Origin of the sequence: Saccharicrinis sp. 156 (assembly GCF_050589685.1) — a bacterium.
In the GTDB taxonomy this organism is placed as follows: Bacteria; Bacteroidota; Bacteroidia; order Bacteroidales; family Marinilabiliaceae; genus Saccharicrinis.
The window spans coordinates 57,672-115,342 of record NZ_JBNGOS010000019.1 but is presented as its reverse complement, the minus strand read 5'-3'; the positions used below and the strand labels follow the sequence as shown (position 1 = coordinate 115,342).

Annotated in this window: 34 protein-coding genes (2 of these 34 cut by a window edge); 3 read left to right on the top strand and 31 right to left on the bottom strand. The window is 38.0% G+C overall.

Features of this window, described 5'->3' with window-relative positions; all coding sequences use genetic code 11:
* Together ACRD64_RS13425 and ACRD64_RS13420 are read left to right on the top strand one after the other, a co-directional pair.
* Positions 1-49: the 3' end of an Hsp20/alpha crystallin family protein gene (locus ACRD64_RS13425; RefSeq protein ID WP_430933903.1), read on the top strand. It extends 461 nt beyond the left edge of the window; the window shows 49 of its 510 coding nt (coding positions 462-510); its start codon lies off the left edge, out of view; its stop codon occupies positions 47-49.
* A gap of 188 nt (positions 50-237) precedes the next feature.
* Positions 238-1,758 (top strand): Do family serine endopeptidase, encoded by a 1,521-nt coding sequence (locus ACRD64_RS13420; protein ID WP_430933902.1) that lies wholly within the window; start codon positions 238-240, stop codon positions 1,756-1,758.
* A 341-nt stretch (positions 1,759-2,099) separates the two neighbouring features.
* Here the strand turns inward: ACRD64_RS13420 and ACRD64_RS13415 are convergent, their stop codons facing one another.
* The 4 genes from ACRD64_RS13415 to ACRD64_RS13400 all read right to left on the bottom strand — a co-directional run bounded on the left by ACRD64_RS13415 (position 2,100) and on the right by ACRD64_RS13400 (position 6,811).
* Entirely contained in the window at positions 2,100-2,972 is an 873-nt protein-coding gene (locus ACRD64_RS13415) for a tetratricopeptide repeat protein (protein ID WP_430933901.1), read from the bottom strand.
* 82 nt (positions 2,973-3,054) lie between these two features.
* A complete protein-coding gene (locus tag ACRD64_RS13410; RefSeq protein ID WP_430933900.1) occupies positions 3,055-4,251 on the bottom strand; it encodes a glycoside hydrolase family 88 protein in 1,197 nt (398 codons plus the stop codon).
* 217 nt (positions 4,252-4,468) lie between these two features.
* Entirely contained in the window at positions 4,469-5,164 is a 696-nt protein-coding gene (locus ACRD64_RS13405) for an SGNH/GDSL hydrolase family protein (RefSeq protein ID WP_430933899.1), read from the bottom strand.
* Positions 5,165-5,170: 6 nt separating this feature from the next.
* Positions 5,171-6,811, bottom strand: a complete 1,641-nt coding sequence (locus tag ACRD64_RS13400; RefSeq protein WP_430933898.1) for a GH39 family glycosyl hydrolase — start codon at positions 6,809-6,811, stop codon at positions 5,171-5,173.
* Positions 6,812-7,460: 649 nt separating this feature from the next.
* Here ACRD64_RS13400 and ACRD64_RS13395 point away from each other — a divergent pair.
* On the top strand, positions 7,461-8,879 hold the full coding sequence (locus tag ACRD64_RS13395) for a sulfatase-like hydrolase/transferase (protein WP_430933897.1): 1,419 nt from the start codon (positions 7,461-7,463) through the stop codon (positions 8,877-8,879).
* Positions 8,880-9,573: 694 nt separating this feature from the next.
* Here ACRD64_RS13395 and ACRD64_RS13390 read toward each other — a convergent pair.
* The 27 genes from ACRD64_RS13390 to ACRD64_RS13260 form a co-directional block, all read right to left on the bottom strand.
* Positions 9,574-10,947, bottom strand: a complete 1,374-nt coding sequence (locus tag ACRD64_RS13390; RefSeq protein WP_430933896.1) for a family 43 glycosylhydrolase — start codon at positions 10,945-10,947, stop codon at positions 9,574-9,576.
* A 96-nt stretch (positions 10,948-11,043) separates the two neighbouring features.
* The gene (locus ACRD64_RS13385; RefSeq protein ID WP_430933895.1) at positions 11,044-13,569 is read right to left on the bottom strand and encodes a glycosyl hydrolase family 95 catalytic domain-containing protein; all 2,526 of its coding nucleotides are present in this window, start codon (positions 13,567-13,569) and stop codon (positions 11,044-11,046) included.
* A 64-nt stretch (positions 13,570-13,633) separates the two neighbouring features.
* Positions 13,634-15,268 (bottom strand): sialate O-acetylesterase, encoded by a 1,635-nt coding sequence (locus tag ACRD64_RS13380; RefSeq protein WP_430933894.1) that lies wholly within the window; start codon positions 15,266-15,268, stop codon positions 13,634-13,636.
* A 53-nt stretch (positions 15,269-15,321) separates the two neighbouring features.
* A complete protein-coding gene (locus tag ACRD64_RS13375) occupies positions 15,322-16,242 on the bottom strand; it encodes a hypothetical protein (RefSeq protein ID WP_430933893.1) in 921 nt (306 codons plus the stop codon).
* A 29-nt stretch (positions 16,243-16,271) separates the two neighbouring features.
* Positions 16,272-17,408, bottom strand: coding sequence for a 4Fe-4S binding protein (locus ACRD64_RS13370; protein ID WP_430933892.1), 1,137 nt, complete (start codon positions 17,406-17,408; stop codon positions 16,272-16,274).
* Positions 17,409-17,433: 25 nt separating this feature from the next.
* Positions 17,434-17,715 carry a hypothetical protein gene (locus tag ACRD64_RS13365; protein ID WP_430933891.1) on the bottom strand — a complete coding sequence of 94 codons (282 nt, stop codon included), beginning with the start codon at positions 17,713-17,715 and terminating at the stop codon, positions 17,434-17,436.
* Positions 17,716-17,912: 197 nt separating this feature from the next.
* The gene (locus ACRD64_RS13360) at positions 17,913-20,180 is read right to left on the bottom strand and encodes a glycoside hydrolase family 3 N-terminal domain-containing protein (RefSeq protein WP_430933890.1); all 2,268 of its coding nucleotides are present in this window, start codon (positions 20,178-20,180) and stop codon (positions 17,913-17,915) included.
* 227 nt (positions 20,181-20,407) lie between these two features.
* Positions 20,408-21,805 carry a hypothetical protein gene (locus tag ACRD64_RS13355; protein WP_430933889.1) on the bottom strand — a complete coding sequence of 466 codons (1,398 nt, stop codon included), beginning with the start codon at positions 21,803-21,805 and terminating at the stop codon, positions 20,408-20,410.
* Between the two features lie 96 nt (positions 21,806-21,901).
* Entirely contained in the window at positions 21,902-22,147 is a 246-nt protein-coding gene (locus ACRD64_RS13350) for a hypothetical protein (protein ID WP_430933888.1), read from the bottom strand.
* A gap of 414 nt (positions 22,148-22,561) precedes the next feature.
* Positions 22,562-24,274, bottom strand: coding sequence for a hypothetical protein (locus tag ACRD64_RS13345; protein ID WP_430933887.1), 1,713 nt, complete (start codon positions 24,272-24,274; stop codon positions 22,562-22,564).
* 35 nt (positions 24,275-24,309) lie between these two features.
* Positions 24,310-25,515 (bottom strand): DUF4249 domain-containing protein, encoded by a 1,206-nt coding sequence (locus ACRD64_RS13340; RefSeq protein WP_430933886.1) that lies wholly within the window; start codon positions 25,513-25,515, stop codon positions 24,310-24,312.
* Entirely contained in the window at positions 25,502-28,285 is a 2,784-nt protein-coding gene (locus tag ACRD64_RS13335; protein WP_430933885.1) for a TonB-dependent receptor, read from the bottom strand. Before ACRD64_RS13335 ends, ACRD64_RS13340 begins: the two co-directional genes overlap by 14 nt.
* Before the next feature lie 55 nt (positions 28,286-28,340).
* Positions 28,341-29,081: a hypothetical protein gene (locus tag ACRD64_RS13330; RefSeq protein ID WP_430933883.1), complete on the bottom strand. Its 741-nt coding sequence runs from the start codon at positions 29,079-29,081 to the stop codon at positions 28,341-28,343.
* A gap of 432 nt (positions 29,082-29,513) precedes the next feature.
* Positions 29,514-29,750, bottom strand: coding sequence for a hypothetical protein (locus ACRD64_RS13325; RefSeq protein WP_430933882.1), 237 nt, complete (start codon positions 29,748-29,750; stop codon positions 29,514-29,516).
* A 244-nt stretch (positions 29,751-29,994) separates the two neighbouring features.
* The gene (locus ACRD64_RS13320) at positions 29,995-30,783 is read right to left on the bottom strand and encodes a toxin-antitoxin system YwqK family antitoxin (RefSeq protein WP_430933881.1); all 789 of its coding nucleotides are present in this window, start codon (positions 30,781-30,783) and stop codon (positions 29,995-29,997) included.
* Between the two features lie 33 nt (positions 30,784-30,816).
* On the bottom strand, positions 30,817-32,283 hold the full coding sequence (locus ACRD64_RS13315; RefSeq protein ID WP_430933880.1) for a hypothetical protein: 1,467 nt from the start codon (positions 32,281-32,283) through the stop codon (positions 30,817-30,819).
* Between the two features lie 384 nt (positions 32,284-32,667).
* The gene (locus ACRD64_RS13310; protein WP_430933878.1) at positions 32,668-33,534 is read right to left on the bottom strand and encodes a T9SS type A sorting domain-containing protein; all 867 of its coding nucleotides are present in this window, start codon (positions 33,532-33,534) and stop codon (positions 32,668-32,670) included.
* Between the two features lie 626 nt (positions 33,535-34,160).
* Positions 34,161-35,792: a hypothetical protein gene (locus tag ACRD64_RS13305; protein ID WP_430933877.1), complete on the bottom strand. Its 1,632-nt coding sequence runs from the start codon at positions 35,790-35,792 to the stop codon at positions 34,161-34,163.
* A 29-nt stretch (positions 35,793-35,821) separates the two neighbouring features.
* Complete coding sequence (locus ACRD64_RS13300) at positions 35,822-38,968, bottom strand: SusC/RagA family TonB-linked outer membrane protein (protein WP_430933876.1); 3,147 nt, start codon at positions 38,966-38,968, stop codon at positions 35,822-35,824.
* A gap of 20 nt (positions 38,969-38,988) precedes the next feature.
* Entirely contained in the window at positions 38,989-40,488 is a 1,500-nt protein-coding gene (locus ACRD64_RS13295; protein WP_430933875.1) for a fasciclin domain-containing protein, read from the bottom strand.
* 117 nt (positions 40,489-40,605) lie between these two features.
* Positions 40,606-42,243: a fasciclin domain-containing protein gene (locus ACRD64_RS13290; RefSeq protein ID WP_430933873.1), complete on the bottom strand. Its 1,638-nt coding sequence runs from the start codon at positions 42,241-42,243 to the stop codon at positions 40,606-40,608.
* Positions 42,244-42,397: 154 nt separating this feature from the next.
* On the bottom strand, positions 42,398-43,849 hold the full coding sequence (locus tag ACRD64_RS13285; RefSeq protein WP_430933872.1) for a RagB/SusD family nutrient uptake outer membrane protein: 1,452 nt from the start codon (positions 43,847-43,849) through the stop codon (positions 42,398-42,400).
* Positions 43,850-43,861: 12 nt separating this feature from the next.
* On the bottom strand, positions 43,862-47,185 hold the full coding sequence (locus tag ACRD64_RS13280) for a SusC/RagA family TonB-linked outer membrane protein (protein ID WP_430933871.1): 3,324 nt from the start codon (positions 47,183-47,185) through the stop codon (positions 43,862-43,864).
* 62 nt (positions 47,186-47,247) lie between these two features.
* On the bottom strand, positions 47,248-49,563 hold the full coding sequence (locus ACRD64_RS13275; RefSeq protein ID WP_430933870.1) for a fasciclin domain-containing protein: 2,316 nt from the start codon (positions 49,561-49,563) through the stop codon (positions 47,248-47,250).
* A gap of 598 nt (positions 49,564-50,161) precedes the next feature.
* Positions 50,162-54,334 (bottom strand): hybrid sensor histidine kinase/response regulator transcription factor, encoded by a 4,173-nt coding sequence (locus tag ACRD64_RS13270; RefSeq protein ID WP_430933869.1) that lies wholly within the window; start codon positions 54,332-54,334, stop codon positions 50,162-50,164.
* A 1,079-nt stretch (positions 54,335-55,413) separates the two neighbouring features.
* Positions 55,414-57,414: a fructose-1,6-bisphosphatase gene (locus ACRD64_RS13265; RefSeq protein WP_430933868.1), complete on the bottom strand. Its 2,001-nt coding sequence runs from the start codon at positions 57,412-57,414 to the stop codon at positions 55,414-55,416.
* 200 nt (positions 57,415-57,614) lie between these two features.
* On the bottom strand, positions 57,615-57,671 hold the 3' end of the coding sequence (locus ACRD64_RS13260) for a phosphoglucomutase (protein ID WP_430933867.1). It continues 1,461 nt past the right edge of the window; the window shows 57 of its 1,518 coding nt (coding positions 1,462-1,518); its start codon lies off the right edge, out of view — the gene reads right to left on this strand; the stop codon is at positions 57,615-57,617.

Genomic DNA, 57,671 nt, shown 5'->3' with positions numbered 1-57,671 from the left:
TAAGAATTTTAAGCAACAAATTGGAAGTCTATTTAAAAAATCAGCATAGTGGCAGTGCTTATATCCAGCTGTTTAAACGGCTAATCAATGGAAATCATTAATACAAATACTTATAAATATACATAAAAAGCCAGACGAAACACTGGAAAAAACAATGCAACAAAAAAAAAGAGACTTGTGGTTTAGTTCACTAAATAGTCATCAATAAAAACTATTTATTAAAAGGAGGGCAACGTAATGAAACGATTTAGTTTATTATTAATTGCAGCAGTTTTAGGCAGCGCCCTTACAATAGGTACTTTTCAGTTTATAGGAACGAAAACAAGTAAAACTGTTAAAGTTGAACATATTTCCGGTACCCCAGTTGTTGGCGCTGCTTATTCGGTAAATAAAAATGGCGAAATAGTACCGTTAGAGTTTACGGAAGTGGCAAAAAAAGTAATGCCTGCGGTTGTACATATTAAATCAACACAGGTTCAAAACGTTCAGAACTACAATTATCGTCAATATCCTGATCGGTTTAGGGATTTTTTTCAAGATGATATGTTCAAACATTTTTTTGGACCTGACTTTAAATTTGATTCACCACAACCCCAAAACAGAGGACCTCAAACAAGGGTAGGAACAGGTTCCGGGGTCATCATCAATGCCGATGGTTATGTTGTAACAAATAATCATGTTATTGCTAATGCGGACGACATTGAGGTTACCTTGGATGACAATCGGGTGTTTAAAGCGAAAATAATCGGTACAGACTCTTCCACTGATTTGGCGCTGCTACAAATAAAAGAAAAGGATTTACCATACTTACCACTTGTAAACTCAGATGAAGTGCAAGTTGGGGAATGGGTGTTGGCAGTAGGGAATCCTTTTAATTTAAATTCAACTGTAACGGCCGGAATCATTAGTGCCACAGGGCGAAATATAAATATTTTAAGGGATCAAAGTGCCATTGAATCTTTTATTCAAACAGATGCGGCCATCAATCCCGGTAATAGCGGAGGCGCCCTGGTAAACCTTCATGGCGGTTTGATTGGCATTAATACCGCTATTGCGAGCCCTACCGGAGCTTATGCAGGATATGGCTTTGCTGTTCCGGCGAATATTGTTTCCAAAGTGATTGATGATTTGCTCAAATATGGAATGGTGCAAAGAGGTTATCTGGGATTAATAATTCGCAGCGTCGACGGTAACCTCGCCAAAGAAAAAGACCTTTATGTGACTGAAGGTGTTTTTGTGGACAGCATTGCGAAGAATAGTGCAGCCGGAGAAGCCGGAATTAAAGTTGGTGATGTGATTTCAAAAGTAGATGATATTCAAGTAAATGCTTCTGCTAAATTACTTGAAATTATAGGAAGACATCATCCGGGAGATAAAGTGGCACTCGAAGTTGACCGGAAAGGTAAGAAACTGGAATTCCTGGTCACACTGCGAAATCAAGAGGGAAAAACAAAGCTGAATGAACGGGATGCCAAAAAAATACTGGATGTATTAGGGGTAGAGTTAGAAGAGATAGATAAAACAACCGCCAACAAACTTGGTATAGATAGTGGATTGAGGATTACAAAGTTATTCGCCGGAAAATTAAAGAGGCATACCGATGTACGAGTTGGTTTTATTATTACAAAAGTGGATGGAGAACCTTACAAGTCGATTAAGGAACTTGTAAAATACCTTGAAAACAAAAAAGGTGGTGTTATGATGGAAGGTGTCTATGAGGATTATCCGGGGACTTATTATTACGCCTTTGGGTTGTAGCCAACTTAAGTAATAGTTCGCAGTAAAATTTTAAAAGATGTGTGAAATAAAAATATCCGGGTTTTGCTTTTAAGGTTGAATTCTATTTTAAACGATGACCAGCCTGCTCTTACTAAGGCAAGGCTATATTAAGCCAATACCTGCAAAGCATTTCCCGGGTATGTATGAGTTGTATCCTTTCTGGATTCGCTTAAGCACATCACCCCTTTGGCTACCTGCTTCACACCAATGCGTGAGATATTAAATGAGGATTAACCCTTAAACCAGAATCATTAAAGAAAGTCAAAATTTAATGCTTGAGGATTTAAGGATTAAACCGGCTTTTTAACCGTTAATTCTAATTATTTAAACTTTAACGCTTTCTCTTTTTCTCCCAGTCTTGTATATACGGCATACAGCATCTTTTTCAAATTAGGATCCTGTTTAACTTGGTATGCTTTTAACAGGTAACCCTCCGCTTCCCGATAAATGACTTTAGCTTCCTCCAGCGATTTATGATAGTTTGAGTAATCAACCCGTGTTGGCTTTGCTATTGCTTCGTATGCTTTTTTCTTTTTAGCATATACCTTGTTCCCTTTTTCGAAAAGAATATGACCCAGCCGCATATTCGCTGACGTGTATTCCGCATCCTTGTCCAGTGCTAATTTATAAGCTTCAACAGCTTGATCAATGTCACCTTGGCTTTGGTAGGCCACTCCCATATAATACTTGTACTTTGGAGAATCCGGGAACCATTGTCCCATTTTTTCGGATGAAATCAATAGTTTATCGTACTGTTTAGTTTTTAGATAATGTGAACTTAGTGCTTTCTCAACATCCACTTTAAACTCGGGAAAATATTTTACTTTTTCCATCAATGCCCATTCATGCATTTCATGGTTTTTCATCTCTTTGGTTAAAGATATAGCCTTGTCATAAATGGACAATTCAAGTACCTTATAATTGAGAGCCTTTTTATAATGCTTCAGCGCTTCCCGAACATTACCTGTCTCTTCTAAACAAATACCGGCGTATCCATAAGCTTCTGCGAGCTGCACAGAGTCGCCTATTTCTGTTGCAAAGGCATCTTTATATTTCGATAAAGCCTCGCTGTAGTTTTGTTCCAACACTAAACTTTTTGCTGTATTGAATATCGCGTTTGCCTCTTGTGCCACCACTTGCCATGTCGAAATTATGACAAGTATAGCCAATATCATTTTTCTTAGGTTATTCATCTTTTTACATTTTCTTTCAAAGGTCATACAACCTGCATGAAACCATTAATTTACAAGGTTTTGGTATTGATTACACTGCCGATTACTGATAAGCCATCATTTCCCCTTCGTCCATTCTTTTCAAGCGCAACAATGCTTCCATAAAATAGTAATCGGCATAAATAATTGGTACGTCAATTTCGGAATTTCGAGGATGGTTTCCCGTTGAATGCAACAAAATAGCATTATTGGTTTCCCTGCTCCAATATTTATCAGACGAAAGAGTTGACAAAAGCGTTTCAGCGGCATTCTTATATTTGTGCGCTAATTCTCTTTCTTCTACCTGGTTGGAAAGCTCTAACATACCACAAGCAGCAATTGCGGCAGCCGATGCATCTTTGGGGGCTTTGGGAATGCGTGGGTCGTCAAAATCCCAAAAAGGGATACCGTCTTCAGGCATACGTTCCAGAAAATGATCTGCCAGTTTTTTGGAGGTCTCCAGAAAGTCTTTCCGTCCCGTTTCGCGGCTGGCAATGGCAAAGCCATAAATACCCCAGGTTTGTCCGCGTGCCCACATAGATTCATCGGCATAACCCTGATGTGTGTGTCCCTTAATAAATTCACCTGTTTCCTTGTCAAAATCCCCTACATGGTAAACGGCATTATCCGAGCGAACTATATTTTTCATGGTCACTTCGGCGTGACTCTCTGCCATTTGATATAATTGTTGACCGCCCCCGTTTTTGGATGCCCAGAACAACAATTCCAGATTCATCATATTATCGATGATGGTATTATGCGAATACTCTTTTTTGCGAGGCCAGGAATGAATAGTACCTACATGAGGATTATAAAGCGTTGCCAAGGTATCCGCGGCAGCCAACATCACCTCCTTGTAGGCCTTATTTCCGGTCAATCGGTAACCGTTGCCAAAACTACAATACACCTGAAAACCTATATCATGATCGTAAGCCTTGTTAAAGGCAATGTATTTAATAGGTTCGGTAAATTTTTTAGCTTGCTTTAATATTTCCTCATTACCCGTATACTCATAGGCATACCAAAGTACGCCCGGATAGAAACCGCTGGTCCAATCTTTTACCCCCACATAATTCCATTCCTTTTTACCCGGATCAATGTTTCGGGGGAATGAATCTGCATACTGGGTTTGACCTATACTTTTTGTAACCTGCTCAAGGCAATAATCCAACGAAACCTTTGTATCGAATTCTTGAGGGGTTGTACAACTAATCATAAGCGCGACAAGTACCAATTGACTTAAAATTAATAGTTTTCTCATTTTAATATTTTAATAATGTGTATCTACTGCAATTCCTTAATGCCATACACAGGTTGTTTTTTACATTTTACAATTTTTATTGTAACGAAAGTAGATAAAACCCAAAAATGAAGATAGGGAAAGCATACCAAACAATGCAATGTTTGTTGCATGGTTGCGTATGTCACTCAAGCACAAAGCATTCAGTACTATTTGCCACATACACACCATATTCATCTCAGTGTTTCTTTTTTAGTGCCTTGGAAATGGATTTTTCGAACAAAAGTCCCATCATTTGGTAACCCTTGTAATTGGGATGTACCCCATCCGGAGAAAACTCTTTTTTTAAACCTTTGTGTTCGTTCGCCATTGGCGTGTGGCAGTCAATATAGGAAAGCTTGTTTTTTTTTGCGTAAGCTTTCAGCAGTTTATTGAGTTCGATAACCTTTTCCGCAGGTTTTATTTCCTTTCTCCATTTGTATTGCACAACCGGCAAAACAGAACACAACACAACCTCTATTTGATTGGCTTTGGCCAATTCAACCATTGAAAATATATTGCCTGCTATCTCCTTTATCGTAATGGGGCCTTTATTTTGCGCTATATCGTTGGTTCCGGCTAAAATGACGACCACCTTAGGCTGAAGCTCAATAACATCTGCTCGAAAACGAAGCAACATTTGCGATGTCACCTGTCCGCTGATACCCCTATTAATATAAGGTTTACCTTTCCAGAACATAGAATCTCGGGAGCCCCATTTTTCGGTTATGGAGTTGCCCATAAAAACCACTCTCTGCTCTTTTTTTGCTGGAACTTTGAGCATGGCGTTTTCTTTCCGGTAACGATTCAAATTAGCCCAATCGGTTTCTTGTGCAGACAAAACGTTTGGCATGAGCAAAGTTAGCAATAGAAATACCGCATTTAAACTTTTCATAACTTATTAATTAATTTGCTGAATAAGAAGTACATTCCAAGCCGCAATTTCTCTATTAATAGTAAGTTTCCCATCCTTATCTGCAATAATGATTTCTGTTTTCAAGTTATTTGCATAATCCTTCATCACTTTTATTTGCTCACGCGTTGGAGGCTCCGGCTTTCCCATTTTTTCCCAATAGTTATAAATATTCCCGTGGTCTTTATCCAGTGTTTCTATTTTAAACTGGGTTCCGGGTTTTAAATCAGTCATGGTAACATTTAGCTGACGCGATTTTCCTTCCTCATATTTCTCAATTTTCTTAATGCTTGCCGGAACTGCCTGGTAATGATCTTCAGGATAGTTATAGGCTAGCGCAACCACTTTTCCGTTACCTGATTTGCGGCTTACGAACAAGAAATCGTTCTTAAACAGTTTTTCGTCACCCAATTGATGCAGCATTTTGTATGCATGATAAGTAGGTTTTACCAACCCCTGGTAGTTGATCATACCGAAACCGCCATGAAAAATACTTGCTCCTCCTCCTTTCTCTTCAAAAATATCAGTGAAGATCCAAAATGCCAACGAGTTGGTTAAACCGATACAATCCAGGTTAACCTTTGTGATGTACGCGGCGGGAGGAAGAAAATCGTGCATGGCGTCCCTACTGTTAGGACTGGTATTCCACTCTGTCAAATGAATTTCAGCATCAGGGTAAGCGCTGTTAGCAATTACTTCGTTTAACCATTTAATGTCAATCATGGTAGAATTTACAAAACGAGAAAAATCTTTTCCTTTACCTGTTCTGGGATCCAACGGGTAATCGGTAGGATAAGGGTGTGTGGTGACAAAATCTACCGGAAGATTCTCTTTTTTACAATATTCAAGGAAGTCTTCTATCCAAACGCCACGCCACGCCAAATCGTTGATGTTTTCAGCTGTAAACGTTTTGGTAAATCCCTTGGTGTCTTCCCGTTCGCCTTTATAGCGATCATCAGCCACAAAGTTACTTGTTGAAGGACCGCCTACCTTCAACAGACTATCCACAGAGCGTACTGCTTTTACAGATGCCTTATACAAGTCGAAATATTGCGATTTTGTTCCATCAAAAAAAGCTCTGCACAAGTTTGGTTCATTCCAAACCTCAAAATACCAGGTACGTACTTCATCCATCCCATATCTATCCACACAGTGTTGGGTAAAAGTTTTTACCAGATCATGCCATTTCCCTAAATACCCTTCTCCGGGAGTCGTGTACGCTTTCCACCAGAATACGGTCTGAGAATTTTCAGCCGCCATGGTTTTTGGAAAATAACTCAGCTCAACAAAAGGACGAACATCCAGCTCGAGCATGCGATCAAACACATCATCGATATATTGCCAGTTGTAGGTAGTTTTACCTCTTTCTGTAACAATTGGAAACATATCATCGTGAAATAAGCCATGGAATCGCACTGTTTCGAAACCACAGGTCTGATGAACCAGTTCAAGCTGTTCGAGCCAGCCTGCCCTTAAAGCTTCGTTGGCCCGACCTGCACCAACACATTTACTCCAAAAATGATCGAATTTTTCACCTTCAGATGTGGCACTTATAGTTACGTTATTTTGAGCACTTACCAGTTGAGTAAGCACCATAACTATTAAAATAAAAATATTCTTCAATTGCATTTAATAATTTTTTAGTCATGATAAACAATAAAGCTAAGTTAAGTATGCTGAAATTATCCGTATGAAGAATTTATCTCAAAGAGTAGTAAATATGTTGCATTCGCGGTTTACCTTAACGTAAACAACTACCTCCTTAAACAAAGAACCTTTTTTTTCTGAACCCACCTGAATGTTAACCCAATATTTCCCTTTTATATCTCCATTATAAATACAACAATAGCAAGGAGATATCTCTTTTCGGTTGTTTCCGGTTAAAATTATCAGAGATCCGTCTTTCGGGATTTGAAAAATTCATTCATGTCAGGCCGATTCAGCTGTCCCGATTGCTAGCATGATAGAAAATCTTACAAGGCTGTTTTTCAATAAGGTTTTGGTTTTGGTCAACGAATTGGCATTTAAATGAAGCTATTTGACAATTGTGGATTAAATACCAAAAAGTTAGAATACAATTTAATCACTGCCTGTGATATGAAACAGGAACTTATCTTAATGAAACATTCAAGACAACTACTTACAGAAAAATAATGGAATGAAATCCCGGATATAATTAATCCCAAACTACTGTATTCTTATCTTTGTCAGAGTTAAGAATACTAATTTTACCTTTTAGTTAAAAGAGAGTGGCACCAATAAAAATGACAAAACAGATATGAAGACAGCAAATATCTTTTCGATAGCACTACTAATTTCAGCTTTATTCTCCCAATCTATAGTAAGTCAAAAAAATAAGGTTGACAAGCAAAAAACAAATGTAATTTTACTAATGGCAGATGATTTAGGATGGGGAGATGTTGGTTTTAACGGCAATAAAAAAATTATTACCCCACATTTAGACGACATGTCGGATGATGGTATCCGTTTTACGGATTTTTACGCTGCGGCCCCACTTTGCTCACCGACAAGGGCCAGTTGTTTAACCGGTCGCAGTCCTTTCCGTCAGGGAATATTTGCTGCGCATACTGGTGCCATGCGGCATGCAGAAAAAACCATTGCCGAAGTGCTAAAAAATGAAGGTTATCAAACCGGTTTCTTCGGCAAATGGCACCTGGGATGGATAGAATCAGAAAAAGTTGAGTCAAGAGGTTATTATTCGCCACCATGGCAACACGGTTACGATGAAACATTCGCTACTAAAAGCGCTGTTCCCACCTGGAACCCAACTAAGACACCTGCGGGGTGGAACAGCTGGGGAAGTATGGATGATGGTTCGTGGGGTGGATCGATATATGTTCACAACGGTGTACCAGCAAAGGAAAATTTAGAGGGTGACGATAGCCGTATTATCATGGACAGGGCCATCCCTTTTATTGAAAAATCGATTAATGAGGGAAAACCGTTTTTTGCTACTATCTGGTTTCACGCACCACATGAACCGGTAGTTGCCGGTCCCGAGTATTTAGCTAAATATACCAATCTGCCGGAAGACCAAAAACACTTGTATGGCTGCATTACTGCCATGGACGAACAAATAGGCCGTTTAAGAACATTTTTACAAGAACAAGGAATTGAAGAAAACACGGTACTTTTCTTTTGCAGCGATAACGGCCCTGCCGATCCTCAGGCCAAAGCAGGTATAGCATCTGCCGGACCGTATCGCGGACACAAACATCAGATGTGGGAAGGCGGTCTTCGTGTACCATCTCTAATATTATGGCCTGAGCATATCAATGGCGGACAGGTTACCAATTTCCAGGCCAATACCAACGATTACTTTCCTACTATTCTGGATATGCTTAATATCCCTGTTCATACTAAAATTCCTTTAGACGGAATAAGCTTAGTTCCTGTTTTAAAAGGAATAACAGCTAAACGAAACAAAAGTATGGCCTTTGGCTATAAGCGCATTTATAAAAACACGGAATTATTTGCATTATTAAACGGTAAATACAAAATCTGTATTCCGGATAAAGGCAAAGATATGATGCTTTTTAATTTGGAAGAAGATCCTTCGGAATCGCATGACCTGGCAAGTGAAATGCCGGAATTATTTGAAAGGATGAAAGCAGCACTTCAGGAAACGAAAGAATCGTGGAAAGACAGTCGCGAAGGGAAAGATTATCAATGGTAAATGATTTTTTGGCAGGAGTATAAAATAAAACTGCTTACCCCCATCCTCACACCATTTTTCAACGGCCATAGCTTTGCAGTGTTCCCGCTAAAGTAATAGCGACAAGTGATCGGCGAAGGATTTGGTGTGGTACCCTCCCCTATCTCAGGTATTCGGGGAAGAGCCATTTGCATGGAGCTTTAATTTGAATAGTTAGTGAAAATATTACAACCAAATGAAAAACAATAAACTTCTATCTCTAATTGCACTATTCGTTTCCTGTTCTTTCAACCATAAAATGAATCGATATAGTCGGAAAACGATTATATCATGGTTGATGCCAAAGTAAATGATAAAGAAGGATCAAACACACTGTAATGGCAACCGACTCAGAATTTTACAATGAGGCAGTCGCCAGAACCGGGGGAGCTATGAAAAATGGTACTCTAAAAGAAATCCTGTTACGCAAAACAACTACTTCAAAACAAGGCGTTTTACGGAGTTGCTCATACTCTCCTGAGCGGTGCAATGCCTCGTATCAGCAACTCCTTGTTTTATGGTATTTTAAATGCTCATTACATATCTCTAATACATATCCGGGTTTAATCACTTGCTCATCAACAACTAATTCGCTTTTTTTCATGCCGACAATTCGTTTGTTTTTTGCAAAGGAAACACCGGTAACAAAAAAATAACTTTGATGAAAGACTACCGACTATTCATCATCAAAAACCTGTTCCAGTTTAATATAATCAATTGCAAATTGTCCCTTTGAAGGTTTCCAGTTGCTCTTGAAAATACGTACTAAGTTATCTCCGGCTTTTAATTCTACAATACCAAAATCAATTTCGGTAAAGGTTTCTGATGGTGGAAAAACAAAACCTCTATATTGATGACTATTTATCAACACATTGTGGTTTGATTCTCCAGCAGGGGAAGCATATCGTACTTTAAAACGATATTTAGACGGTTTTGCTACTTGAGCCAAAATTGATACATGGTCGTAGGGATTATCAAAATTTGTAACATATCCTCTACCACTGTAATCTTTTATATATGTATCAACAATTACATTGTATAAGTCGCCACCGGCAGCAAAGCCGTTTTCAGCTTCTAACTTGAGTGTTGTTTTTGTACGCTTTGCATTAGCCAAACCTTCTTTTGAAGGAACAATGGGAATAATATTTCCCTCTTTGTCATACCTAAGGTAATCTGCCATTACGCAGCGTGTTTCACTTAATCCGCCGGATAACCAAGCGCTGTGGTAAAACATGATATCTTTTCCTCTATAAGTCACAATACCTCCATGGTTGGTGCCACTTTGACCTTCAAAATCATCGATAAAACAACCTTTATATTCGTATGGTCCTAAGGGTTTATCGGCCACGCCATAAAACATCTTTTCAGGCCATCGGCGTGGAGTAAGGCCGGGGTAAGTCAGGTAATACTTTCCTTTATATTTATGAACCCAGGGACCCTCAAACACATACTTTAACTGGGGCTTTAGGTCTACTTCTGTTTCTGGTTTAATAGACATTAAATCATCGTTCAATTCAGCGCCGTAGCACTGACGGTCGTGCCCCCAAAAAAGATATGGAGTACCCTGCCCGTCCGGCAGGCGGGCATCGTCATCGATAAAAATAGCAGGATCCTGACCAAATTCCACTCCTTTAATATAACCTAAGTCGGTAAAAGGTCCTTCGGGACGGTCACTACGGGCAACCCCGGTTCTAAAAAGTCCGATACCGGCTTCTTTCATGCAATATATAAGGTAGTATTTTCCCCGGTAATAGGCCGCATCCATGGCCCAGGCATGACTCTCTGCCCAATCTACATTTTCTAAATGTAATATACGGCCATGGTCTGTCCAATTGACCATGTCGGTAGTAGAAAAGGCATGATAGCCAGTCATTCCGTAATGGTTATTAGAACCGGGTTCATCATGGCTGGTATAAACCCAAAGGCGATCGTCGTTTGGCCAAACATGGGGTGAAGGATCGGCTGTAAAAACATGGGTAAAAACAGGGTTTTGCGCAGAACCAACCGTTAGCACAAAACACATACTAAGTAGCAGAAATATTTTCTTCATGGTAATAAATTTCTTACAAAACAGCTAAGTCGCAAAAAAATAAATATATCTTCTCTAGCACTTCGCGTTTTTGCCGTTATAATTTTTTTTAGGTCTTTACTTTTTCACCATAATGATGGTTTGTCCAGCTTCGGTTTCAATATCGTACAAATAAGTATCTTTTAAATCAAAACCTTTTAATTCAGCTTTTTTTGAAATGATTGGCTCTTGAATATCCGGAACCTGATAGAATTGGTTTTTGTTCTTACCCTTGGCAATGGTAAGTGCTTTGCCTCCTTCGGTTGTTAACTCAGAATAGGAACGGATTCTGCAATTACCCCCTAAATTGGACTTGATAACAGCTTTTACGATCTCGCCGTTATTCCATTCCAACGATTCAATTTCGAATCCTCCACGAGCACGCAGTCCCGTTACGCTTCCAGTAAGCCAAACATCGGGCAATGCAGGAATTAAATGGATAGCTCCATCATGACTCTGCATCATCATTTCCGTTAAACCGGAAGTAAACCCAAAGTTTCCATCAATTTGAAAAGGTGGGTGGGCGTCTAACATGTTGCCATAAGTACCGCCACCTCGAGTGCCGGGAACACCAACCAATTTAATTTGGTCGGTCATCATTTTGTAAGCATGGTTACCATCTAATAACCGTGCCCACTGGTTAATCTTCCAGTTCATCGACCAACCGGTAGACGGGTCTCCCCGGTATATCAACACATTCTTTGCAGCTTCTGCCAGTTCCGGTGTACGGTAAGGTGAAAAATGATTGGAAGGATGCATCCCATATAAATGCGAAATATGACGGTGCTTATCTTCCGGATCGTCCCAATCGTGAATCCATTCCTGAATTTGCCCGTGCTGACCTATTTGGTTTGGTGCCAGTTTTGGCAAGGTGGCTTCGATTTCCTTAACAAGTTCAGCATCTTCATTTAATAACTTAGCTGCCTCGGCCGTTTTGGTCAACATATCAAAAATCAATTGATTGTCCATAGTAGTTGCATAGGCAATATTGACCATTTTTGGCATATGAGCAGGTCTGTTTTCGGGCGAAGTGGAAGGTGCAAAAATCAGCCACCCATTTTCAGGTTCAGGTGTTAAGAAGCTAAGACAGAACTCAGCAGAACCTTTCATGGCAGGATACACCTCACGTAAATATTCCAGATCGCCATTGTACAGGTATTTCTCCCATAAGTGTTGACTCAGCCACATTCCTCCGCTAGGCCACATACCCCAGGTAGCCCCATCAACCGGGCCGCAAATACGCCACAAATCGGTATTATGGTGACATACCCAACCTTCTGCTCCATACATATCGCGAGCTGTTTTTTGACCGGCTACCGATAATTCTTTTACCAACTCAATCAAGGGTTCGTGGGTCTCGCTCAGGTTGGTTGGTTCCGCAGGCCAGTAATTCATCTCGGTATTGATATTTACCGTATAAGCACTTTTCCATGGAGGAGTAAGCTCGTTACACCATATCCCCTGCAAATTACCTGCCTGTCCTCCGGGTTGAGAAGAACATATCAACAAGTAACGTCCATACTGATAATAAAGAGCTGCTAAAGCCGGATCATTTCCTACAGCAAATTGCTTAATACGCACATTGGTTGGGTTCTTGATAGAATCTGTAACACCCAAATTAAGCGATACCCTGTTGAAATATTTTTGGTATAAAGAAGAATGGCCTGATTTTAATTGGCCATAATCTTTCTTTTCAGCCTTGGCCAAATACTCTTTCGCTCGTTGGTGCTCATTAGCACTAACATCTTTGTAATTTACAAAATTGGTTGCTATGGATAAATACAGCGTAGCACTATTGGCTCCATCTAAAACCAGGGTGCTATCAGTAGCAGATAGCCAACCTCCCTCAGGCACTATTTTTAATCTTGATTCGAATTTTACACGACCTTCGATAGGCTTAGCATTTTCAGGTGTTCTTTTACTTTTTAGGTCTGCACCTTTTCCGGTCATAGTAAGTATGTCGTTACCTTCTGTTTTCACCTCAACCACAGAAGGTGCAGGGCGATCCATGCCGGCAAAAAAACTGATTTTACCTTTCTCGCTAGCTGTTAACCTGATAACAATCACCTGGTCGGCAAAAGAGGTAAATACTTCTCTTTGATACTGAACACCATCTACCGTGTAAGAAGTTCGGTTGACTGCATCTTCAATATCTAATTCACGGTAGTAATTAGAATAATCATCGTGATTGTTGAAGTTTAACCTCAAGTTACCAACGGTTTCATAGTTCATCCCATGTGAAGTTTTTGAAATAATCTTCGCATTGGCCAGGTTGTGCGCTTCCTTATACTTACCATCGAAAAGTAACTGACGAATCTCTTGCAAAATACCTTTTGCTTCCGGATTATCATTTCTATGTGGACCTCCGGCCCACAGGGTTCCTTCGTTTAATTGGATATTTTCCTTGTCGGGTCTACCGAACACCATGGCTCCCAATCGACCGTTACCAATAGGCAATGCTTCGTTCCAGTCTGCTGCCGGGGCATCATACCAGAGCTTAAGATTACTATTTTGTCTTTCAGCTGTATTGCACCCGCCGATTAATAAGGTAAACATGCATACCGAAATCAAGCAGAATTTACCATGTTGAGATAATCTTTTCATTTTTTTTATTTTGTAATTATTATTAGCTCAATAATTTATACTTTCTTGTTGATCCTCTATTAAATTATTTTACTGTTGTAAAAAGCGATGAAGGCAAACCCTCTTTGTTATATAAATTTACACCCTCCGGGTTTGAAGACCAGGCATAACGAACCTCTGCGGGATATAAGATTTCCGGATGAGATACTTCAACTTTATTTTTACCAATAATCTTTGCTTGCGCCCATTTCCACTTTCTATCCAACCCGCAAATCTGGAAACGTTTTAAAGGTTCATTTACGGCCACAGTTGGTTCCATCAAGTGTTTTTTGCCTACCATTAAGCCAGAACCGGCATGGTTAAAAGTTATAATTACTTTATTATCCTTAATCTTTGAGGTCTTGTAAATAGGGCCACTGCAAACTATTTTTTTTCCATAGGCTTTATTCAATGCCCACAAGGACAGTCTTTTTCCTACATCCATCTTGTTTTTAGGATGAATATCTTTTGCTTCTCCAATATCATTTAACACGGCCATTCCCGAATTTGGTATTTCCATTGCCCGTCGCATCTGATCCTGCACGGTTACCCAGCCATCAACCTCTTCAAGAGGATCTGCATTTGGATCTTTATAATTGGCCAGCTGACAATAATAGAAATATAACTTCTCCTGATCCCAAGCTTTACGCCAACCATTGACCATGGCAGACAGTCGCATGGCATATTGCTCCGGTAAGTTATTTCCGTTGCTCTCGCCCTGATACCAGATGGCTCCCTTTATAGCAAAAGGAACTACCGTGTGAATCATTCCATTATACAAGGTTGAAGCGGTTTGTTTATTCCTATCAGGATGTTCTGGTTTAGGAGGCTTTCTCGGCTCGTTTTCACCCTTCTGTTTGGCCTCCTGCGCTTTCAATTTCCAATTAGCCATCTCTTGCTCAAATTCTTTATTCACTTTTTCCTGGTCCCAGTTAGCCAAAGCTTGCTGATAGCTATCTATCTCATTCTTGTAAAACGATTTAAGTGTTTCATTGATTTGATAAGAATGCATCGGTATCCAAGGTTCCACTTTTGTACCGCCCAGATTACAAGCTATAATTGCCACAGGCACATTCAATTCACGACGTAATTCGCGGGCAAAGAAATAAGCTGTCCCACAAAATTCATGTACAGGTCCTTTTACGGCTTTAGACCATGTTCCTTTACCCAGGTACTTTTCTTTGAGAACACTACAGTCCTTACCTACTCTAAACTGACGTAATAAAGTATCGTTTGCATTAGCCTCTTCTTTTCTTAAATATTCTACTAATGGCTCATATTTAGGCTCTTTGGCTTTCCCAATCAACATCCTAAAAGGACGATACATATTGGATTGTCCGCCGGCAAACCAAACCTCTCCCACCAACACATCCGTAATTTCCACGGCTGCACTGTCACCATTCAACAACGCAGAGATCGTCATGGTTTTAGAAACAGCCGATGCCTTCAACGGACTAAGAACCACCTGCCAGCGGCCATTTGCATTTACTTTAACGCTGTTTGTTTGGCCCGCAAAAGAAACTTCAACCGTTGCACCTGCATCAGAGGTTCCCCAAACCGGTACTTCCTGGCCTTGCTGCACCACCATGTGATCGTTGAATATTGCCGGCATGGTTAATTCCACAGCCGAACAAATTCCGGTAAGCAATAATCCGAGTATAATCGATATTAACCTGTTCATGTTATGTTACAAATTTATAGTTTTATCCATGCCCGAAACAGGCAACAAGAACTTTATTTTAAATAAGGCTCTTCCCCCTGAATGGATTCTATGATTCTCAACGCTTTATTAATTTCGCCTTTTGATCCCCTTAAAAGAAGCGATACAGCTCCCTCTGCACCGCCAATTCCACCGGAACCATAATGTATGACTTCCAGTTCCGCAAACTGCTTTATGGCTTCGATTTCGGTAAATAACTCTCCTTTAACACTCCAAAGCCACGGTGTCTTTCGATCTACTTTTTCGTGTTCTATTTTGCTATACCTGCTCATTAGATCAATATTCCCGGAAGATTCCTTTTCTAGTCCTGCCGGAATAATAAAGCGAAGTTTCTTTTCTTGTACAAAAGGGTAAATATTTCCAGTAGTTCCACCGGTTGGATGACCAATCAGTATGGCAGCCTGTCCTTTTTGATGATTGATGATATTAGCTCCTTTTATTATGATATCACCTTCTTTCATTTCCGGCAATATTTCTTGATAGTCAATGTCGGATATCGTTCCGTTTACAAAAACCAATTCATTGCGCTTTTTACTTCTATCCACTTTTTTATCCGATTTGGCAGGACTGATATACCCATACACGTATTCCCCGCTGTTTAGGGAGTCCTTGATCATTTCTTCGGCTACATATGTGTTGGTTGTTCCTTTGGTCAGAATAATCTTACCGTTTCTCAAGCGTTCCTTTACTGGCGGGTACACCACCAGTCCCTTTGCAATCAGACGTTTGCTTTCAGCCACGGTTAAGGACACCCATGTTTGATGCGTTCCTGCTTTTAACCCAACAGGAGACTCAACTATCGTCTGATTCTTTTGTGTTTGTTCAATTATAACATTCGTATCACTTGATTGAAGAAAATCAAAACGGTTTATTTTTATTACCAAAATGAGCAAGGTAACAGCCAAAACCAGACTTAGAATTTTATCACTCTTCATAAGTTATCATTAAATCAAAATGTTATTATTTATTTACGAATCCATTCCAGCATAAATCCGACAGGACAAAAGAACCTGCACCAGGCTTTGGGAATAAACATTGCCAGCACCAGAAAGAATGAGGCGAACCCAATAACCCAAAGGCTCACTTTTGTTATGGAAAATATGGTGAATGGCTCTATTAATGTTAAATCATATGAGTATCCTGTCCATAAACTCACCAATAAAACCAAAAATATTCTCTCCCTCAAAGGCTTCAGAATTTTTGTTCCCCTGGGCGAAATCCGAATCTTTTTTGAACACGCTTTCCCGCATAGTTCCTGCACTGCCCCATAAGGACACACCCATGAACAATAAAAAGCTTTACCAAAAACGATTGGGATTACACTCGCCGAGGCCACCAGAATAATCATGATCAACTGGAGCTGCCAGTTAACGCCTCCCGATAACCAATTTATGATCTGAACAAACGAGATCAGCCTTCCTAGCCAGAAACCAAAAACAAGTACTGTTAACAATTGCAGTACAGTTCTGTATTTCATCATTTTTTGAGGAAGAAAGCAGGCAATGACAAGGACGACCAAGAGCAGCAAGGAAACAATATTCTCGACCTTCCAAAAATTAATCTTTGGCTTAACCTGAATTGTTGCAGCTGAATTTTGTACTCCCGAAATAATAGCATGACTCGTAATTGTGGCTCCGGCAACGGCGTCAACCGGTAAACTTTTTATTTGATTGCGTTGAAGACCGTTCCATTTTTTTAGAATGCCTTTTTTTACCGCATCAGCCAGATAATTTTCACTTTCATAATTCTCTCCCAACAGAATACCGCATATCGTATCATTAACATCAGTAAAAGTTATAACAGGCACACGACCTCCATAGCCATGTTCTCCTTTATAAGTAAAAGCATAACCTATTAATACATCTGAATGATTGAAAATATTAAACTGAAAATTGTTTACCCTTTTCATGGCATCTACATTAGGGAAAAAGCTTTTACAATCTTCAGGCTCAAGCCCAACGATATATTCTTTACTTACTTTATCTTTTAAAGAAATTCCAAATACACGTCCTCTCCAAGCCCCGGCAGAAAGTAGTAATAATCCGATTAAAACGAGGTTAATTACGGATTTAAGAATGCTATCCCAAGATTTAATTTTCATATTAATAAATTAGCCTGCAAGATATTTACTCTTCGTTAATAACTTTAATCAATTGTACATTATTATCTTTTTCACAAGCTATTAAATAAAATCCATTTGCATACTCACTAAAATCAAGTTCTGCTTTAACATCAAAAACATTTACACTTATTAAATCTAATTTACTGCCTATTAAATTATAAATTGCAATACGCCCATACCCCCCCTGTCCAAGCATTACTTGCGCTTTATTTTTTAACAGATTTGGAAATACACGAATATTTTCCGCTTTGTGATCTTCAATTCCTATGTGATACTCTGTTACCAACAATGATAATTCAGGAGCACTAGAACCTTCTTTTGAGTGGAAGTCAATCCCGTTTCCTGTGAAATTAGCGCATTTAAATAAGCTGCCTCAACATCGGATTTAAAAGCATTTGAATTCTCTTCTTTTTCAGTAACCACTGTAAACTTACCCCTTCTTCCCTGATGCCACTAACTCAACGGTCAATTATTCATACAATATTACTCCCTTAAATTATAACTCAACATTTGATCGGTATCGGAAGATCCGCCAACAAAAACATTAAACCTGCCCGCTTCTACTTTTTGTTGCATATCAATACCGGTAAATGACATGTTATCAGGCGTTATATTAAATTTGATTGTTTGTGTTTCTCCAGGCTTAAGCGTAACTTTTTCAAATCCTTTTAGGGCTCGAATTGGTTGCAGTACCGTGGCATATTCATCTTGCAGGTATATCTGACACACTTCCTTTCCTGCAACATCTCCAACATTGGTAATATCCACGCTCACCTGGACCGAATCTCCAATACCTACTATCGTATCCGATATACTCAGGTTTGAATAACGAAATTGAGTATAACTCAAACCAAACCCAAAAGGAAATAAAGGTTGGTTTTTAGCGAACAGATATCCTTTTTTATAATTAATGTGCTTTTGGTAATAATAAGCTGGAAGCTGACCTACTGATTGGGGCACTGTAACCGTCAGTTTTCCCGAAGGGTTGACCTCTCCGAACAATATTTTTGCTATTGCTTCTTTTCCTCTTTCGCTTAAATCCCAACAATCGATAATGGCATCAGCCTTTTCTGCCATATCAACAATCGAAAGGGTTCGCCGGTGTTCCAAAATAACCACCACTTTTTTCCCTGTCTTTTTAAGTTCTTCCAATAATAAATTTTGTTGCCCTACGGGATTAAGTTCTGCCCGATCGCCATATTCGTCGGAAACAAAGTATGCCTCTTTGGCCGTTTTATGGTCCCCTCCTACAAACAACAAAACAACATCCGCTTTTTTTGCCAGTTGCACGGCCTCCTTGATCAATGGCTTATCTTCTTCTAAACTATAAAGGGTGGGCATTCGCACCGGCTTGCTGATTCCGCATCCTTTGGCATAACTCACTTTAACCCCCTCCGGAAGCTGATTTTTAATCGCGGTAATATTTTCTTTATCGGCATTGGGACCAATGACTGCAATATGCTTATAGGCCATAGGATGCATGGGTAGTGTTCTATTTTCATTCTTTAACAGTATTATGGATTCCAAATCGACTTCTAGCGCCAAATCCAACGTTTCTTTTGTTCTTGTTTTTTGCTGTGCCAAAGAAACATCTACATACGGGTTATCGAATAAACCTAACTTGAATTTTGTGAGTAACACCCGCCTTACGGCATCATCAATTAATTCCAGTAATTCCGGTTTATCCTCCACCATATTTTCCAATAAGGCATAACCATCATTTCCATATAAATCGATATCCATCCCTGCCTTAAGCGCCATTTCTGCAGCAGCTTCAAATGATTCAGCTACTTTCATAAAATGGTGAAGGCGCTCAATATCTGTGGCATCGGAAACCACGTATCCATCAAAGCCCCAGTAATTTTTTAAAGTGTCTGTAAGCAACTTTCGGTTGGCATGACTCGCAACTCCGTTTATATCGGCATGCGATGCCATAATACCCAACGTTTTAGCTTCTTTTACGGCAGCTTTAAAGGGAGGTAATATTTCGTCAACAAAACTTCGGGGGGACATTTGCATAGAAGCAAAGTTTTTTCCTCCTTGCACTTGTGCATATCCGGCAAAGTGCTTGGTTACGGCACCAATATGCGTGCTTTTTAAGCCCAGGTTATGGCCCTGCACACCTTTTACCGCGCTTACCACCATGCGAGAGGTCAGATAGGGGTCTTCGCCAAATGTTTCCGTCATACGACCAAAACGAGGATCCCTAACCAGGTCTGCCTCGGGAGAATGACACATATGAAGGCCACGTATCCGTGCTTCCCGGCCAAGTGCGTCCCACAGTTGCTTTACCAGCTCCGTATTAAACGACGAAGCCATGGTCAGTGGCCTGCTAAAATGTGTATTCCCTTTGGCTTCCACGCCATTATAACACTCTATAATAAACATCGCAGGAATACCGAAACGGTTGTGCTCTATTATATATTTCTGAAGTTTATTGCACAAAATAGCACCTTGCTTTGGATCATATGCAGTTCCTGCATTCTTAATGCCTGCAATTCCATTTTCGATATACTCTTTTGCCTCATCATTTACATCAAGTTCCCCTTCTTTATTAAGATGTATACGGTTACCGGAATGAAAAATACGCATCTGGCTGATCTTTTCCTGAAGGTTTAACTGACTCAAGAGGTTTTCGGCACGTTGGGCATCAGATAAATTACTGTTCTTATAGTCATTCGGATGAAAGTTGTTACATGCACCTAATCCAAGCAATACAATAAGCAACCCTATAATTGATTTTAAATTCATTTTGATTTTATATAATTAGATGATGGATTTAGTTTAGCACCTGCAAGAAAACTTACCTTTACTCAAGTCTTTAACAAGAAAGCCTCAAAAACAAGGCTTGTACAGCCAAGCCTGAAAAAACGGAGTCCCGAAATAGGTTTAGTAGGTTTTAATTGAAACAAAAACATACTCGGAATGCGTATTTTTAGGCCGGCGTAACGCAGTACTTGGGGTTTTCCTGCCGAAACTTATTTTATTTGGTTACCAATACCCTCGTCAATCACTTTACCTTTTGATTTTACCTTAACTCCTGAACTCTTAGGCGAGAGATAAACCGGATAATCAGTTAGGTTATTCAATTCAAAATCTGCCCCTTTAAAATTATTTTGGTGCGGAAAATTTCCGTTCAATAAACGAATGTTTCCTTTATCCCCACCAACCATTATGCGCAACCCATTTTCAACAGCTTCAGATGATCCTTTCAGGGTAATCTTATGACCACTCCCACCAATATATGCTACACTACCAGATCCGTTATAGTAGCCATTTTCAGCAGGTATGATGGTAATATCCGCATGGTAACCTTTGTCATTTCCATAAGTGCTCGCATAAACAGGCCCATAAGCACAATCGGCTTTACAATTAACCACATCGCCATTTCCTAAAGAATAGCCGTTTTCACATCCAATAACAATACAACCTTCAACATATTTCTTTCCGGTAGCATGGGCAACTGTTACGCCTGTGCGCATATTTTTAATGGTACAATTCAATATAGTAGGATTATCAGTTCCTCTCTTAATTATTTCGCCATCAATAATAGTAGTGCCCCCATTATACGCACGAATACCTGCTTCTCCCAGACTAAGCATATATCCGGCTGGCAGCCTATATCCCCAGGTAGTCATAAAATCAATATCGAATGCCGGACCTGATGTTTCTGCCAGCATATCATCTGTTTTACGCACGGCTCCTTCAATAACACAACCTTCGATGGTTGGGTAACTGGCCGCCTGCATAAACATACAATGTCCATATGATCGATGAATGATGGTACAGTTTTTTGCATGATTTCGTAAACCACGCACAAGAAAAGCAGAGTGTTTACGGTGGTTTATCATATTGTTCTTGCCTCCTTTACCAAAAGCATCGCCATAACCATATGGATAGGATCCTTTAACCGTCATGTGAAAGCCTTCAATAAGGTTATCTTTTCCATCCATACATACCCCTAATGCTCCTTTATTGGGTCCATCATACACCGAACCAACATCTACCATGGTAAGATTTTTTAAAACATTGTTGTTACCGGTTACTACTACCTCATGCACCCTGTATTTTCCAAAACAATTAAATACAGCGGTTTCAATATTAAGGGTTACACCGGTAAAATCGTATGTACTGTTACTTCCCGAAAAAAGCAACAAAATCTTAGCCCTGTCTTCACAATCACTTGTTCCGTATGTTCCCCCCTTGATATCTTCCGTTGTAATTGAATAGGTTCCCGGTTTTAAAACCACATTCACATGGTCATCATCCAGGTATGGCAATAATTCTTTCAGTGAATTAACGGTTCTTGAAAAAGCCGAGGAATGCAAAGTGAAAAACATCAAGAGTAACAAAGTTAATATCTTACTTAATTTCATGTTATTTTGTTTTGTTTTGTTTAAAATCAATTTCATATAAAATATAATTAATAGTATCTAACCTTTATTTATGTTTTTATTTTTTCACACCTTATGTTAGTTTGAAATGATTAGAGCTTTTTTACAAGGTTCTGCCAATCGAAACTCCACCTGGTATATATTTTGTCTGTTCATATTACCGTTACGTTCAATATACGAACCATCCTGCCGGAACAAATGCATTTTGCCCGGTTTAAAGTAGGCTGTAACCGGAATTTTCACAACCACGGGTTGATCGCCTACAAGCATCAGGCTTTGCTTTGTTTTTTCAATGGAAACAGTTGCCGGCGTGGTCACGGCCAATATTTCCCATTCATTATATTTTTTTTACCACATTATCTGTTCCTTTATCAACAACCTCTACTTTGGGGCTTGACCTAAAGCCCAAAATAATACTGGAATAATCCAAAAAATATTTTTCATGCCTGTTGATTACAGTTTAATAAAATACTTAGCAAACCGATATTTGCTTCTCATACAATATCTTTTTTGCCTGCACTTACTATTTATAATACTTTGATAGGTTAACAATTACGCATTTTTACGTATTCATCGTCGGTATAAAATATTAAGTTCGGAAAAGAACAGAATGGCTTGTCCTTTATATTTAACTTGAAATAAATACCTACATTACCAAAATCACCTCGTATTTATCAAAAAGCACACCGTCAAGTAAAAAAAACTTAACAATGCGATGTACGATTGTATTTCTATATTTTACTTCTCAACTTCAAAACTTATCTTACTTACTTGATATTCTTCACCATTCTTATCTATTCCATGTACTATAATTTGATAGGTTCCAGGAATATCAGATGTGGAAAATGAATAATACTGTGTTAGCGCGTCATTAAAACTCAAATTTGAATCCCAAAAAAGGCAGTTTCTTCTGTCTGGGCTAATGCTATCTGCTGGATTTTCCGATTCAGCACCTATAACTTTTTTATTCTTGTCGAGTAATGCACATTTAAAAAACATCCCGTTTTTAGGTAACTCAACACCTGCCATATCGTTGTTCTTAGAAAAAACACTAATTATACCGCAATAGGCCTGATCACCTACTATATAACCACTATTAATTAATTCAATACGTTCAACTTTGGATGTAATAATATTTAAAAAAACATCCTCATCCGATATAGAAACATTGTCTACTAACAAAAGAAAAGGCTGAGAACGTAAACTATTTATTTGACCATTATTAGAGAATAAAGTCAGTTTTTCTTTTGCATTCTTTATTTCCGGTATTAGTTCATGGATAAAATCCTTAATACTCACAAGGTCTATGTATTCTTCTGTGTAAAAAGTTTTGTCAGGCTCACCAAAAAAACTTACCCCATCCTTTTCTACATTGGTATTATCAAGTTCGCTTACACTCTCAAACAACTGATTTATTTGTGCATTAATACAAATCTCCTCCGCGACAAGTTTCTCCTTTTCAGAAAGAGAGAACTCAACATGATTCAAATTTACCGCACGATTACAAAAATCCAAATCGATCTCTATAGTAAGATTCAAGTCATTCTTTTCTGCATTAATAAATAATTCATCAGCGCCAGTTTTATCCGGTACTTGCAAATAAAAACGACCTTTAATATCAGTATATACTATTTCAAAAACCGGATTTTTACCTAATAGTGCCAAACTAACCAATGCATTATCAACAGGTTGTTTATCTGTTGAATTCAGTACTGTTCCACTTATAGCCAGTCCATTTATCTCTGGCATAAAATAAGCATCCTCTCCTTCACCAGGGTTCTTATAGTTTTGGATTATACATGTTTCCGTCAAATTTTTGGCACCTTCTTTCACCACTGCAACACAATAATTGTTTACTTGGCCACTATTATTATCCGTTTTCAATTCAACATTAATTCTCTCACCTGGTAAATACTTCAACTTGTCCAGGTTAATTTCAAAGTTTGGAATTTCACTTACCTCACAATATTTTATAGAATCTTCGCTTCGTTTATGATTTTGATTTAATACCGGGCTGGTCGGATTTATAATCTTCACTTGTGAATAAGCATATGATTCAGTAGGATAATTCCTCATCCACCTCGTATATGCTTTTAAATAATAAATACCGGTCAACAAATTATTGGGGATTTGCACAGTCCCAACTGCTTTATTTCCATCGATAGGCCATTTTAATTGTTGAACTGGCATACCATCAGGTTTTATTAATTCAACATAAAGTACAGTACTAAATTCCCTATCTGAAACAATATTTTTACGATAATTAGCTTGTAGAAAGATATCTTCTCCTACCGCATAAATGGAACGGTCGGTAAATAAAGTGACCTCCTCATGAAGCCTATTCGACATTATTGGTATATGCGAAGGTTGTTTCACTTCTTGAGCAGCAGTTATTTTAAATAAACTCAATAGGAAAACAACGGTATATAAAATATGTGTGCTTTTATTCATTAGCTAAGTTTTATATCAATGATATATTTGAATTACTACTCAAAAAAATCTGGTTTAATCAATGATCCTCCCCCATAGGTACAATCAAAACAAATTGGAGATGCTATCATACCATTGACATCAAAATAAATTGGTTCATAAAGTGGTGGGTCATCCGGATCATATTCTTCGAGTTCACAATTTTCATTAAGCATTTCATTTAGCGGGCCTTTAAAATTTAATCGTTTTTCTGAGTATGAAGCTGCCCAAAAGAAACCTAAAACTACCTCATCCGCATCGTTCACGTTACAAATGTTACCCGTTACTGAACTTGGTTGGGTTTGATGTAAACCGCTTCCTTCTGAAACAATTACTTGTGTCTTACTCCAATAATCGTAAGCCGTCATGCTCATTGCATACTGCTTAACCAAAACACTATAGTTATAATTTAATTTGATGCCCGAAGCGTAGATTAGAGGAATTTTCTTTTTCTCATTAGATGATAAATTATCTGTTGATGCTGTATACAAATCCGACACTTCCTTTGTAGTATAACAAACCGATAAACTATCCGTAGGTTCTTCAAAATAAATACTGCCCGTGTAATCATCGGAATAACGCATTTCTGCTATTAAATATGGCGAATGATGTTCCCATGTTTCCTCCAATATCCATCGATAATAGCCAGTTGCACTTTCCTCTGCTTTTAGATCGGCATAATATTGCAAACCACTCTGACTTGTTAAGGATGATGATTGATATGCCTCCTCAATAAAATAGAGGCTATCCACAGGGCTACTTTCATAGAGCGTTTCGAAATCGGAGGCATACTCTTTTCCTTCTGGTGTGATAACGTTGATCATAAACTGACTTCCAAACGGCAGTGCCTCTGGCGGTATTTCAGCATGATAATTACCATCGCTTGCTTCTTCGTAGGTAAATTCCTCGCCCTCGGCATTGGTTGCCCACACAGTGCATCCAGATACCCAATTGATAGCACTTTCATTAAGAGAAGTTGATTTGGATACCAACACTGTTTGTATACTGTTGCCTTTAACAATACTTCCATCCACCACCAAAAACTCCGTATTACCCTGAATAGGCGGATTGTATACTTCAATACAACCGTATATCATCACACTCAATAGGAACACAGTTGCAGTCCGCAGCAACTTATAATTTCTTAAAAGTATGGAATGAAACACCATATTTTTAATGAGCTTATTGCGATATATTATTGATAAATACTTATTCTTTAGCATAGTTCCCAAATTTAAAATTCCATGATAGGCTGACGATAGGTTGTCCGAATATGGATAATTTATAAGCCTGCATATCGCCATTATTCGATTCGTAGTACACCGAATAGGCATTTTTTCGGCCGGTAACATTATAGATATTTAACGTCCAAAAGCTATGTATCGCTTTCTTTCGGCGTAAATTACCTTCCAGGTTTACCGATAAATCTACCCTAAAATAGTCCGGTATCCTATATCCATTACGATCAGAGTAATACAGTATCTCCTGACCGTTTGACTGATAAGATGTAATGGGGTATGTGATGGGTCTACCCGTACTATAATCAACAATGGTTGAAAAACTCAGGCGCATATTTGAACGTAATGTGGCGGTAAGATTAAAACTGTGTGGCCGGTCATAATTAGATGGATATGCCCTTCCGTTATTAATCGTCTCTGACGGCAAATCATTATCCACCTTAACCATTGATTTTGAATAAGTATAGGACATTCTTCCCGAGAACACACCACTTGGTTTTTTAAGCATAAATTCCAAACCTTCAACATCCTGATTCCCTTGCAGCAATAACATTTCAGTTGGGTCTCCCGAGAGAAAGTCCACACCATCCTTATACTCAACTATATTATTCATGTATTTTTTATACACTTCAACAGAGGCTTCGAGACCACTTTCGGGCATATTATGATAATAACCTATTGATAACTGATTGGAAACCGGTGGTTTTAAATGATAGTCGGCAAGCTTCCACATATCCGTTGGCGCCATAGCAATTGTATTGCTCAGCATAAATACATATTGCTTGTTTCTATTGTAAGAAGCCTTTACCGAATTGTTAATGCCTAGTTGATAATTAAGCGAAAGACGCGGTTCGAGGCTCGAATATGATTTTATTACCTCTCCTGAGCTATAAGACTTAGTTTCTTTGATATTATTTTCATCTATAGGTGAATCCGGGTAATATACATTTACATCCTTTGCTCCCAAATATGAAAACATACTGAATCGTAATCCGGCATTTATTTTCAACTTTGGTAACAGTGAAAACTCATCGCTGACATAAAGAGCCGATTCTACACCTCGTTCCTTACCCATTTCTATTGGAACTCGTGAAGATTCATTATTAAACGGTAAAACATCTCCTCTATCCTGATGATAGAATATGGAGTTTACTCCAAATGAAATCAAGTGGTCTTTCTTTGTATTATAAATCAGGTCTGCCCTTAACTCTGAATGGTTCAGCTTAAACTCCCGCGTATAAGCTTCTGACGGATTGTCTTTGCCATTGTGTTTGTTCAGATATTGGCTATGTACCAAAGATACATCACCATTTAGTGAGGAAGAGAACAAATGTTTCCAATTGACTGAAACGCCTGTATTTTCATAATAGTAATCATCGGTTGAAGCCAGTGAAAATTCATCCTTACTCCTATAGAAAAATGTTTTTAAAGAGTTCTTTTGGTTAATCTCTGTATTAAAAGATGCGCTTAAATCATAAAAGGCTGCATTACTATTTTGAATATCAATATCGTCAATCTTTGATAACAACCAGTCTGAGTATGTACCTCTGTAGTTTAGCACAAAGGTGCTTTTATCTTTCTTTATAGGTCCCTCTACAGCCATGTGTCCGGTAACAAAACTAATCCCCCCTTTTCCATAGAGTTCCTTTTTATTACCACTACGTGTATTAATATCAAATATGGAAGATAAACGACCTCCATATTTTGCGGGTATATTACTTTTATATAAAGAAAAAGCGTTCACTACATCAGAACTAAACGCCGAAAAGAAACCAAAAAGGTGCGATGTGTTATATATGGGAATTTTATTGATATAAAACATGTTTTGGTCGGCCGTTCCCCCTCTCACATTCAATCCGGAAGACCCTTCACCGGCACTTTGAACTCCGGGAAGCATTTGCGCTATTTTCAGGATATCCTGCTCTCCCATTACAACCGGAATATTTTTAATGCTTTTACTTGTCATGCGCTCAAATCCCATCTGCATTCCGGTCACATTATTGTTGGCTCCAACCACTACCTTTACTTCCTTAATACTAAAATTCTCCTTTTCCATCGCTATGGAAAAAGCTCCATCAGAATATACATCAAGATAAAACTTCTTTTCTTTCATTGACATTGACCGGGCAACTATTTCATATTCTCCCTGCTTTAATATTAAATTAAAGTAACCGTCGATATCAGTTGCCGCCCCAATATCCTCATTTTCGATATAAACCGTAGCACCTATTAAAGCATGCCCTGTTTCCTGATCGGTTATTTTTCCGCGAATCGCACATCTTTTGCCATTCGTGAACCTTTTTCCTTCACCTACTTTAATGACAGTTGGGCTGATGAACTTCTTTCCTTCAATATAGTTTTTCTCTGCTTCAGTATATTCATCATCCGTTTCGGTAATAGTTGATTGGTATAAATTAATTTTTGAAAAATAATCGGGAAGTTTTTCTACAATTCTTTCCCCGGGGTATATGATGATGTTTCTTTGTTTATCGATATAAAAGTTTAAGCCTTTTTTTTGAAGGATGTCATTTAACACCTTTGAAAGCTCCAAATTCACCCCGAAAACACTGACCTCTAAATCTTTAACCCATACATCATTATATTGGATATGATATAAAGTTTGCTTTTCAACCACGGTAACAAACTCACTAAATGTGGCATTTTTTAATGAAACCGAAAGCGTCACTAAATCCTTTTGCCCATAAACAAAAGAACTTACTATGGTTAGCAGAAAAATTAAGGTGTTTTTTTGCATAAAATCTGTTTATTAACTTTGATGTGATACCGATTGTATAATGAATTTTCCTGTTTTAACCGTTTTTCGATATCTTTTCACAAAAAGCAAGCAGGTTTGCCATGTCGGTTCCCGTTAATTTGTATTGTTTTATATCGTGTTCATTTATATACTTTGATATCTGCTTTTTATGCTCCGGGAAAAGTTTTATCAATGTTTTTTTCCCTTTAAAGATATAGTGAGTCCCATTTGTTATCAGGTAGAATTTTTTCTTCTGTTCGGAAAACTTATGTGCCATAAACGAGACTTTATGAGCAGACTCAGACCGATCTTTTTCCCAATAACACAAACAACTCATATCTCCATTATATATTTCTTCATAAAAGCAATTTCCTTTTCCATTCAAATTGCACTTCTTAAATTGGTGACCATCAATAACAAACTCTGAAATAAAATCTACCGGAGGCATATACGATGTCTTATAGTTGGAGTTTTTATTCCTTTGAACTAATAATGTCTGATCCCATACATTATATTTTAGCTTTAAATCTTCAAATTTTAAATTATGAATTACTATATGTCCTTTTTTATACTCATCCTGATTAAAATAGGGATGTCCGAGGTCGTTCACATAAATATTTTCAAAGAACTTACCGCTCACCAATACATCTCCCGTTCCGTATTTTTGACCTACAGCCTGAAATAAGTCCTCTCCCGGAGCCAACTCAGCCATATAATGTTGACCTAACAAATCAATAGGTGAAACATATATACACAAAAGAAACAGCCAATTTTTAACTATATATTTCAACCACATAATTCTTTTTTTTATATTCTTTATCACGTTAACTCAAATAAGAAACCTATATTCCTATTCGTTATTACAATCAGTATTTGCATGTAAAAAATACCTAACCATAATACTTCTCTTAAACGAATGCAATCGATTGCGCACCATATGAAATCAAAGTACAAACTTTTTAATGTCTCTAGCCTTGAGTTCACTACGCTCGTTAACACCTTTCATTGATATACCATTATTCTTGTACGGGGTCAGTTGGGACATCGAATGCTAACTTCATTGTAAAAGTGATATAAGTTTTTATCTATATCTTACACAATTACAAAGTTTATATATGTTCCCTCTATAATCCTATCATCTGGAATTTATCCCCATAAATCATGCGCCTCATAAAACCCTTCTCTGTCTAGGTGTACATATAAAGTTATACTCCCCTCAATAAAATCTCTACTCCCAAACAAAATTAGAAGCACTAACGCTAACACTTGGAGGGTCCGCCCCATTCTCCTGTACTTCTGTTAAATCCCATAGTTTACCTAAAAATATTGTCCCAGTTGAGGTAACTGTATTTGCCATATTAATACTTGTAACACCTACAACTTTATAAGTGCCACAAGTAACAGATATTACCGCATTTCCAATCATAAAACAGATGGAACTTCTAATGATGCAATTCCAAGACATTGAGAAAATGTTTAATCCCCTACAGTAATACAATTTGATAATCCACCTACTGTTGAATAACCTATACCGTTAGCAAAAACATTACTTCATGTGGTAACTATCTTATCGAGATTAATGCTTGTTAAACTAGGTTTATCTCTAAAAGAATGATCTCCTAATGTAAGAACAGTTGATTGTAAATTGGCTCTTTCTAACGCATTATTACAAGCATCACCCGAACCCTTGTTAAATTCGACATCAACAATTACACACCCCTTACCGAAACGCTTACTTTTTTTTGCAGTATCAGTTTCATGCCGCTGGACATTGTTGCTATAGCAACAATGTTAAAGGTTTTATCCAATATTGCTCCTTTGGGAACCTGATAATTAAACATCCCGGTTTTTCCGGAATTAGAATTACATAAGGTTAAGTTTTTATGGAAATATTTTCCCTCGATCAGTTTCCCTTCATAAAACTCTACATTTTTAATTCTTTTAGCACCTTCCCCAACCAACGAAGCTTTTAACTTATACATGTTAGCAGATCTGATTTCATCAATTTTTTGTATGCTCAAAGCAGGTTGCTCACGTTCTTTCCCGAGATTGGTATACTCTTTTAAGCCCGTACCAACCATACCTCCTTTGTAGTAATATTCGGCTGTTAAGTTTCCACTACGGTCGTACCTTTTACAAGTACCGTTTAAGTTGCCACTTTTGTATTCCTGTTCTTTCCATATCTTTCCATTAGAATGGTAGGTATATCGACTACCTTCTTTTTTGTTGTTTACATAGTTTATTTTTTCGTACACATTCCCTGTCTTTGAGTAACGAATACTAACACCGTGTCTGACCGTTTCACCCTTTTCGTTTTTCATAAGTGAAACTTTCCATTCCACCGGAGAAGAAGGATCGTTGTTAAAATGTTTTTTTTGGATAAAAGTTCCATCCGGATTTGCCGCTGCACTTTTTTTTGTGGTTTCTTTCTGAGATCCCAAAAATTCACATCCCGTCAGGAAAAGTGTAACGGTTAATAAAGCTATTGCTAATTTCATATTATAATAATTTAATAGTTATCCTGTTTTGAATCAATTTTGTACCACATTATCTGTTCCTTTATCAACAACCTCTGCTATAGGGCTTGTTACTGTGCATCCTGATGAGTATTTGGTGAGTTCTACAGGCACACTAGTTTCATTTATTAATTGTATTGCGGATGCATTGTGTTTGCTTTGAAGCTCCGACTCTGTGCTATTTGTTTCATTATATCTATATCCTACGTAACCAATTTTCATTGGCATGGTGTACATGCTCATGTCCTCGGTAGCAGTAATTTTTATTTTATGATTTGAACCCGATATTTCCATAAAACTATGGGTTCCCATAACTGATTCAGCGGAGATCAATTCCAATTCAATATCCGCATTTTTCTTATTGCTATATGGAATACTCAATATAGGCCCAAATGCTGCATCTACTTTACAGTTTCGCACAACTGAGTTTGAAGGTACACTGTAACCGTGATCGCAACGCGTTACCACACAATCCGTAACAGTAGCACCATCACTGGATATTGTAAGGGTAATACCTCCCCGCATTTTATCCACCACACAATTCTCAACTGTTATTTTGCCCGTACGCCTGCTCACACCATTAACATCGGTTCCATCCAGATATGCACGAATACCGTCTTCTGTAAGGCTTAGCATTTCACCTTTGGGGATATCGGAGCCTTCGTACCAATCAGGGTACATTCTTTTAAAATCATGGTCGAATGCGGGACCACTGGTTTCTTCGTATATTTCATCGGTTAAACGCAAAGCTCCTTCCATATTTACATTTCGGATAACCGTGTTTTGCGCGCCATGAATATGTATACCATGCCCAAAGGCAAATACCTTGAACATGCATCCATCTACCCATACATTATCTCCCAAGATGGACATTGCTGAATGTTTATACAAAGCAACAGCAGATCCTGATCCTTTACCATACATATCCCCATATCCATAGGGTGAAGAACCGCGTATGATAATCTCACATCCAAAAAATGAGATATTATTTCCATGAACTTCAAATTCCGCAAGGCTCTTGTAAGGCCTGTCTTCACCTGTATTTTCGAAATGCCCACCGTTAAAAATCAAGTTGCTGCCATCTATTCGATAGGTGGCAAACTCGTGCGTACTTCCGGGTCCCATGTTTCTGAGCACGGATGTTGGAATGATAATTCTTACATCATTAAAATTAAACTCATTGTTAGATCCGCTAAAATGAAAAATAGTTTTAGGATCATCAGGCATATGATCTTTCACCACATATTCGCCTGGCAGCATATTAATTACCCTACCAGACATTTGACCGGCCAATCTAAGTTCTTCGATACTAGCTACAGTAATCGAATCAGAAGTTGGTGCTTTTTGTTCCTGAGTTAAACTTCCACCGTCTGCTACTTTTTTCAGAGCAGAAACTGCAGGATAATCAGTGTCTAACAATATTGTTTGCGCTTGACTTAAAACACAAAATAATAATAAAAAAATCCAAAAAATATTTTTCATGCCTGTTGATTACTGTTAAACAATATACTTAGCAAAACCTTTATTTGGTTCTCATGTAATATCCTTTTTGTCCGAACTTTCTATTTGAAATTCTGATATAGCCGCATGAGTATGCGTTTTTACATATTCATCGTCGGTATACAATATCACGTGATACAAGCTCAAGCTCGCCAGGAAACAGAATGTCTTCTTCTCCTTTGTATTTAACTTAAAATGAATACCTGGATAATCACCTGGCAATATAGAAATTTCATTAGCTCCATTAGGCCAGCTTTATTATATATACTTATTACCATTGTATGATAAATATAGAATACAGGCCAATAATTCCATTCCAAAATAATTCCTCATATTATTCCTTGATTAAATATGTTATTCTCCGCACTATATCTTTATAAAACGGATGTAATTACCATCCATCCCTAACAAATACACGCCATTGCTTAGGTAGGAAATATCTATTATTTGTCCATGATAACCGGGTATCTGACTCACTGCATTTCCAAGGACATCCAGTATCTCGAGATCCCCTATATAATTATTAATCCTTAAATTATTTTTCGCTGGGTTAGGAAATACATTAAACTCTTTCTCCTCGGTTGTAAAAACACCAATATCCGAATCCTTGCTAACCGTATTATTTTTAAATCCCAGGGACATTCCCTTTGTGTTACCTTGATTTACTGAGAAATAGGTTACACCTATCACAAAATAATGAGTGCCATTCGATTGAGGTACGATATTATCGACCACTAATTCGGAATCGGTAGTGTTACTATATATTTTATTACCAATACCTAAATTATCCTGTAACAAATCGGGATGAAAATCTTTAGCACTGCCTTCTACCAATTTTAGTTGGAGTTTTGCATAACCTGACGGCATGAATGTTTCGTTATCTATACCAAAAACGTGTTGATTAAAATTGTACGTTTCAGAAGTATTCAATTCTAAATCAGGACTTATCAAATAAACAGCATCGATATCCGACACCTTGCCCAAATCCAGTTTTGTATAAATATTGATACCCTGTTCCGATACAACCGACCATGGGTTTTCAATGTCCCATACTGAGTGACAGAAAGTATAACTTTGACTTTCACTGCCAATTTCTACACTTTCAAAATCATTACCAGCACTATTCAAGCGCATTAAGTTTGTTGGTCCATCTATAATATGATAAGCACTTTGTGAATTCAATAATGTGCTGATACCAATTACATATAGTACTATTAACCACCTCTTATTCATCTGTTAAAATTTATTTTCATCGGTCAGTTAACCCGCACCGCAGCACTGCGGGGAAATCTCAAACATATTAGATTCCCGAAAAACGGGACAGACTATCTGCTGAGTATAATTTAGGATAATCAAATTTGCATGCTCATTTCATCTTATAGATTTTCAATAATTTACATGATAAAAATACATGTAAATACCTAAATAAAGTAGGGTGATTGTTGCGTGTTTTATAATTATTGTTGCGAACTATATAGTAGGTGGTATGCAACCTTTTTAAGCTAGTGATGAGCATAGATAACTAAAAGTGTGATTCAGAATAATAAAGGAATTAATTATCAAGTAATGGTCAAAAATTATATTTCTGAAATCAAAAACCTGACACAAAAGATCATGCGTCAGGCTTTATTTTTCATTAAACCCGGATTATGTATTAGAGGTTCGTCATGAGCATGGCAAGTACAATAAAACAAGGCATTACTGAAACGAGGCATCACTTGTCCCGATTACTTTCGGGAGCATCGTTCTGGTGGGTTGAAGTGATGCAACGAAGTGTCTTGTTTTAAAGTATTTTCAATGGGTAATAGAATTTCTAATGCATATGGCGGGTTAAATACAAATTTAACTATATATATTCCCTATAGTTCTTCTTCAATCACATCCGCTGTTACTTCTGTAAAATTCTCAGGAATTGTTAACGGTAGAAACCAATTGGCCTGATCACTCAATTTTTGCTCCATAGTAGCAGCGGTTCCCAAATCTCCTACCGCTGTATATTTTGAGGCAACCGCCTTAGCTAGTATGCTTGCATCATTAAAGTTTAAAGAAGCTCTGACCAAATCACTATATCTATTTCCTTCAAACGCTGTTTCTAAAGCGGCTTCATTAAGGATAAATGAAGCTACCTGACCAATAGAATCTGTTAATGTAGCCGCAGTTTCATCAATTTCAAGTGGTGCCATACCTACACGGCCTCTAATTCCCAGATTACCTCCGGTCTGTAAACCACTTGAATTTGTTATCACATATTCATCTTGTGTGAAATTCAAAAAATCCTGAGTATTACCCGTAAATCGTGGAGCACCCACTGTTACTGCATCGTCAAATACCCCTTGATTAATAACTGCCAATGCATGAGCAGGGTAACCTGCCGCATTAATAGCCTCGGCATATTTTAAATAAACATGTGAAGCCCGCTGAAACATAAAATAATCATAGTCGTATTTTGTAATCCTGGCTTCCTCGCCTTCTCCAATATAAGAACCTAGTATTCTATTGTCACCTTGCTCATAGGCCAGATCATCGTAATATTTGTATTGCACACTCCAATTAGAAATCAGTGCGGCTGAAGGTTTTACCTCAGTAGTTAAAGTCTCATAGGCCGTATTGTACTGCCTATAGTCATCATAATATCTGGTTAACATGATATATTCAGAACTGCCTGGATTTTCCTCGGCAAATATATTTGCCCAATTATTTTTATTAACCGAATAATTACCGTTTTTACCGCTATATGTAACACCATAAGTGGAAGTCAGATTATATAACGAACCTGCTTCGTTAACATAATAATCGAGAAATTGCTTATAGTACGTTGCAGCCATTACATAATTACCACCCCACAAGTACAAATCGCCTAAAAGAAGATCATTAACAGGAATTGTTGAACCAACACCAAGATCCGAAACATTATCAATGTTGCTATAAGGAAGTAAGTTATTTATTAAACTGTCAACCCCCTGGGCAATGGTTAATACAGGATAATTATCTTCTAAGTCTTCCGTACTTTCCACCGGCTCAACCATATAAGGTAGTTTACCATAGTTAGTCATTATTTGGATTTGAGCCCATGTACGAACCCGTAAAATAGAAACATAATAGGTTAACAACTCATTTTCGTACGCCACAGTATCCATTCGTTGAAGCGCATAGTTACAGTTATTTACAATAGAAAATAAGTTTGTGGGATCAACGTAGCTGTTATCTTCGCTAATATTGTGCGAATTAATTTTTCGCAACTCATCTTTTGCACCTGATGCTACATCCATTAAATCGGCACGTAGCTCGCCTAAAATCACATATTGCTCCGTGGCATCCTGCATTTGCGATAACACCCCGAACAAAGCGGATCGGGCTTCAATTTTATCATCACCAAGATAATCCTCGGTCAATAACACTTCTTCAGGATCAACATCCAATATGTCATCACATGAAGTAAAAACACATGATACAATAAAGAAGGTGTATAATATTATAATATATTTTTTCATCTCACTATTATTTAAAAGTCGTTTGTACATTATAAACCAATCTTAACACCGAAGAATATAGAGGTAAACTGAGGTGTTAAACCTGCATCGATACCTTGCTGATAACTTACGCCTGACATACTCACTTCGGGATCATATCCTAAATAGTCGGTCAAAGTAAACAAGTTATTGGCTGTAACGCTAAACGAAATATCCTTGGCAAAACTTTTCAAAATTTCAGGACTATATGATAAGCTCAATGTTTTTAGGCGAATGTATGAACCATCTTCAATCCATCTGTCAGAGAATCTTGAATTACCTGTTGGATCACCATATTCGGCACGAGGAATAGTTGTTTGCTGCCCTTCGACCTGCCAACGGTTAGCAACCGCTAAACTTTGGTTTGCAAAACTGCTCATTGATTCTGTTTGTCTGCGCAGGGCATTGTAGATATCATTACCTTGACTAAAGGTAAATACAGCGGACAACGATAATTTATTATACGTAAATGTATTATAGAACATTCCGGTAAAATCGGGATTAGGATCTCCAATTACCTGCATATCTTCTTCATCAATCACATTGTTACCATCAGTATCCATAAATTTAACATCGCCCGCTACAAACGGTTGGTTAAAACCTTCATAATCGACCCATGATAAGCCAGCCTGGTCAGCAGCACTTTGCGTAGCGTAAATTCCATCTGTTTTATATCCGTAGAACAACCCGACCGGGCTACCTTCCTGGTTAATAACAGTTGCTCCAACACCGTCTATCTCAATTATATTAGCGTTACCTGGTAAATAAACAATCTCGTTTTTATATTTCGAAATATTTCCACCTATATCCCATTTAAAGTTTTCGCTATTGATTAAACGTGCATTAAAACCCAGATCGAAACCTGTATTGCTCAACTCTCCTTCATTACTCAAATATCCGTCATACCCGTAAACAGGATTAACCGATGTATAGTTTAACAACTGATCTGTTTCGTTATTATAAAAATCAAGGTTCACCTGAAGTCGTTCGTTAAACAATCCAAGGTCAACTCCTACATTTGCTTTAACTGTTCTTTCCCACTGCATTGTGGTATTTGCGAGATTTCCACTTATTAAACCTGTACCCACCGAATAGCGTGTTGAAACAAAGTATGAATATGCATTATAATTACCTACCGCATCATTACCTGTTATACCATAGCTGGCCCGCAATTTAAGTTGATTCAGGAATCCAAGACCTTTCATAAAGTTTTCTGACGACATCAACCATGCAGCACCTACACTAGGGAAATATCCATAGCGAGTGCCACTATCACCTTGTCCAAAACGCGAAGAACCTTCGTAAGACATGCTGGCATTCAAGAAGTACTTACCCAAATATCCATAATTGATATTGGAATATAGGGATGCATATTTCCAGTTACCAATACTACCTGACGTTATGTAAGTTTCTTTATCACCACTTTGCAGAGAGGTAAACTCATCGTCACTGGAGTTGCCACTTTCGGAATAGGAGTTTTCGTAATTGTTTACATTATATCTTCCCCCTAAGTGAAAACCAAATTTATGGTTGTAGGTATTTACATTAAAGCTTACACGAGAATCGTTATAAATAGAGAAATAACGTTCAACTCTTGTTCCGGCAGAACGATTCAATACATCGCCATATATATTCTCTCCTGTTGTAACGCCATTACTAGGGAAGAAAACATCATCGCGGTTGTAAACGTAATTAGATCCAATAATCGAAGTTAACTTCAGATTATTTGTAAGATCGTATCCCAATTTAAAATTACCATATAGCTTATAGTTTGTGTTCTCGTTCTCCACCTGATCGGTTAAAACACTTGGGTTAGTATAGCCCGAAATTGGGTCCACGTCTTCGTAAATATCAGTAATAATTCCATCGCCGCCTATTACTGTGGGAGCTAAAATGGGCGCTTTTATAAGTGATGTATATATAGGAGATGTGCGTCCCAACATTCCGTCATCGGACAACTTATTTTTTTGATAGCTAACAGCCAAATTAGTCTGAATTGAAAACTTTTCTGTAACAGTTGACTCTGAATTGAATCGGGTAGAGAAACGTGTAGATGCCGTATTAGAAACAATACCGCTATTATCCATAAATCCAATAGACAAACCATATTTAGCAATCTCATCACCTCCGGTTACCCGAAAGAAATAGTCTTGTGTATAACTATCTTCAAATACTTCTTTTTGCCAGTTAGTATTATTGTGATACCGCTGATAGTCGGCAAAAGCCGTGTTTTCGTTTAAATAAGGTAATTGCGACAGTTCATTATCGGTATACAAGCCCGAGCTATTGATCTGGTTCACCAAATAGCTCTTATAATCTGATGACTCCATCATAGGAATATTGGTTGGGGCCATATTTAAACCACCTTGTACCGAGAAATCAATTTTTGTGGTTACATCTTTTGTTCGCGTTGTTTCAATTAATATAACTCCATTGGCAGCTTTAGATCCATATAAGGAAGTAGCATCCTTAATTACCGTAATATTGGCAATATCCTTCGGATTAATATCTGCTAAGGGATCATAAGTATACCCCTCAATTAAAGATCCTGCAAAGATATTATTTTCCATGATCATTCCATCAACAACAATAAGGGGCTGACCGGATGCCAATAAAGAGTTATATCCTCTTATAAACATATTTGATCCAACACCCGGGACTCCCGAACGATCTAGCGTTCGCATACCCGCAACATCTCCTTTCATATATTTGGCCACCGTACGAGAACTATTTTCAACATCACCTATTATAGAACTAATTGCATTGGTTACCGAAGAGCGTGACTGTTTTTCAACAGGCATTAAAACATTACCGAAGTTTGTTTTAAAACCCTCTTCATACAGTTTAATTTCCAGTTCTATTCTTCCTTTTAAAGCAACCTCGGTATAAGCATATGCCTGGGCATTTACCATAAGTGTTACTTTATAATTCGGAACGTCAATACTAAAGCTACCATCCTCCCCGGTAAATACCGATGAAAAAGTTGCTACAGAAACGTTTGCTCCAACAACCGGCTCACCGGAAGCTGCATCTGATACCTTACCTGTTACTTTTTGTGCATTTACCTCTTGTGCATTTACATCGAATACGGAAATGCATAACATAAATATCACTAAAGTATATATATGCCTGAGTTTTACCATAATAATATTGTTCATATCTATTATATATTTTTTATCTATTCTGCAGGAACTAATTCAATATAATCAATGCCAACCATTCTGTCGTAAAGTACAATCGCCGCATCTTCTACATCCATAATCACCTTAACCTTAACATAGTAGCTGTTCTTAGCATTATCGTCTACAAACACAGGAATGTCATAAGTATCACCTATTTTTACGCGCGCTTCAGAGTAGTTGTTGATAACTTCGGTAGGGATATCATAAACGGTTTTACCATCTGGTCCGTTAACGGTTACCTCAAATTTTAATTGGGTTTCTTTGGTAGCTCCAACAGGAGAATACTTGATATACAAGTCGTACTTAGCGGAAAGTACATTACTAAATGCTACCTCAAAATAGTTATTATCCTCATTTAGTGATTCACCAACAAACATGACCTTATTGGTAAAATCTCCTGAAGCTGTAATGTCATACTTTTTATTAATACTAAAATCAGACAAAGAACCAACATCTCTTCTTTCCGTATCTTCAACTTCGTACCTGACCGGTTTGTAAATCAAATCATTTACATCAAAAGTATAACTATCTGGTATCAATATGCTACCATTACTTAATTCTACCTCATTAGAAAGTACCGATTGATCAACATAAATCATATTCCCAAATGTATTGGTCACATATTCACCTGTCATCAAGTCTGTATCCATCCAGGGGAAATTAAGGTTATTGTAAATAGTTTGCTCTGTATTGGTTGTAACTACATCATCATCAGGATGCGTATAAAAAGAACTTATCTGACTATAAGCATCGTTGTATACTACATCTGTTAACGCAACCAGGCTATAACGCTCTTCTTCGGAGTTTAAATTACCAATTACATCAAAATAAGTATTTGACTCCACAAAAACCGAATCGTAAACTGTTTGCCCCAAGCTATTCGTGCCGGTAACAACACTATTATCTTTGTCGAACAACGTCACATTATATTGTGTCAGAAATTCTTTCATCCCGGGAAAGTCATCCGAGTTGGTAAAATAACTCCAGATATTTTCACGAACCAAAGCGACATCACTTATTTTATGAAGAATTCCGTTGCTACATAAATTGTCATTGGAAGTAACATCAACTCCTGAAAAGCTACTGGTTCCATCTTCATTTATGTACTCTATATATTTGTTATTAAGCACTTTTACCAGTCCGTCTTCAATTTTACTGGTAGAAGCAAAAGAATACATACTTATATGATTACCGATCAAGGCTTTAAGTCTTTCCGGATCATCTAATATTTCTTGTGGCACATTAGTAAAAGCCTCGTTAACCGGTGCCCATACTGTAAAAGCCTGATTCTGTGATAAAACTTCATCCAAACCGGTCTGACTTAACAAATCTGCAAAAGTACTTAACTCGGAATCTGCTTTTATTAATGCTAGCAAATCGGTATTTAACCTGCTATCACTTTGCTCATAATGATCGTCCCATTGCTCGCTTTCACAAGCACTCAAGGCAAAAATCACCAAAAGAGCTAGCAAACTATGTAATATTTTTTTGTTCATCTGTTTAAATTTATTTTCATTTGTTACTTGACCTCTCCCAATGAAAGTGGGAGAACAAGCAGATAAGTTAACTCGCAATTAAAGATTACCTGCCTGTTATATAGATATAAAGTATTATTAATCGACCGGTATAAATTCAAAATAATCAAGTGGTATACCACCGCTCTTCACGGCTACTAATTTTATCTTATGTCGTTTTTGTACAGGACATAATAACTCCTTGGTAATAATAAATCTCATACAGCCATTACTATCACTTTGCTTAGTTCCAGCCTTATTGGTAATCCATTCTTTTCCCAAACGCCATCCGTTTGCTTCCATGGCCACTGAATCGGGAGCGCCTACCTGACTAGCTTTTTTGGTTACATCATAAATAGAACCAACCGGTTCATCGTCCCAATACACCTGGAACTTACCACGGGCGTTATTTCCACCATTCGAACAAACCAGGAACTCATACTTTCCTTTTGCTAAAATTGGGGTTATAAATTCGTACCAAACACAACCTCCCATGTCAAAGAAGTTCCAGTCAAGGTTAACGTTTTTTGACCTTTGTATAAACCGTACCGTGTTTGTTGGGGGATACCAGTCAACTTCTGAATATTTATCAGCTGTTACTTTATTCATACTTCTTATTGCCCTCGAAATATATTCCGGCTGTGACGAAACCGGGTCGAATAAGATATGTTTGGCTTTAGGAATAAAAATATCCATTAAGGTATCTACAGTGTGATACACCCCATTTTTGGCAGGATAGTTACTATAATCACTCACCAACGACACCCAGGTTTCAACTTCTCCTCCTGTTTCCGATTCATTAATTTTTAATACATCATCGTTTTTATCTACTTTGATGGCATTGTTCTCCAACACGGTACTTAAATAACCTTCATCGGGGATATCAGCTGAATATAAAAAGGAAACGGTTGCATGGTAAGCCATCCAACGATTTAAGCCGTTGGTCACCTCTTCGTAATCTGTATCTCCTTCGGCATATTTATCTGCCAAATCGTCGAATGAATTAATGCCAGATAATGCAAATACAGAGTCGGTCTCTGCAAAAATGGTAAAGTTCTTTTTATTACCGGTTTCGGTTAGCTTAACCGAAAAATCATCATATAATCCCGTTTTCTTTAAAGCTTCGATAAAGATGGTATGCTTACCGGCCCTCTCGATAACTACAGGAACCGGATCGGAGTATGGTGTTAGTACCTTATCGATACAATGAATATAACCATTGTCCGATCTGATATCATATTGCAAAAATTTAGCTTCACGATTAATGATAAGGTTTCCTATTCCACCACCTAGCAGGTACGACGATGTTAAATAATCTCCTGTATAGGTTGTGTCCGGCATACGTCCTTCGATAAAGCCGCTAGCACCCACACTTTTTGCCATGGTATGAAACTTAACCAGTTCTTTTACCTCTTCAATTTGTTCCTGGGTAGTTAGTTCACTCACCAAGTTTACGCCCCATCTTTCTTTGATATATGGATCCAGTACTTCGTTTACTGGCACAAAACAGGTGTAAGATCCATAAGACTGTAATGATGTATAGTACCCGGTTAAATGAAGCATTTCAACAAAAGTTGAAAATTTTTCAGGACTCGCATCCAACGTTTGTGCAATCGTTAACTCATCAGTTGTTAAAAACGTTTTGTCACCCAAACCGTCGTCACATCCAACACCTGCAATAAATACCAGAAGTATTGTACTTATTACTATTCCTGACAATTTTATTATCCTTTTCATGCGTCTAAAATTTATTATTAATGTTCGCATATCTGCCTTAACGGCAAACAGGTAACAAGCCTTCCTGATTTGTTCTAATCGAAATAAAAATTTATTGGCCTGTTTCATATCCTAATTTTTTAATATCGTTCTTTTAACTCTCTCTTAATAACACTTAGTTTAGATAGTATGGATTTTGCTCCAGGTTCTGATTCAAGTTAAGTTCGCTTTGATAGATGGGCAAAAAGTATGATGCCGTATCTGAGTAATAACTTTCAATAACGTCATAATCATCTGCGCCTGCTTTTATTTCAACCAGTTCAGTAATCAGATAATGGTCTTCAAAATTATTTCTTCGTGCAAAACGCAACAGGTCGTACCAGCGTTTACCTTCAAACGCAAATTCTTTTTGTCTTTCCTCCAACAAGTCGTAATACAAATTTGTTACGTCCAGTGGGGTGCCTGTAGCACGCATATGTACCTCATTAATTAGGTCGTAAGCTTTATCCATATCCCTTTGAGTTTCTGATAAAATGTAAGCTTCTGCCTGCATTAATAATACATCGGCATAACGATAAAATATCCAGGTATTATAAAACTCTGTATAATTACGGAATATTCCGGCTTTGGCATCCACCCCGGCATACTTAAACACAGTACTTGTCTGCATATCGTAAGTCGCCCTGTTGGCCCGCACATCGTTTACATCTGTTGAATATAAATCGGTAATATCACTGTAAGGCTTTACTTTTGGGTCTCCATCATAAAAATAGCTTCGCAGCGTGCTAAAGATGTCATCAAACTGTAACTCAAAAATCCCTTCTGAAGAATTACCTTCAAAAAACATTTGGTTAAACCATTCACTTCCCTCAACCAGGCTGTATTTTTCTTGGTCGATAACTGACTGACACGCATCAATACATTCGTCGTATTTTTCCTGCCACAAATAAATATCGGCCAATAAAGAATAGGCCGCACCTTTTGTTAATCTTCCTTTATCATATTTAACACCCTCCTCGTACGAAACAGGTAAATCATCAATAACCGAAACAATATCAGCAGTAATTTGATTTAACACTTCACCTTCGCTACTTTTTACAGGATAGAAATCAGCCTGATCACTTAAGGTTGCCTCCTCAATAAAGGGTACTTCCTTATAGTTTTTTACCAAAATAAAATATACCAATGAACGTAAGGTAAGGGCTTCTGCCTTATAACGATTTAAAGCCTGTTCGGTAAATGTAGGATCGTTCGCTTTTGCCTGATCGGCAAATGCCAATACCATATTACAGTAGTTAATGGTTTTATAAAAATTAGTCCAACTCACATATCCATTGGTTGGATTAACATAATTCTTCATCAAATTCTGTGCACTGCTGCTGGCATCTATCGAAACCATCATTTCGGCCCTGGCCTCACCCCACAGTAAAACACGCTCCATAAAACTATTTTCATTCATGGAAGCATAGATACCGGCCACAGCAGAATTCACCTGTTCCTTATTCTGCCAAAACTCATCCTGAACCAGATCATCCTTAGGAGTCAAGTCCAAATAGCCGTTGCAGCTCGTAGTAAACATTGCTAAAATGCTTAATACTACTCCGATTTTTAAAATATATTTTCGCATAATTAATTCAATTTAAAATGATAAGTTTAATCCAACGGTAACCTGTCTCGATCGAGGCGTCTGGTTACTATCAAAACCTAAAGTCTTCCAGTTACTGCTTGCTCCTGTTTCTGGATCAGGACCAGTGTATTTGGTAAATGTTAATAGGTTTTGTCCAGTTACATATACATTGGCTCGGGTAAAACCTATGTTTTTCAAGAGGCTCTTAGGTAAATTATACTTCAGCGTAACTGATTTCAAACGTAAAAAAGAAGCATCCTCAAGATATCTGTCGGAACCCAGGTTGTTTTTTGGACTATTAAAATAGGCACGAGGGATATCAGTCTCGTCACCCTCAAATCGCCATCGGCGCAAGGTAGCCGTACTCTGGTTGTCGTAACCACTCATACTTTCGGTATTCATACGGGCCAGGTTTATCAATTCCTGCTTATATCTGAAGTTGAAGAACACATTCAACGAAATATTCTTATAGCTTACTCTTGGGCCAAATCCACCATGCAGTTTGGTATTTGCATTACCAATATAAACCACATCCAATTCGTTGATATTACCATCATGGTTAATATCCTCATATTTGGCATCTCCGGCCGCGAATGAATTTGAGTTATTAAACATCATTACCTTGGCTTCACCATTCATATCGTAAATGATGTCTCCGTTGGCATCTCTTGCGTACAAATCATCAGATGTACTATATACACCTTTATACCTGTAACCGTAGAACGAACCAATAGGATTATCCTCCTGTATGCGTCTTACATAACCACCTGAACCGGTTGACAAAGCGTTTCCTTCTTCCACATCCATGGCATCGGTTATTTCAACAATTTCATTTATGTTCTGCGATATATTAAAGTTAAAATCCAGCTTAAAATCTCTGGTTTTAACCAGCGTACTCATGACATTAAATTCCCATCCCTTGTTTTCAATGGTACCAATATTTAAATAAGCCAGCGTTGAATAACCTGAAGTAGTCGGGATGCTCGTATTTTTACTCAACATGTCTTCAGTTCGCTTTAAATACAAATCAAAATCGGCATCTAACCTTCCTTTAAACAAACGGGCATTAAAACCAAGGTTTTCCTGAGTAACTGTTTCCCATTTTAATCCGTCCAACTCAATACTTGAAGAATAGGCCGGACGCACATCGATATAATTATAGTTATAGGTTGAATAAACATTGTATTGACCATAATTAAAGCCTGGTGAATTACCGTTTTTACCATAACTGGCCCTCACACTTAATTCATCAATCCATTGGGCCGACTTCAGGAAGCCTTCTTCGTTAATTAGCCATTTGGCGCTAACGCTTGGAAATAATCCGTAGCGGTTGTCATCTCCGAAACGGGAGCTTCCTTCATAGTTTATTCCACCACCCAGAATATACTTACCTCTATACATATAGTTAAAAGCCATACTATAGGTTAATTGTCGGTATTGGGTGTAACCCGATTCAATACTGTTTCCTGAACCCTCGATACGGGTATCGATAATTGGAGTTTGTAACAAAGTACTGGGGCTGTTGCTTGTTGATGCCTTATAGGTTTGGGTTGTTTTATCGTAAGTAATAAACTTACCATTGACAAACAGCGAGTGATCCTCGTTTAATTTTGGCATCCAGGTAACACGGTTTTCTGTTCTGACCACAAAAAACTCACTATCCGTTTGTGAAGATTTATTTGCATAGGAACCTGACCAATATGTACCTAAGGCTTCTTCCGGCACAAAGTGCAAGGTTTTATTGTTATTGGCATCAAACGAAACAATACCATCGTACCTTAAGCTTGGGGTAACATCATAGCGAACCCTGAAGTTAGGAGATATACGATTACTCTCCACATTATAGGTAGCTAAGTTAGCCATTGCAACCGGGTTATAATAAGTAATTCCGCTACCCTGGAAAGCATCCTCAGGCGTGAAATAAGCTCCGGTTGAATTTCCTTCTTCATCCAGCTCGTAGATAGACTGGTTAGGCATTTTAGTTAAGGCAACATTTCTGACACTGGTAGATGAATTACTAGTCAACTGAAAAGCTTTATCCAAAGAACCATGGCTAAAGGCCAGCTCTGAAGTAATTTTCAATTTATCAGAAACAAAATAATCTAATATCGCCCTGGTTGTAAACAGCTCATTTGCGGTTCCAATTGTGGTACCTTCCTGACTCTTATAACTCGATGATATACGGTACATCGCCTTTTCACCACCCCCGGAAATGGAGAAGTTATGATCTTGCGAATGTCCTAATTGGGTTATTTCATCTAACCAGTTTATATCTTTATTATAATAATTGTATAAATCATACGTAGGATCAAATTCAACTTGTGGATAAGTTCCTCTGTTGGCACCCAACTGTAAAGTTTCCTCTTTAATTAGAGTTGAGTATTGTCTTCCATTCAGCATGGGAATACCTTCAGGTTGCTGACTCAATGATCCACGGAAACCATAAGAGAAAACGGCTTTGCCACGCGCTCCTCTTTTAGTGGTTATCATTAAAACTCCATTGGCACCTTTTGATCCATATTGAGCTGTTGCCGCGGCATCTTTTAAAACCGATATTTCTGCAATATCATCGGCAGAGACACCAATTAATGCGGCGTATTCCTGCTCATCGGCCACACTAAAGTCAAAAGTATCGTCAAATTCTGTTTCAAAAGGAATACCGTTAATAACAATAAGCGGTTCAGAAGAAGTGTTTAAGGAAGAAGTACCCCTGATGCGTATTGACATACCGGCACCCGGGTCACCTGACTGCGCTACAATCTCCACACCACTCAAACGTCCCTGAAGCTGATCGCTCAACGATGTTGAAGACACTTCGGTTACGTCCTTCATATCGATGGTTTGCACAGCTGTGGCTATACGCTTAGGATCCATAGCAAACTCCCCGTCGTTTATCATTTTGCGGGCACTCACTACGAACTCATCAATCTGTACTGCTGTTTCTTTTAACTCGACGTTAATTACACCTTTACCTCCGGGCTCAATCGTTTTTGTATCAAAACCAATGAACGAAAATGATAATGTGTTTTCTGCATTTCGCACCTTAATAGAGAAGTTACCGTTAAAATCGGTAATGGTACCATTGACAAAACGGTTGGTACTATTTTTTTCTGCAACCGTTACCCCTACCAAGGGTTCACTGTCAGTAGCTGAAGTAACCTTACCTCTAATGATAAGCCCATCTTGTGCCTTCAGCTCGGGCAGTGTCACCAGGTTTCCCAGCAATACTATTGTTACAATAAGCAATTTTAAACAATTGCTTCTTTTCCTTCGACAATTATCTGTAGCACCAGGCTGGCTTACAATTGCCTTTAATATATTTTTATAATTATTCATCGACTCCACCAACTTTTGGATTAATATTTATTGGATTTATTCGTTTCATAGTATTTGCAGCACTACTTTAAGTAACTGTCAATTTCATGTATCACAACCCGTTTCGAAAAAAGGTTTGTGATTCCCGAGGTTTTCGCGATTACATCGCCAGAATCCGTATCTTTTATCGTTACCTGTTGAGTGGCAAAATCATTTTCTATATCGAATGATAAATAAACCGGCACAAAATCAATAACTTCAGGGTAATAGAGTGAATTATACTCTCCCGTTGTCTGTCCATCCGTCGGTATTGGGTGCTGAATAAAATGAGTTTTAACGAAATTCAGCAATTGTACTGTTGCAATAGCTCTGTCAAGTTGACTCAACGTACTTAAATAAGCGGGATCAGGATCAGGAATCACCCCATCGGCAACAGCTTGCAAAACTGCATCATTATTAGGAGCAAATAACGTATATGTTTTTCTAAGGTCTAAGAAATTAATTAATGTAGCTCCGCTATAGGTCGTAAGACTCAGTTTAGCACCAGCCCCATCAATGGCCATCAGAAACTGCGAGAAGTTAGATGAGTTAACTTCCAATGCATCGTAAGTAAAATCAATTGGTGGATTAACGAATTTATCCGTTGCATAAAATTTACCATTCGATAATTGAGTTACTTCATCAAAATTAACATATTCACCATTTAACAAATCTCCACCCCCTTGCACCTTCGTACCATCAAAGTATACAAACTCACCTTTTTCTGTCTGATAATAATTTGCTTGATCTAAACCTTCTTTAATCATCTGATTCAATACGATATCGTTAATGGTCTCCTGAACGTAAGCCATTTCGGTACTGCTCGGCGAAGCACTGGTTGGATCTGGATAAGTTCTGTTATTGGAATCATCAGGATCTCCGGTTACCGACATATAAATTACTGACATATCTTCAGTATAACCTTCAATGGTAATTTTTCGGGTAGTACTATTGGGATCCGGTATATTCACCCATTGGTCGTTTCTGATTCCTAAAATGCTAAAATCAATACCACTTCCCTTTAGCGTATTATCCAATCCCATATTCTTAATAGAGCTTAACATAACCGAGTAATCAGTATTAAGAACCAAAGGACCATAAACAGTAGCGAAACTAGTTGTGGGATAAATTTTGTTCACTCCCACAAATAATCCATTACTACAGAACTTTGTATCCACAACATCAGCCTCATTCATATTAACTGTCTCGAGACCTACATTAAAAGTTTCTGCAAACTGGCTGGGGCATACATCCCAAAATTGAGTAAAAAAGTTAACATTCAGGAAAATACCCAATACATCCAAAGGCATATCATCGTAAGAATCGTAATTTTTAGCAAGCTCATTATCCTCTTGTAGATAATTTATTAAAGCCTCGTTTGTAGGAACCAATAAACCTGTTGCATCGGCATAGGTGCGATCCACATTATTCAATAACTTTGGCATGATCTCGTCGCTCGGGTCAAACGCCAGAAAATTATTGGCAATACCCGTTTGATAACGAATCTGGAAAAGAGAATCCTCAACTCCTGTATATGGGTTTTCTTCCAAACCCATATAGTACATGTAGCCAAAACGATCGAGCATATTTTTAAACATGCTATATTTGCCTCCATACTCTTCCGAACTTAGGTTCATATACATATTAGGTTTTGGCTCCAGCACCTTAGCCAAAGCATAAATCAACCCGTTCTCGGCTACAATTTCCGTCTCCGTAACTTCTGAATCAAAAACCCGCATCTCCCCTTCCAACAATTCTCTCTCTCCCGGGAACATATAGGTATAATCGCTTCTTTCAATAGCGTTTTTATCTGAATCGATATACAGATCCAGGAAGTAGTTAGTCGTCTTATTCCTAGTTCTACTTCTGTCAACCAGGTAATCTTTATTTTGCACTTCCTGCAAATAAGGATTCTCGCTACCTTTTACAACGTGCAACGAATCGCTGTAGAGGGTATAGCGACGGAAACTATTACCGGCATACCATCCATTTTTATAAAACGTTAAGGTGGTTGTATTGTAAGCATCAATGATTAAAGAATACTTTACTATATCCTCTACTTTATACTGTGGCATCTCTGCAACAGAACTGTAACCATTCGCTTGTAAATATGCATTAAAAGCTTCATCTGTCGGAGCAAATGAAGTCCAGGATCCTCCAGTTTTAAGAGGTTCTGCATACTCTGTGCGATCTAAACATTGCAGGTAATGACTAAAATTACCCATACTTTCTAATTGCTGATATACAGGACCCGCAAGCGTATCCGGACGTGCGAATTCCTCCTCATCTGGTCTACAACCTCCAAATGAAACAAGTAATCCCAACATGCATATCAGAAATAAATTTTGAATTTTTCCCATGATATTTATTTAAAAATCGATTTAAGTTTTCTAGCCATTAATTCCGAACTATTTTTTAGGTTTATTTCAGAACTTTTAAGGTTTCGAATGAGAGTTGATTCCTTTATAGAATCTGGACAAATACAAATATATACGGGGATACACCTAGCTGATATTGAATATGTTTCAAATAGCGTTGTAATTGTTGCACCCGAAGAGGTTTGGCGAACAAACAATATGTAACTAACTATTATAATGACCGTTAAAAAAAAATGAACATTTGGAATATCTTTACATTTTGCTGTACTTTTTAACATTTGTAACAGCGCGTCAAGTGCATAATTGCGAGATTTAAGTTTCAGTTTATGCTATATGTTGCATTAGATGCAACATATAGCATATTAGAATTACGATGGGTTCTATCAAAGCAATACCCTTGCACTAATATTAGGGAAATTACATTAGGGAAAGTTTCCCAAAAACTAATGTTCTTTATTTTTATGTGATTTGCATGGTCGGGTCATTAGTGAGAATTCATTGCACTATTAACCCACAATACGTATAGGTCGTAAATGGAAATTGTTATAGTTTAATATCGGGTAGCTTCCCCGTAATTATTTCAAAATTTCTTTTCGGAGATAGTTGCATTGCTCTCGGCAAACTGCTTGGGAGTTTTCCCATAAAACTTTTTGAAAGAGGAAATAAAATGTGAGGAATCAACGAAGCCCACCATAATCGCAACCTCGTTGACATTGTATTCTTTACCGGCTAAAAACTGGGCAGCTTTTCTTAAACGGATTGCCTTTATAAACTGGCTTGGAGTAGTATTTGTCAAAGCCTTAAACTTACGGAACAACTGACTTCTGCTCATTCCGAGTTCAGAACTTAAACTTTCAACAGATAGTTGAGGATCGTTTATTGAGGCTTCAATAAACTCTTTGGACTTATCCAGAAATTTTTTGTCCAATGGTAACATACCATCATCGTCCGCTACCGAAGCTTTTATATCCGAATTATACTTAGCTGATATGTTTTTACGCAGTTGTAGTAAATTTGCGATTTGAATGGTTAAAAGGTCAATGCTAAAAGGCTTTTCAACATATGCATCGGCATGGTGAGTGTAGCCTTCCAATTTTTGATCAGGCGTAGCACGAGCGGTTAACAAAACGACCGGAATATGAGAAGTAATTATATTGGTTTTAATATGCTTACACAGCTCCAGACCGTCCATTTCGGGCATCATTATATCCGATAATATTAAATCAGGCATGTTTTCGTTTGCCAATTTGAGCGCTTCTTTTCCGTTCGCACAGCTTAAAACCCTGTAATTATATAAGTTATGTACCAAATATTCTCTTAGGTCGTCATAGTCTTCAACAATCAAAATCAAATCGGAATGTTCCGCATTTTTAGCTTTAATTTCCTCCCGAGCAATTTCGGCGGTTGTTTTCAGTATGGTCTCCGATAGCGGTTTGTCGGGAACGACCTGCAATTCAGAATCGATATAAGCCTCTCTTCCAATTGGAAAAGTGATGGTAAAGCAACTGCCTTTCCCCACTTCACTGGCAACCTGCTTTCGCCCTTTATGCAACTCAATTAAACTTTTTGTAAAGGATAGCCCCACACCAGCCCCTGTATACTTGTGATCGGCCTGATCGGTAGTATAAAAACGATCAAATATTTTATCTAAGTCTTTTGCTGGAATTCCAATTCCCCTGTCGGTAACTTTAATACTTGCTTCGTTATTTTCAATAATGACTTCCAAGTCAATTTCTCCATTTACCGGTGAGAATTTGACTGCGTTTGACAAAAGGTTAAATAATATTTTATCCAAAATTCCTTCATCGAACCAACCTTTATAACCTTCGGGGCGATTCGTATGAAAATTGAGTTTTAGGCTTCTGTTATTCGCTATATCATTAAAGTTTGCCAATACATCTTCTACATACTTTATTATATCTACTTCTGCCACATGCAATCGAATCCTGTTTTCTTCGATTCGTCTAAAGTCCATCAGCTGGTTTACGATACGCGTCAAACGTTGTGCATTCCTGTTCATTATATCAAACATTGAACTTAGTTGCTTATCCCCAAAATTATAGGTTGCCAATCGCTCCAATGGGGAGGCAATTAGCGTAAGCGGAGTGCGTAACTCGTGAGAAATATTGGTAAAGAAACGAATTCTTTTTTTGCTCAACTCTTCCAGTCTTTTATTTTCTTCTATTTCTTCGGCCAACCTGTTTTTTTGCATGGTACTGTTTTTAACAAACCTCCTATATACCGCCAAAAAAGCAACCAATATTAAAAAGTACAAAATAAAGGCAGGAAGACTCCTTGAAAATGGTGGTTTCACCCTAACGTTGATGAATTCCTTTTCTTTACTCCAAACGCCATCGCCATTTGATGCCTTTACTTTCAAAGTGTAATAGCCGGCCGGAATCTTGGTATAGTTGGCGATCCTATTATTACCGGCCTCTTGCCATTCCTTGTCGTAACCATCCAGCATATACAAGTACCTTGCCTTCTCCGGTGAAGTGTAATTCACCGCTACAAGCTCGAATCCAAAGGAAGACTGTTCGTTTTTAAGGATAATATGATCCGTTAAATCTATGTGTTTTTTAAGCGGGGAATTTTTAGTTCCTATGGGAACTGATTGGTTCAGTATGCGCATATCGGATAAGTGAACCATCGGGGCTATTGTATTATCTATAATTGAATCCGGATGGAACATATTGAATCCGTTTAATCCCGAAAACAACATATAGCCCTTCTCAGTCTTCAGCGAAACAAATTCTTCGAAAACGTTTGACTGCAACCCATCGTATTTATTGTATGTTTTAAACTCCCCTGACTTTTGGTTGTATTTTACAATACCTATCTTGGTACTTGCCCATATGTTATCGTTATCGTCAACCAGTACAGCACAGATATAATTTTTAGGTAATCCGTCTTTCTCTGTCAGTAATAATTCAGTTGCACCTGCTTGCTTAAAGCGCAGTAAACCCTTATTGGTTGCCATCCACACATAACCAGCCCGATCGCGGGCCATTCCATTAATCTTTATATTTTTATTTTTCTGAAGATCGGGGAGATTAAAAACGTAATCTTCAATTCTATTTTCGGTTTTATCGTATATATACAACCCTTTAGTCCAGGTACCTATCAGTATTTTATTGCCGTTATCGATAAAACACCTTGCAAAGTTCACATCCCTAAGGTGCGAAAACTTGCCAGTAGCAGTATGATAGATATCCACACTAGAGTTAGAACCAATCCAAATACGATCCTCACCATCTTTGTATAATGCGTATACATATTTGTCCGAAATAGAGTTGTTCCTGCCATCGGGCATGGCAAATTTACTAAAGGTAACGTTTTTCTTATCGAAGAGATAAATTCCATCGCCATAAGTACCCACCAGCAGTTTACCTTTTTCAAGTTCGTGAATACATATTACAATGTCATTGTCTAACCAGTTAGGGTTGGAAGGATCTGCTTTGTAATTGATGAAAGTACCATTTGCCTGATCAAATTTACTTATACCGCCTCCCTCTTTTGTTCCTACCCACAGATCGCCATCAGAGTCCTCATAGAATGCCCTTACGTTATTACTTAACAAACCAGAATCCGTAAAATCGAACCTGTAAAGATTAAATTTCTTTTTGTGTTTATTCAAGAAGTTTATCCCATTATTGTAGGTACCCACCCAAATATTTCCGGCCTTGTCGGGATAAATTATATTGGGATTTTTACTGTTGATGCCATTCGGTTTATACTTATCGGGCTGTAATAAACTCTTGTGTCCGGTATGCAAGTCTATGGTCTGTACCCCCAGGTCTTTTATGGCCACTATTAGTTTCTCGTCGTTGTAGGTTGCTATTGAAGATATCCAATTGAAATCGTCATTAGAATATTCTGATTTGTATGCCAAAGTTATACTGTCATCTTCCAGCTTAAATATCGAATGGTCGTGATGCGTCCCTATCCAAAGCGTATTATTTTTGTCTTGAAATAAACAAGTTATATGCAGTGAATCTATCTGACGGTTTTTGAAACCCATCTTCGTAAAAGATGCTGTTTTATTATGGTATGAATACAAACCATGATCGGTACCAAACCACAATTTACGGTTATTATCCTCATAAATAAATGTAAGCCCTTTGGGTGTATCGCTATTGATTTCCGAAAAATTGATAAACCTGTCCTCGTCCTCTACATATTTAAACAAGCCTTCGGAATATACCTCGCTAAAACCTTCCACCCAAACATTGCCCAAATGATCAACACAAACCACACCGTGGTAAAAGGGCGAAAAATGAACTATGCTGGAATCAGAAACCGGATAATTGCGGTATTTATAGCTTGTTTTGTCGAGTCTTGAAACACCAGACGAATTTACTACCCAAATACAGTTTCGTATAGTATCTTCAGCTATTGATGAAATGAAATTATCGTTCAAAGAATGACTGTCGCCAGGTATATGTGTGAAATTTTTAAAACCATACCCATCAAAACGACATAATCCTTCCGGGGTCCCAAACCACATGAATCCATCTTTATCCTGAATTATGGTATTTACGGTATTTGAAAGTAATCCATTTTCATAATTGTAGTGTTTAAATTGAAATGAGCTTGCAATATTGGCATATACACCATTTGCGGCTATAAGGAATAACAGCCCCCAAAAATAAAACAGTTTTACAGATATACAATTAACTAACCTGTCAAAAAGCACTTTACGAAATTTCAAAACATTCAAGCAACTGGTCCGCCATAATGAATTTTCAAACATAAATAGTCCTATTATTTGGAATCACCCACACCTTAATAATACAAATGAATCCACAAAAAATAATTAACACCCAATAAAAAAATGGTAGAACAAAGTACTAAAACCTTATTACATACGAAAACAAAAAATACTAATTCTTATTTCTACCCCATGTACTCAGTGAAATTCAATGTAACTAGTAAGCTACCCAACATCACCTTTTAGAATTTTGAATAATCTGGTATTACCTCCAGTGCAAGCGTTGGACTCTGATTTCCGCGGTAATATCTCTGCCGGATGGCTTTGGCGCTTGTGAAATCTACAGGGAATTAACCCCATTTATTCACGAGAATTCATGAATAATGACGAACAACGCAGGCTTTAGCAGGGTTGATCCTGATTTTTATAAAATTTAATTAACGTTCGCCTACGGGTTAAAAATTTCGTGAATTTGTGAGGTCAAAACACACTTTTGGTCCACCACGTCGAACGTAAAGGAAGATGAAAAATATACGATATATCTGTTAATATTATTTACTTGCACTTAAGAACTATGGACTCAAATCAAATTTTTTAAAAAAATAACGCCCGCAACCATCATCTGCAGCCTTCGTCACCATGTAAAGATAATTACCATAATAAGTCATTGGATTACCTTTATTTACATAACTACCCCCGACCGGAGTCAGCTACATAGTATTCTAACTACTTCCATTAGACACCAAATGAATACTAACCGCAAACAATGTTTGCCAACTTGCTGTTTTTCATCCACGATTCTCATTTTCAAAGACCCGAGAACCATTTTGCATATGTCAGAATAAACTTGATTTTTAATTGGATTGATAAAAACGCGCAGGGACATTTGCTCCATTTTTAATACTACAGCAATTACAGATATATTTTTTTCATTTTCTAAGTGATGGATTATATTCTTTGGCATAAACCAATACAGTCGCTATCTTCAACGCTGATGACAGCCCCATTCAATTTATCCCTCCATTGATTTTTCCTGTTGGTGAGCTTGATCTGCCAATTCTTCCATATTCATCTCTTTAATGAAGATGAGTTCGTGACTGGCTTGCCGTGAAAGTTTCTCATTACACCCTCTTAACCTTTACAACACCAGTTCTATAGGCATCGAGCAAACGATTCAGGTTTTGTATTTGTTCGCGAATGTGAGTGCCAATATCGGTATCGCCAACTTGAATGCGATGGGTAGCATGTTCTATCATATTCCTGGTCGATACAATATCCACCTCGTCCTCAATGGCCTTTCGTTTTGACTCAAAAGGAGCATGCTCGGCAAGGATTAAATTGTAGGAATCGTAAATTAAGGTATATCCTGCGATACCTGTCACTTTTTGATAGGGCTTAGACATCCCGCCATCAATCACAAAAAGTTTACCCCCTGCTTTTACCGGGCTTTCTCCCTTGGTTACCTTTACAGGCACATGTCCGTTTACAATATGGGCAGTTTCCGGGTCCAGTCCGAACTCGGATAAAATCCGGCAACTGGTATCTTTGTCGTCACGGAGTTTATAATACATATTACTTTCCTCTTTTTGAGTTTCTTTGTCGTCGAGCAAGTATCGCTCAAAGGTAGCCATCTTCTTTTTCCCGAAAAGAGGAGAATCCGCACCACTCCACAAGTACCACATATAATCGCGATCTTTGCTCATTCGTTCAGGATGTTCACGATTAAAATAAGCACGGCGCGACACCATGTCGAATTGATCGCACAAGGCTTTCCCCTTGTACTTTTTCCCGTTCAAGACGACCTCTTTAAATTCACCTTTATCATCGAGCGGAATGCAACCGTGATATAATAAATTGGAATTATAGGACAAATACGTGGCTCCTTTTGAAAAAAGGGTTTTAATGTGCCGTTGCAATTTCTCGCAGTTTAAGAAAGAAAATCGAAGTTTCTCGGCCAAATCCCTTTCTTCATCCGTTAGTTCATATGGATTTTCGGGATCAACCGTAGGAAACGATTTATCTTTTAATTCCAGCTCACGGCCGCCTATAGTAACCGTTCCTTTTTCGTAATCTATTTTATCCAGCAAAAGCCGATCATCCATACCCATTTCAGGGTTTCGACGAATAATTTCTGCAGCCAGCTTCATTTCAATAATGGTTATGGCCTTATGCATCTTGCTGGTCAGCTTAATATGTGTGGAACCCACATTCTCAGGCGGTGTATTCATGGGAATAAATGGATCGCAAGGATCCCCTTGGTAGGCTTTCATGGCAAAAGTGGCCAAGGGCATCAGGTTTATCCCGTAGGCATCTTCCAATGTATCCAGGTTATTGTATCGCGCACTTAAACGTATTACAGCTGCGATGCTTGCACGAATCCCGGTAGCTGCCGCCATCCATACTATATCGTGATTACCCCATTGAATATCTACCGAATGATGGTGATGAATAAGATCCATCACTTTATCCGCATGTGGTCCCCGATCGAAAATATCGCCTATGATATGCAATCGATCTATTAACAACCTCTGAATAAACTTACTGATGGCCACAATAAAATGGTTAGCCCTGTCTACATCAATGATTGATTGAATAATACGATCAAAATACTTTTCTTTTTTAGCATTGGGTTCGTTTAACAGCTCATCGATTACATAGGAAAAATCGGTAGGCATAGCCTTTCGAACCTTGGAACGCGTATATTTATCGGCCGAAACACGGGCTACGGCAATGAGCCTTCGGAGCGTTATCGCATACCAGTTATCCAGATCTTTTTCTTCCTTGGTGATGATTTCCAGTTTTTCTTCCGGATAATAAATCAACGTGGCCAGTTGATTCTTGGTCTTTTCGCTTAATGAATACTGGTAAACAGCGTCAATTTTCTTGCGAACCATGCCGGATGCATTCCGTAACACATGACTGAAAGTCTCATATTCGCCATGAATGTCCGTTAAAAAATGCTCGGTGCCCTTAGGAAGATTCAATATGGATTCCAAGTTTATTATCTCGGTACAGGCCGCCTGAACCGTCGGAAATTTCTCGGCCAGAAGATTCAAATACCTTAGCTCATCTGCTGTATAATTGTTTGTAATCTGCTCACCTTTTTCATTATTAAGAACCATTGCCTGCTATTTGTACCTTGGGGTTATTATTATTTGTACTTTACTTTATCCTAACCAGAACAAACCAAAACCAAATAGGTTTTTGTCTGGTCCAGGTTAGTCGGCAAAATTTACGAATGCATATATCAAACTGAATTTTCAATTCTTTCACTACTGACTGTTAAATAACAATACATTATAAATTTTCCTTACGTACCTTATCAATCATCAAAGGGTGTAATATCTAAATATGTGTAAGAACCAAGTATTTTCTTCAA

Bases quoted from the DNA above. Each gene is read 5' to 3' on its own strand.
- ACRD64_RS13420 (WP_430933902.1), top strand. From the start codon at position 238: ATGAAACGATTTAGTTTATTATTAATTGCAGCAGTTTTAGGCAGCGCC.
- ACRD64_RS13415 (WP_430933901.1), bottom strand. From the start codon at position 2,972: ATGAATAACCTAAGAAAAATGATATTGGCTATACTTGTCATAATTTCG.
- ACRD64_RS13410 (WP_430933900.1), bottom strand. From the start codon at position 4,251: ATGAGAAAACTATTAATTTTAAGTCAATTGGTACTTGTCGCGCTTATG.
- ACRD64_RS13405 (WP_430933899.1), bottom strand. From the start codon at position 5,164: ATGAAAAGTTTAAATGCGGTATTTCTATTGCTAACTTTGCTCATGCCA.
- ACRD64_RS13400 (WP_430933898.1), bottom strand. From the start codon at position 6,811: ATGCAATTGAAGAATATTTTTATTTTAATAGTTATGGTGCTTACTCAA.
- ACRD64_RS13395 (WP_430933897.1), top strand. From the start codon at position 7,461: ATGAAGACAGCAAATATCTTTTCGATAGCACTACTAATTTCAGCTTTA.
- ACRD64_RS13390 (WP_430933896.1), bottom strand. From the start codon at position 10,947: ATGAAGAAAATATTTCTGCTACTTAGTATGTGTTTTGTGCTAACGGTT.
- ACRD64_RS13385 (WP_430933895.1), bottom strand. From the start codon at position 13,569: ATGAAAAGATTATCTCAACATGGTAAATTCTGCTTGATTTCGGTATGC.
- ACRD64_RS13380 (WP_430933894.1), bottom strand. From the start codon at position 15,268: ATGAACAGGTTAATATCGATTATACTCGGATTATTGCTTACCGGAATT.
- ACRD64_RS13375 (WP_430933893.1), bottom strand. From the start codon at position 16,242: ATGAAGAGTGATAAAATTCTAAGTCTGGTTTTGGCTGTTACCTTGCTC.
- ACRD64_RS13370 (WP_430933892.1), bottom strand. From the start codon at position 17,408: ATGAAAATTAAATCTTGGGATAGCATTCTTAAATCCGTAATTAACCTC.
- ACRD64_RS13360 (WP_430933890.1), bottom strand. From the start codon at position 20,180: ATGAATTTAAAATCAATTATAGGGTTGCTTATTGTATTGCTTGGATTA.
- ACRD64_RS13355 (WP_430933889.1), bottom strand. From the start codon at position 21,805: ATGAAATTAAGTAAGATATTAACTTTGTTACTCTTGATGTTTTTCACT.
- ACRD64_RS13345 (WP_430933887.1), bottom strand. From the start codon at position 24,274: ATGAATAAAAGCACACATATTTTATATACCGTTGTTTTCCTATTGAGT.
- ACRD64_RS13340 (WP_430933886.1), bottom strand. From the start codon at position 25,515: ATGCTAAAGAATAAGTATTTATCAATAATATATCGCAATAAGCTCATT.
- ACRD64_RS13335 (WP_430933885.1), bottom strand. From the start codon at position 28,285: ATGCAAAAAAACACCTTAATTTTTCTGCTAACCATAGTAAGTTCTTTT.
- ACRD64_RS13330 (WP_430933883.1), bottom strand. From the start codon at position 29,081: ATGTGGTTGAAATATATAGTTAAAAATTGGCTGTTTCTTTTGTGTATA.
- ACRD64_RS13325 (WP_430933882.1), bottom strand. From the start codon at position 29,750: ATGTCTTGGAATTGCATCATTAGAAGTTCCATCTGTTTTATGATTGGA.
- ACRD64_RS13320 (WP_430933881.1), bottom strand. From the start codon at position 30,783: ATGAAATTAGCAATAGCTTTATTAACCGTTACACTTTTCCTGACGGGA.
- ACRD64_RS13315 (WP_430933880.1), bottom strand. From the start codon at position 32,283: ATGAAAAATATTTTTTGGATTTTTTTATTATTATTTTGTGTTTTAAGT.
- ACRD64_RS13310 (WP_430933878.1), bottom strand. From the start codon at position 33,534: ATGAATAAGAGGTGGTTAATAGTACTATATGTAATTGGTATCAGCACA.
- ACRD64_RS13305 (WP_430933877.1), bottom strand. From the start codon at position 35,792: ATGAAAAAATATATTATAATATTATACACCTTCTTTATTGTATCATGT.
- ACRD64_RS13300 (WP_430933876.1), bottom strand. From the start codon at position 38,968: ATGAACAATATTATTATGGTAAAACTCAGGCATATATATACTTTAGTG.
- ACRD64_RS13295 (WP_430933875.1), bottom strand. From the start codon at position 40,488: ATGAACAAAAAAATATTACATAGTTTGCTAGCTCTTTTGGTGATTTTT.
- ACRD64_RS13290 (WP_430933873.1), bottom strand. From the start codon at position 42,243: ATGAAAAGGATAATAAAATTGTCAGGAATAGTAATAAGTACAATACTT.
- ACRD64_RS13285 (WP_430933872.1), bottom strand. From the start codon at position 43,849: ATGCGAAAATATATTTTAAAAATCGGAGTAGTATTAAGCATTTTAGCA.
- ACRD64_RS13280 (WP_430933871.1), bottom strand. From the start codon at position 47,185: ATGAATAATTATAAAAATATATTAAAGGCAATTGTAAGCCAGCCTGGT.
- ACRD64_RS13275 (WP_430933870.1), bottom strand. From the start codon at position 49,563: ATGGGAAAAATTCAAAATTTATTTCTGATATGCATGTTGGGATTACTT.
- ACRD64_RS13270 (WP_430933869.1), bottom strand. From the start codon at position 54,334: ATGTTTGAAAATTCATTATGGCGGACCAGTTGCTTGAATGTTTTGAAA.
- ACRD64_RS13265 (WP_430933868.1), bottom strand. From the start codon at position 57,414: ATGGTTCTTAATAATGAAAAAGGTGAGCAGATTACAAACAATTATACA.